Origin of the sequence: Veillonella sp., from assembly GCF_018381775.1 — a bacterium.
In the GTDB taxonomy this organism is placed as follows: Bacteria; Bacillota; Negativicutes; order Veillonellales; family Veillonellaceae; genus Veillonella.
The window spans coordinates 57,672-103,481 of sequence record NZ_JAGZRH010000008.1 but is presented as its reverse complement, the minus strand read 5'-3'; the positions used below and the strand labels follow the sequence as shown (position 1 = coordinate 103,481).

The window sequence follows — 45,810 nt, the reverse complement described above, 5'->3', positions numbered from 1 at the left end:
TATCCTATAAATTGGAAAGAATATTCTAAAGTTGATGATACTAATAGTGGTACTTTTATGTATCTTGTAAATAGGATAAGTAAATAAAATTAGGAGATAGATTATGTTTAAACCAATTCGTATAAAGATAAATGAAATAGACCATAGTGCTGCAGAAGCTTTATTACAATCTAATCGTCGTGGAATTATTGCCATGAATGGTGTTGAGGGTTATCCTTATGCTATTCCTATTAATTATTTTTATGATTGTGATAATAAAAAGATTTATTTTCATGGAGCTAAAGCTGGTCATAAAGTAGAGTCATTGAAAACTTCAGATAAGGTATGTTTTACCGTATATGGTAATGAGAGAATTGATGAATCTGAATCCTGGGCGCCGTATGTACAAAGTGTAGTCGTATTTGGAAGATGTCGTTTGCTAGAGGCAGGTTCAGAATCTATAGATCGATTAAAAGAATTTGCTATGAAATATTATCCTAGTGAGCAGCTTGTAGACAAAAATATTGCTCATGCTGGTAGAGCAGTTCAAATGTTTGAAATCACCATTGAACATATGAGTGGTAAACAAGTACAAGAGAAATAATAGATTAGCCCTTCGTTTATACGAAGGGCTTTTACTATACACTCATACTTATAAATGTAATATAATGTAATTAGTGATAATCATTTTAAATATATAGTTCTTAGGAGAGAGTCATGATACAGTTAAAAGATTTAGGTACCTTTGAATCTGTACCTGAAATAGTAATAGATATCGTAAAAGGCAATATCGTAGCTTTAGAAAATGCATTAGCAGAGGGTTGGGATATTAATATACCTATAGAAATTGGTGAGTATAGTGAGCATACACCTTTAGAATTAGCTCTTGTTATGTGTTGCTTGCCAAGTATTCAATGGTTAGTCGATAATGGCGCTGATCTAAATGATGAGGAAAATCCAAGTTTTTTGCTTGCTGTTAGATATGGGAATCAAGCGATTATCGATTACGTCGTAGAACATGGTGCTAATGTTCACGCCTTGAACCGTGTGAAAGTAGATGCCTTTCAAGCTGCCTTATATGGCAAGAAATATAATCACTTACAGATTATTCATGACTTAGGCCATACGGTACAGAAATATGGCGGTAAAGCTTTCAGAAATGCCATTACAGATAGAAATTATGATGTTCTAGATTTCTTTATTCGTAATGGTGTAGATATTAACTACAACAAGCCTGATTCTGTGTATCCCTTTAAGCCAACCCCATTGTGTGTAGCAGCACGGTATGTGGATTTAAAAATGTGTAAGTATTTGGTAGAACATGGCGCTGATGTGACCATCACAGAAAAGGATGGTATGCGTCCCTATAGCATTGCTATTGAAAAGGGCGATATGGAAATGGCAGAGTATTTTAAATCATTAGAGCCTGCTGAGTTCCATGATATACAAAATAAAATGGATCAATTAAAGCCATTTAAACTACCAAAGGCGTTAGTATCGTTTTTAGAGGGAGATACTCTCTATTTTGAATTGCCAGACTCTGATTTTATATCTATAGAGTTCTTCTCACTTACTGATACGATTCTATTTAAATTAGGTCGCCGTAATGTATTACGTTTATCTAAAGAACTAGGTGAGTATAATGATTGGCAAATTGTGTGGGACCCTAAGTCTAAAAAGATTTCTTGTTATGATGTAGAACATCAAGAACTACGAGAGCTTTGTAAATTTGAAGAGTTTATGTCCGATATGGCAGGTCAATTAGAAACCTTGTTTTAGGGGATATCGTAAAGGAGAGGCAATACATATGACACATACATTTGAGAAAACATATACGGATTGGTCCATTGATGTAGGCACCTATAAATATGAAGGTATTACACTGAATGAAGTTGAACAAAATCTGTATGCTATTGAGGACCAAGAGCGAGACTTTGTAGTTATTTCTCCATCAAAGGCAATCTCCATAGATAATAAACTATATAACTTTGTACAGGTTTGTAGTGATCATGATACTGATTTATTACATATAGAGCTTAGTGTAACTAATGATGGTGACCGAGGTGCTATCATATATGGTAAGAATGAGCTGGGCCATCAAGAGGTATTACAGATAATAGAAGATTTTATTGCACATCGTAAGGTTCCTACATTAAATAGTTGGGAAATCGTGTTAGATTTAAGACCGAAGATGGAAAGCTATGTAAAGGGGACAAACGATGACTGATCCTGCAATATATTTTGGATAATGAATTCAAAGATTCACATTACTTTGCCATAGATGGATGATATATTTTCTAAAAATTAAGTTACTACAAATAGTATACGGAGCCCATTATGTTATATTCACCGAATAACCTTTTGTATAAGTATATTCGCTATCGATTTAGACGGATTCAGATAGAATGTAATATGGTATACGATGTAACACCAGAGGAAGAAGATGAGATTTGCCGTGATCTGTTAAAAAAGAGAGCGAAGATATTGATTCCAGTTGGCATAGTATATTGTTTGATCTTTGCTGTAAGTTTCGTTTGGCTATTAGGAACAAGTGAGGAATTAAACCCGCTAATGCAATGGGAGATAAAAGTCTTTGACTATGTCACACCCATTTTAAATAATATCGATTTTAAGTGGTATGCATATTCACTTGACCTATTGAGAGTAGCACTTATTTTAGCGCCTATAGGGATTATAAATGTATCTCCTTATATCATTTTTTCCTATATGGTTGATACCATTTTGATACGACGCAGGGTAAAAGCTTTAATTAAAGAATATTCCACTGATGAGAAACAATTTGATTGAAGTAACATATTTGACTAGGAGCGAGTATTATGAGTAATCTAAAAAACTTTGATTGGAATGGGTTTTGGAACGATGTTGATTATGCATTTGAATCTTATATAGGTAAACCTGTTACGGATAAGGATATTAAGGATGCTGAATCTGAGCTAGGCTATACATTACCTGCAACATATATTGAATTACTTAACAATCATAATGGCGGTGTATTGAATAAGAACTGCTTTATAAATAATAATGGCGACTGTGTATATGTAACAGGCATATATGGCATCGATAGAGATAAAAAATACTCTCTTATAGGTGAGATGGGTAATGAGTTTTGGATTTCTAAATGGGAGTATCCTCCTATCGGTATCGTTGTAGCCGATACGATTTCTGGTGGGCATGATATGATTTTCCTCGATTATCGTGAGTGTGGTCCTACTGGTGAACCTAAGGTAGTACGTGTTGACCAAGAAGGTGATTACTCAATCACTCTGTTAGCAGATAACTTTGGTGACTTTATTAAGAACTTATATATCAGTATTGAAGAGATTACGGATGAAGAATTTCAATCTTTAAGTGATGAGGAAAAGGTTAAGCTCCTTAATGAACAAGAGGACCTAGATGTTGATCGTACTATGGAGCTGTTAACTAACATCGGTATCGATAATTTGTCGCCTATATTACTAAGCACCTTAGGACGTATGTATAACAATAATGGTCGACCAGAAGAGGCTATCGAGTTATTTGATCGTATAGATGAGGCACATCGTGATTGGTCTTGGTATTATCGTTGTGGCTATGCTCATGCGTCTTTAGCATGTGGTGAAAGCTACGAATCTGAACATGTACAGAAAGCTTTACAGTTAATAGAGACGGCCATGAAAATGACAAAAGAAGACCACTTAGATAAACAACTTGGTTGGTGTTGTGAAGTTGTAAAATATCTATTAACTCAAATTAAGCCAAAAGAGTACAAGGCGGATTATCCTGTAATATTTGAAACCATTGAAAATTTCTACGATAAGAAAAATTGTAAAGATACTACAGAACGTAAAGATACTGAAGCTATTAATGAATATGAAGAAGTTAACTATCCTACATATGATGAAGTCCATTGGGTATTTAATAAACATACGTATAGCAGAGAAGAGTTTTCAAAAGAATACAATAAAGTAGTAGAGAAATATGTAAGTGTATATGTTGAAGGAGCAAGGTGCTAAGGACCAAGGTTGTTATAACTACTTAAAAGATATAATGCGTATAGAGGAATTTAGGGATAAGAGTGATAAATTTATTGAAGGTTATACAATTAAGATAACTAGTGAAATATCTTATCTAAAGCCTCCGACAAAAGTAAATTGTACATACGCCGAATTTTCTATTGAGGAGGGTTCCATTAAAACTGGATGTATGAATACGATTTATAGATATTATCTTAATCAACTGATTTATAATTATCATCTAAATCGTTTTTCAAAAATTGTGGAAATAGGATTGTCTACAAACTTGTTCGCTTCATTAATATAACGACGAACCATATTAACACTATGATGACGTGTTTGACGCATAATATTACGTTCTTCCACACCATAAGCTGCAGCAGTTGTTGCAAAGCCATGACGTAAACTATGGGCTCCATACATAGATGGATCAAGACCAATGAGAGAAACATATTTCTTTACAATTTCTGCAATCATCTTATCGGATATAGCCGTTTTACGAAGTGACATATTTTTAGTAAAACCTCTAAATATAGGGCCTTCAGAAATACCAGAAGCACGTAACCATTGTTGTAAGGCCTTCACAGCATCTAAAGGGGAGCCAGGTATATGAGGAATGGCTACCACAGCACCTTGACCTTCTTGGTCCGCTTTTGAGGATGGCACAAAGATTTCAACACCTTGCGGAGAAAACTGTAGATGCTCTACTGTAATAGCTGCAATTTCACTACGACGAAAAGCACCCATAAATCCAATTAAAAGAATGGCCTTATCTCGTAATAGCTGTAATTCAGGTACATCTAGTTTAGTCATACAATCTAGAATATCTTCGATATCTTCTAATAGAACTGGTGTCTTACCTTGTTGGAATGTACCTTTTAAACGTCTAATCCCTCGTAACGCTTGTTTTACGATTGGTGCCATACATGGATTATCCCGATGTCCAGAGGCATTATAATTCTCAGATATAGCGCTAATACGACGAGAGATTGTATTTGCCTTAGCATAATCAGCAAGATCATTAATATAGTTAACTATGGTTTCTGGTGTAGCCGGAAAATAAGATACCTTTTGATAGGTACACCAATCTACGAAATCATCCCAATCCGATTCGTAAGCATCCACAGTATTTTCAGCCTTAGATAGTAATATACTTTGCTTGGCTTTCATAGACAACTTTGTACTATTCAAAAGCGCATCATTATTGCGCAAATAGAAATGTTTTTGTTGTTCCTTAGACTCTGACATAATTCACCCTTACCCCTAAAAATATCAATATAATTGTACCATAGAATAGGTACTTATATGCTATAATTAGAGAATATAATGACTAATTTGGGAGAGTTTATAATACAATGAGTAAAAAACATATAATATTAGGGACTATGCTTGTCCTGCTGAGTACGAGCGGCTGCTCATACATCCCAACAGAAAATACATCGTATGGTGTATTTTACAATGATACAGATCTATCTAATACACCAAAGGGTGAATTACAAGATCGAATACAAGAACTAAATAGTAAAATACCACAACAGACTATATCCATTGATATGGGGAATAATAAAAAACAACAGGCTACGTATCATGATTTAGGTATTCAAGTAGATACTGAGGCTGTAGTAAAAGCTATTTCTACATATGGGTATGAAGATGATTGGTGGACATTACTTTCACATAGATTTAATGCCTTATATTATGGCCAACATTTTAAACCACAATATAAGCTAGACGAGGTAAAAAGCAAAACTTACCTTACAGAACTTGCCAAATCAATTGATACGCCAGGACATGATGCATATCTAACCATTGAGAATGGTCAAGTTGTATTCCATCCTGCTAAAGAAGGTAAACGCATTGATATTGATGCAACCTTACAAAACCTTAAGGATCAATTACAATCTGGAGAAAGCATCACATCTCTATCTATGGTATTTACCACAAAAAATACTATTAAGGTTACTGATTCTGATTTAAAACCATTAAATACCGTTCTAGCATCCTTTAGTACAGATTTTGATCCAAATAATGAAAGCAGAACACATAACATTCAACTCGCATCTGATAAAATCAATGGTACATTGATTAAACCTGGTGCAGTATTCTCCTTTAACGATGTTGTAGGCGAGCGTACTGCTGAGGCTGGCTATGATGATGCACCGGTAATGATTGATGGCAAATTAGTTCCAGGTATTGGTGGTGGCATTTGCCAAGTTAGTTCTACCATCTTTAATACAGCCTTATTATCTGGCATGAATATTGTAGAACGTACACCTCACTTTGAACCTGTTGGATATATTCAAGCTGGTCGTGATGCTACAGTAGCATGGGGCTATTTAGACTTTAAGTTTAGAAATCCATACCAACAATCCATTTATATTCTCAGTGTGATGAATCATGGTACACTAACCATCTATATTATAGGTACTGCTCAAGACAAGCCTAAAAATGTATCTATTTCAGTTGGTGATCGTAGTGAAATACCAAATAAGACAATTACACGCGTAGATCCATCTTTAAAAGAAAAAGAAGTACAAGAGGGGCATGTAGGCTTAACAATGAATACGTATAGAACCATAACATATGGTAACTGGGTTACACAAACTGATTCCTTTGAATCTGTATATGACCCAGTAGATACGATCATAACAATGCCACCTGAAGGTTCAACTAAAAAATCAGATAAAAAGAAACCATAATTAAAGATTTTATTAAATATAGCCTAAACTATTGACCATGAGGTATAAATAGTTTAGGCTATTATTTGGATGTAATTGAGAAACCAATATATACATATTACAAAGTATATGGAAATCCAATACAGAATATTGAGGATATAATCTATTCTCAATCATTCTCAGTAATTATCATTTAGTAAAATAGAAGAGGAAACTATGGACACAATCTTACAATTTGATCACTCCTTGATCTTCTATGTACATGACCATCTTGTATATAGTTTTTTAACACCAATTATGGCATTTATTTCAAAAATTACTGGCAGCGGTGCCTTATGGATTGTCATTGCCTTATTATTGATGTTACAGAAAAAATATCGTGTATTAGGCGTTGCGATAATAATTGCATTAGGATTTGTATTTATCATTGGTGACCAAGGTTTAAAACCACATGTAGCTCGATTAAGGCCATTTGTAGATTTTCCTAATGTAACAGTACCATTAGAGTCTGCATTACCAAAAGCAAATAGTTATTCATTCCCGTCAGGCCATAGTTTTGGTTCATTTGCATCTGCCATGACCATTTACCTAGGCTTGAGTCAAATAGCGCCTCAGAAGCGATATTTGGGAATTATAGCATTACTTGGGTCATTAGTAGTAGCATTTTCTAGAGTATATCTATTTGTACATTATCCAACAGATGTATTAACAGGCTTAGTATTGGGAATCATCGTAGGCTTTATTGCATGGAAGCTTGCAAGAATCGGTTGGAATTGGTGGACTAACCGTCATAATGATGTAGAATACGAACCATACACATTTAAACGTAAATAAGCTTAAATAGCTAAAAAACTATATAATATAAGGGATTGGGCCATATAGGCCCAATTTTCTTTATATAATTACTTCCGATAATATATCGTTATCGGAAGTAATTTTCAAACTAAAGTTTTACTATTATAGATGTATGTGTAGAATTATTATTATTTAATTTTAAATACATATTGAAATTTTTGATATAACGTTGTAAAATAAGCATATAAATTATGTAATTTACTCATATTAACTCTCGCGGAGGTATTATATGTGCTGGTGTGATATCGTAAGTAAAGCTAAAATTGGCAGTTTAAAACATTTAGGTAATGGTATGGAAGGTTCTTTAAGATTTTTAGCAGAAATCATTGTAGGTCTTAGTATCCTTCGTGTATTAGCAAACTGGATTTTTGGTATTTAAACTTGAAAATAATATTGTCATAGAAAAAGACGCTTAAATACTAAGCGTCTTTTTTATATGTTAAGTTTATAAGGATTTCCTCTAAAAATTTTGATTAATCTTAATCTTACTATTGATATGCTTCGCTGCAATCAATATATTCCATAATCAATTGGCAGATTTGACCATCTTTATCAAATGCCCAGTATACAGGGTATAAACCATCACCAAAGCCAGATTGAATCATCGGCACAGTCAATTCGGTTTCAGGAATTGTAAAGTTAATCCAGTCCCCTTTAGAGCGTTGGTATTGAGGATATGCCATAGCATTTAATTGGAATAAATCGCTATAGTAATCATCGTAAATGTTCTTATCCGGATAGTTAGTATGCCATTGATCGTAAAACTTTCTGTAGGTCTCAATAGTTTCAGCATCAACTACTGTAGCAAGACCAGAATCTACAGGGAATCCAATGTAGCTTTCACCATCATCAAGATCTGTTAAATCTTCTGTACCTTTTAATGCTAATTCATAATTCACAGGCTCATTACCACTAAAAACAACGCGGCTTGCTACATAACGGTATTCATTAGGTTCCATTTCAATAATTTTTGTTTCCAACAAGTACGTACCTGGTTCTACCGTTCTAATATATGTATCCGGTTTATTAGGTAGTGTCACCAAAGGATCACAGCATGTAATATGGCCTGTTGGGAATGTTACAGTCCACATAGGTAATGTATGCAATGGAAATCCTTTTAACTCTTTACGGTTAAATAAATCATGATATGGTACGGTAGGTTTTAATTTACCTTCAGAACCTAAACGATTAAACGCTTGAATCCATTCACTTGTTAATTTAGATTGATCCATGTTACTCCTCTGCTTCGTGTTTACAATGTACATACTCGCCTTCTAACACTTCGTAGGCTGCGGTTTTGCGAATAATTTGTTTAACTAATGTATCTAACTTTGAACCATTTGTATAGTCTGCAGGTGCATAATAACGTATACGGTGATGACGCATCATCTTATACACCTTATCTTTATCCTTCTTAACAGGATCATAAACACCTATAGAATGACCACCATTAGCATTAACCAAGCTCATGCAAGGAATATCTGTATCACTATCCCCAATATATATCATATTACGGAATGGGACACGTTGATCTTCAGGCTTAACATAATCATTAACACCTGTGTCATTGATATCTAAAATTCCTTTTTGAATACGGAATAAAAACTGTGTTTTATTTGTATAGTTAATGGCTTGTGCAGGCCATACTGCTACGCCTTTGTCGTCGAACATGAATGCACTGGCATAGATTTTGGTGAAAGCTCCCTCTTTCGCCATTTCAGTACCTTCTATCATCTCTTTTAAACCAGAAGATATGATGTAATGTTCAATGCGTACACCGTGTTCTAAACCATATTCACGAATACGTTCAAACCAAGTGCGAACACCTTCATATAGTTCCACTTGATTGCCATATTCCATAAGCTTTTCTCGAGTTACATAAAAACGGCCCACTGCTTCTTGAATCATCTTGTACATATAAGCCAAATTATTATCCATATCATTTTTCTTAGCCAGTTGATTAGATTCTTGCCAGAACTGTTTGATTTGCTCTTCATCATAGCCAACAGATTGGATAAAGCCTTGTGCCTGCATATCATCAGGTGTTAAGGTCTTATCAAAATCATAACACATAGCTAGTACTGGCATAGACGATTCAGATGATTGTAATGATGCTTTACTGTCAGTCTTATAGGTGATCATACTCCACCTCCTTGTAATAATACATAAACAATTAAAAGTAGTTTAACTCTCTTATATTCTTGAGGTGACCCAACCCCTTTTGTCTATATTTTACACGATACGTCAACGCTATAGGCGTAAAAGCAGGTCATAATTCTCCTTAAAATAAAGAATCTTGTGTGTAATTTGTATCTACAATCCAGCTTTTTTCCGCACTTTCTTTAATAATTGCTGTTTTTGAAAGTTTTCCAATAAGTAAGCTAGAGTTCGGATCATGTAATAAGCAATTTTGGCGAACTGCAGCCTGATTTGTATTGGCATAACAATAGCGACAAAAATGGCTACAAGTATCATAGGCACCTATATCACCATGTAAATAACAATTACACTCTAGTCTAGCTGGTGTACGTTTCGGTGCTTTTAATTTTACGTTCCAAGCACGTTCATAACAGTCTAGCGTAAAACAGCCCTCTGTATTAACACCTAATTCTTTGAAAATGTCCCCTTCTCCACAGGTTTTAAGTATCATATGATGAGAATGAGCTATAGATACTAACTCTTTAATAATCTTTGTTTGAATATCTAAACTCGGTCTATAACCTTCGGGAAAGTTCTGAGCTACCTTCTCAAAAATATCTAAGAAACTTACAACTACCGTATCTGTATATCCTTCGAGGGCTTTAGCCATTTTATAAAAGCTTTCAAAATGAAAATCAACTGTATAGTTGTGGGTTAAAATAATAGGATCATAACGCCACACCATGGACTGAGGATTACGTTTTGTAGATATGTGTTTAAATCCGTCTATTACTAAATCCACTTGTGGTACATTAGTCTCTATATCTGCTCCATATGGAGTTATAGTCATATGCCAATACTGTCTATAATCATTTATTTCATGTAAGAGCGGAATGAAAGGCAACGGATTCTTTGTACAAAACGCAATACCATCTACAACCTCATGATTGATAGGATATCGTGTTATCTGCATTGGATTATAGGGATTGCGTACATCTACAAATCCTTGGCGGACGCGATTAATTAACCATTGCCCATAAAAGGCAGGAATATCCGTACGTTGTCCCGTCTGCAAAATCATTGTCCTGCCCTTTCATAAAACAAAAATATAGATGTATTATATCATATTCAATATTAATTATTTATGTAGTAAGTGTGATATTTATAGTATGGTACATTCTCATTTTATGGTACTATTAAGTGTATTAAAAATGAGGAGAACAAAAAGATGAACGATATATTTGAAAAGAATCATCCTATGAAGGATGACAAAGAGTTTATTACCGCTTATTGGAGCGATCGAGCACGTGATTTTGGGTCATTGCGAGCTAAAGAATTAGAAAGCCCTAAACTTAAATTATGGAGAGATGAACTAACGAGTCATATCTTTGATTCTGATCGCTCTTTACGTATTTTAGACATTGGTTGTGGTGCAGGCTTCTTTAGTATTATCCTCTCTCAACTAGGACATACAGTACACGGCATCGATATTACGCCTAATATGATAGACGAAGCAAATCAACTGGCAGAATCCCTTGATTGTGATGCTACCTTCTCCGTCATGGATGCTGAAAATCTCAGCTTTGACTCCAATACCTTTGATATCGTTGTAGCCCGCAATGTAACATGGAACTTACCACATCCAGATAAAGCCTATGCTGAATGGTTACGCATCATTCGTCCAGGCGGTTTAATCCTCAATTATGATGCGGAACATGCTCGCAATCACCATGACTTACCACAATCTGTTCATCATGCCCATGAGCATGTAAGCAATGACTTAAAAGAGCGGTGCCATACGATTTATCATATGCTTGAAATTTCATCCTTTACACGCCCTCAATGGGATAAAGAAGTGCTCACAAAATTAGGTGCTAGCTCCGTCACTATTGACTCCACAGTAGGTCCTCGTATTTACAACGAAGAAGATGAATTTTATATTCCTGTACCAATGTTCTTGGTGAAAGTAATAAAATAGCATTCAAAGTAAAACATTACAAAATAAACCCACTCCATGTGATATGTACCCCTTTTATTAGGTATCTAATAAAGGAATATATCATACTATGAGTGGGTTTTATTTTATTTATTATTTCTTATTGTCTTTAATGATAGAGTCATCAAAGTTATAGGTTGTTATAAACTTTGTTTTAGGATTTGCTGCATTGCCAATCTCTTCTAAATATTTATTAGAAGCTACTTGAAGATCTTTCTTATACGCATCGGCTAATGTTTGTAAATTGTTCGTTTCGTTTACTCGTTTAAAGGTTTGATCCATAAATTTAATAGTATCTGTTTTTGAATCATAAATAAGAGCAGTATTTGGTATGCCAGTAATATCCATCTTAATTGTATTAGAATTTGAGCTATCTGCATTACCTACTATATCGTTAGCACTCATTACAAGTGTAAGTGCCGTAATATAATTTAGACGAGTTTCCTTTATATCCCCTACCATTTGAGTAGATTCAATAACAGGTCTCTTTTCAGGCGTCGTATATTGATAGTTATAAGCTTTCATATCTGCTGTATAAATCGTCTTACTATCATTTCGAGCTGTAAGATTCATCGTAAAAATAGGCGTGTCAACAGCACTCACTACATTTTGAACGGTATAGCCTGAGTAAGCAATCCATTCCCCTTCAGGTCCTTTAGGCTGAGAAGACGCACTATTACTACTACAACCAGCTAATATCAACAAACTAACTAAGGCGATACAAAGTGAAAGGTATTGAAGTATTCTTTTTAGCATAGCAGTACCTCGCATACAAACTTATATTATATAAATACAAACCTAACTAGTACTAAACTAGACAAGAAAAAGCTAATCAATTACAGCTATAGTTTTTTTAATATATTAGTTACTGAAATACTCTTGAGCCTTAGTGATTTCTGCACGAAGTTTTTCTTCATCAATAGTAAGCAATTCTTTGTCTTTCATAAGAACTTTGCCACCTACAATTGTAGTATTTACATCAGAACTGTTAGCAGAGTATACAAGTGCCGCTAAATCGTTGTAACGAGGCATCCAGTGCATACCAGATACGTCATATAGCACGATATCTGCACGATAGCCTTTCGCTAATACACCAAGATCAGTATAACCAAGGGCTTTTGCGCCTTCTACAGTGCCCATATGCCAAGCTGCTTGTGCAGGAATGGCTTTAGGATCGTAGAGACGTGCTTTATGTAGAGTAGCAGCAAGGCGTACTTCTTCGAGCATATCCGCGTTATTATTAGATGCGGAACCATCCGTACCAAGACCAACGGTTATACCTTTACCGATCATTTCAGGCACAGGTGCAATACCACTTGCTAATTTTAGGTTAGATTGCGGATTATGTGCTACTGCTACATTATTTTCAGCCATAATTGACATATCTTCATCTGTAACATGAACACAGTGTGCAGCTAATGTAGTATTCCAGAATAAACCTAGGTCATGCATATGAGCGATTGGAGTTTTACCTGTAGCTTTCATTACATTCTCCACTTCCCCTTTAGTTTCGGACAAGTGCATGTGAATGCCACAGTTTAATTCATGAGATAAGGAGATAACCTTCTCCATATAAGCATCTGGACAAGTATATGGCGCATGTGGTCCTAATAATACCTTGATGCGGTCATTATCAAAGCCATTCCATGTGCGGAATAAATCAGCATTCTCAACTAATGCTTGATCTGCTGTTGGGGATACACCTGCTAAGCCACGAGATAGTACGGCGCGAATACCCGTTTCTTTTACTACCTCAGCAGTAGTATTCATAAAGAAATACATATCGCTAAAGGTTGTTGTACCAGAACGCAACATTTCAGCGATGCCAAGTTGTGTACCATACCGTACATATTCATCGTTAAGCTTTGCCTCAGTAGGCCAAATAGCCGTTTCTAGCCAGTCCATGAGCTCAAGATCGTCTGCATAGTTTCTAAATAAACCCATTGCAATGTGCGTATGTGTATTAATAAGACCTGGAGCAGCCAATTGGCCTTTCCCATCTAATACATCCTTAGCAGACTCTTTAGCCTTTTCTACTTCACTATTCTTTACAATAGCAGTAATAAAGCCATTTTCAATTTCAATGGCATGATTCTTGAGAACGCCCTCATTAGTTAAGACGTCTATATTGGTAATCAATAAATCAGACATAAGCTTCCTCATAGGTATAACCGAGCTGAAATAGCTCGGTTATATTTGGTTAATTAATTTACTTTTGTAAGGTAATCGATTTGATCTTGTGTTAAGGAATCTAAATCGTAACCCATGGAATTTAATTTAAGTTTTGCAATTTCCGCATCTAATTCATGAGGCAATACATATACCTCAGGGTCCATATCTTTACCATTATGCAAAATATGTTCTGCTGCAAGCGCTTGCATAGCAAAGGATAAATCCATAATTTCTGCAGGGTGACCATCACCAGCTGCAAGGTTAACAAGGCGACCTTCAGCCAATACATAGAGTTTACGACCATCTGCCATAGTATAGCCTTCGATGTTTTGACGAACACGTTCATGACTTACTGCAAGTTCTGTAAGATCAGCTACATTAACTTCACAATCAAAGTGACCAGCATTACATAAGATAGCTTTATCTTTCATTACTTCATAATGTTCTTTTACAATAACATCTTTACAACCTGTTACAGTACAGAAAATATCCCCTACTTTAGCAGCTTCAATCATAGGCAATACTTTGAAACCATCGAATACAGCTTCAATAGCTTTGATTGGATCTACTTCAGTTACATATACATGAGCACCAAGGCCTTTTGCACGCATAGCAACGCCTTTACCACACCAACCATAACCAGCAACAACCACGTTTTTACCTGTTACTGTTAAGTTTGTAGTACGCATAATACCATCCCAAACGGATTGACCTGTACCATAACGATTATCAAAAAGATATTTACAGTAGGAATCGTTTACTGCAATCATAGGGAATGTCAATTGTTTAGCATTCTCTAATGCATATAGACGATGTACACCTGTTGTAGTTTCTTCACTACCGCCTAACAAACGTTCTTTTGCATCTTGGCGTGTTGTGTGCAACAAGTTTACCAAGTCCCCACCATCATCGATAATAATGTGTGGTTTATGATCAAGAGCCTTGTTAAGGAAGTTGAAATATTCTTCCTCAGTACAATCATACCAAGCATATACAGTTAGACCCATATCAACGAGACCAGCCGCAACATCGTCTTGCGTAGATAATGGATTGGAACCAGTTACAATAACATCAGCGCCACCGCGTTTTAATACAGTAGCTAAATATGCTGTTTTTGCTTCCAAGTGAACACTTACGACAATAGTTTGACCTTTGAAAGTTTGTTCTGCTTCAAAACGATCGCCCAATGTATTCAATGTAGGCATAAAGTTAGAAACCCAATCAATTTTTTTACGGCCTTCTGCAGCTAAATTAATATCTTTAATTAAAGATTGCATAATAACTCCTTTTACTAATATGAGTTGATATAGTTAAAATAAAGATTTGATAATAAACCCAATTGGATTTGTTTGTTATTTAGATTCTACAATTTGACGTAGCTTATCAATAGACTCTTCATAATTTGGTTTTAAAACACCTTCTTCAGTAATGATAGCAGTCACTAGTTCATGTGGTGTAACATCAAAGGCTGGATTTAGTACATCAATACCATTAGGTGCTGTTTGAACACCATGTAACGATGTTACTTCATAATCATCGCGCATCTCAATAGGAATATCGCTACCATTTTCTAAGGTAAAGTCAAATGTACTATACGGTGCCGCCACATAGAATGGAATGTTATGGAATTTAGCTAACACAGCCACACCATAAGTACCAATTTTATTTGCTACATCACCTTTAGTAGTGATGCGGTCTGCGCCAACGATAACTGCATCAATAAGGCCATGTTGCATGGCATAAGCAGCCATATTGTCTGTTTCCAATGTTACCGGAATACCATCTTCATGTAGCTCAAATGCAGTAAGACGAGCACCTTGTAATAATGGTCGTGTTTCATCCGCATAAACTCGTTCTAATTGACCATTTTCATGAAGCTTACGGACAACACCAAGTGCTGTACCTAGACCACCTGTAGCTAATGCACCAGCATTACAATGGGTTAGAATACGAATATTCTTTTGACCTTCAAATAAAGTTGCCCCTGCTTCTGCCATACGACGATTCAAAGATACGTCTTCTTCATGAATAATAATGGCTTCCTTCGTAATGAGGTCTACCACATCACTCATAGAGGACATGCTTTCAACTTGATCTTTTACTAAAGAAATCACCCGATCTACGGCCCAAGCTAAGTTGATTGCAGTAGGCCGAGTTTCTTTTAAAGTCTCGCTAAATTCATATAAGCTTGTAAGTTGTTCACTAAACGGAGCCTCTAAACGGCCTGCTTCCATAGCAGCTAAAATGAGACCATAACTAGCAGCTACACCAATGGCAGGTGCCCCACGAACGCGAAGCATTTTAATAGCCTCAGCCACTTGACGCCAATCCGTGCAATGAACATAAGTAATTTCAGTAGGTAATTTAGTTTGATCTAATAGCACCAGCGTATCTTTACGCCATTCAATATTAATCATACATTCTCCTTCGATGAACTATTGCGTATCGTTATGAACGGATTATAGTTTAAAGCCACCATATTCATGCATGCGATTATGCGCATCATAACGAGCATCTACATCGATTACATCAATAGCACCTAAAATGAGAGCTTTTAGCTGAGCTGCCATATCGCCCATCATTTCTACCACTTCACTATGTGTTAGAGCAGATTCAGAGATACCTGCAGCATAGTTAGTAATCATAGAAATCGTAGCATATGCCATTTCAGCTTCATTAGCTAAATTTACTTCAGGTACATTTGTCATGCCTACTGTATCCCCACCAAGCATGTGGAACATTTTAATTTCCGCTGGTGTTTCAAAGCGCGGGCCTTCTGTACATACATAGGTACCGCCATTGTGAACAGACAGACCTTGTTCGGTACCAACCTTTTGAAGAATATCACGTAGTTCTGGACAATAAGGATTTGTTACGTCCAGATGTGCTACAGGTCGGTCACCACCTTCATAGAATGTAGTGATGCGGTTTTTAGTAAAATCTAAGAATTGGTCAGTCAAAACAAAATGACCAGGCTTAAAGTTTTCATTTAAAGAACCTACAGCAGTCGTAGAGATAATAAATGTAACGCCTAATTTTTTGAGACCCCAAATATTAGCACGATAGTTAATTTTGTGTGGAGGAATTGTATGATCTTTGCCGTGACGAGCAACAAAGATTACAGTTTTTCCATGGTATGTACCTTGTACATAATCTATTTCACCATATGGTGTCATTAAGGATTCTTCATGAATATTTTCAAAGATGGACGGATCATAAACACCAGTACCACCAATTATGCCAATTGCACTCATTGTGACCTCCTATTATTAATAACTCTTATCTTTTATTTTCTCATAGAATACAAAAACAGGCTATAGGAAAAACCATATAGCCTGTAATTTTTATAAAGGTTATTTAATTCTTAATAGTAATTATTGTAAAGGACCTTTTGGTTCGAACATATCTTGTAGTTCTTCACGACTAAAATGATACTTTTCATTACAGTAATGGCATACAAGTTCTGTTACTTCATCTTCCAAAATAGCCTGTTTATCTTCTTCTCTTAATGTCATAAGTACGGCACCAAAGCGATCCCGTCCACAACGACATTGGAAGTGAATTGGTTCATTATATACTTCATTCACAGTCAAGCCATCAAGAACGCTTTCCATTAGGCCCTTACCATCTGGATGAGCTTTTAAATATTCTGTAATAGGACCAAGTTCGTTAATATTCTTTTCTACTTGTGCTAATGCTTCGTCTGTAGCATCTGGTAAAGCTTGTACGATAAAGCCACCAGCTACAACTGTATGATAATCTGGGTCTACCAATACACCTAAGCTAATAGTAGAAGGTACTTGTTCAGAAGCATATAAATAGTAAGCCAAATCCTCTGCTACTTCACCACTTTGAATTGGACTTGTAGAAGTATAATCTTGTGCTAGTTGAGTAAAACGAGTAACTTGTACTTCACCATTATGTCCAACAGCAGCACCTACATCAAGCTTACCAGCTCGTTTTAAAGGTACATCTACATGGGGCTCATCCACATAGCCACGAACCGTATTATCTGCAAAAGCATCTACATGCACAACGCCTAGAGGGCCATCACCTTTAATACGCAAACTTACATTTTCATGATTTTTAAAATCACCAGCTAATAATATAGCCCCCGTCATAGCGCGACCTAAAGCAGCCGTTGCGACAGGCCATAAATCATGACGTACCCGAGCCGTTTCAACAGTATCCGTTGTTACCGCTAAAGACATACGTACCCCTTCTCGGGTAGTAAAACGTTTTATATAATCCATTCTATCATTCCTTATTAGTAATTAAAGTTTAAAACGCACTTATAAGTGCTTATATAGTATATCATGTCATAGAATTACATTTCAAATTATAGAGAATATATGTTCGTCTAGATTCCTTTCAATGTAAAAGAACATATTTTCGATATTATAAAAACACCCAGTACCATAGGATACTGAGTGTTTTTAATAGTCTTCTTAGAATTGATCGATAAGATTAACCATTTCGATAGCGCCCATAGCACAATCGTAACCCTTATTGCCAGCCTTAGTACCAGCACGTTCAATCGCTTGTTCAATATTTTCAGTAGTTACTACACCGAACATAACAGGAATACCAGTTTCCAAGGAAACATGAGCAATACCTTTAGCTACTTCATTACATACATAGTCATAATGAGTTGTAGCACCACGAATAACAGCCCCAACGCAGATAACCGCATCGAAGCGACCAGATGAAGCAGCTTTTTTAGCGATCAATGGAATTTCATAAGCACCTGGAACCCAGATAACAGTGATATCCTCTTCTTTTACATCGTGACGCAATAAGCAATCTTCAGCGCCACCAATTAATTTGGACGTAATGAACTCATTAAAACGAGAACCGATAATAGCAAATTTTTTACCACTACCTAATAAATTACCTTCTTGAACCTTCATTATGTTGACCTCCTATATTCCTATAAAGGAAATTCTTATGTGTCGAGCAAGTTGTTAAATAGAACTAAATGATTAGTCTTCTAACATATGACCCATTTTTTCTTCTTTTGTCTTTAAGTACCCTGCATTAAATTTATTGGCTGCAATAATGAGCGGTACACGGTTAGTTACATCAATCCCCCAATGTTCTAAGCCATGACGTTTTTCTGGATTGTTTGTCAACAATCGAATACTCTTAATACCTAAGAAACGAATAATTTGAGCTGCTAAGGAATATTCGCGCATATCTGCAGGGAAACCTAATTGTTCATTAGCCTCTACAGTATCTAAACCTTGCTCTTGTAAAGCATAGGCTTTAATTTTATTTGTTAAACCAATGCCACGGCCTTCTTGGCGCATATATACTACAACGCCTTTGCCTTCTTTTTCGATGGCACGTAACGCATGATCTAATTGCTCACCACAATCACAACGTTTAGAACCGAATACATCGCCTGTTAAACATTCAGAGTGAATACGTACAAGAACATCGTCACAGTTTTGTACATCACCTTTAACGATAGCTAAATGTTCTTTATGATCTAAATCATTTTTAAATACAAAAATATTAAAGTCACCAAATTTAGTAGGTAGTTTAGAACAAGCACCGAGTTCTACCATATCTTCATGTTGTTTACGATACTCAATAAGTTCTGCTACAGATGCAATTTTAAGATTATGTTCTTTAGCAAATTGTAATAGATCTGGCAAACGAGCCATATCGCCATCGTCTTTTGTGATTTCACAAATAACAGCAGCCTCTTGCAAGCCTGCTAAGCGACAAAGGTCGATAGATGCTTCTGTATGGCCTTGGCGAACTAATACGCCACCCTCTTTATATACTAGAGGGAATACGTGACCAGGACGACGGAAGTCTTCTGGTTTAGCATTAGGATCTAATAATTTTTGAATTGTATAAGCACGTTCTGCTGGAGATACGCCTGTTGTAGTATCTACATGGTCAACAGTAACGGTGAAAGCAGTTTCATGGTTATCTGTATTTTTGGCAACCATTGCAGGAATGCCAAGTTTTTCTAAGGCTTCACGACGCATAGGTGTACATACGATACCACGTGCGTATTTAACCATAAAGTTAATATTTTCTTGTGTAGCAAACTCTGCAGCGATGATAAGATCGCCTTCGTTTTCACGGCTTTCATCATCAACGATAATAACAGGTTTACCAGCTTTAAGGTCTTCTAAGACCTCTTCAATTGAATGTAATTGTTCGCTCATAGGAACGCTCCTTACTTTTATATAAATCCATTCTCTACTAAGAGGGATTGCATAGATTTCTTAGGTTTTTCTTCGGTAGGTTCACTGCCGAGATTCATAAAATGACGAATATATCGACCAGCGATATCCGTTTCTAAATTAACCTCTGTACCAATATGGGCAGAGCCTAAAATAGTTTCGCCCAACGTATGAGGAATGATAGATACGGAAAAACTGCTGTCCGTTCGTCGCATGATGGTGAGGCTAATACCATCGATGGTAATAGAGCCCTTATAGATGACGTAATCCATTACGGATTTAGGGGCCTCTACGGTAAAGATAATAGCATTATCCGTTTGTTCGCGATCAATGATGCGGCCCGTCCCATCTACGTGACCTGCCACAATGTGACCACCAAATCTACCGTTGGCGAGCATAGCACGCTCTAAGTTGACTAGTTGATGAACTTTCAAATTTGTGAACGTAGTCATCTTGATTGACTCAGGCATAACATCAGCTGTAAATACGCCATTACCAATCGTTGTAGCCGTTAAACATACACCGTTAACAGCTACGGAGTCACCTATTTTTAAATCACTAAATATTTTATTCCCCCGAATTGTTATGGCTAAGGATTTAGGACCCTTTTTAATGCTCTCTACACGGCCGATTTCTTCAACGATTCCCGTGAACATAAGCGCCCCTCCTTCCTTGACGATACGCTTCGATACGAATGTTATTATCTAATACTTTAGTTTTTGTAAAAGTTAACTGTGGAGAAGATTCTAAACTTTCAAAGCCACGACCACCTACAGCAGGTGTAGCCTCTGTTCCACCGATTATTGTATTACCAATATAAGTAACTACCTTATCAAAGTTCAATGTTTCTACAAATGAACTTATAATGGCAGAGCCACCTTCAACTAATAATGAAGTATAACCAAAATCGCCCAACTTCGTAAGAATATCATCAATAGATAGTTTTTTAATATCTATTACGATATCTGTACTTTTACTTTTACGAGTAGATACTGATTCAACAACAGTAACAAGAGCCCCTACTTGTTCTAGTGCCTGTATCCGTTCATTAGGACAACCTTTCGATACAAATATATGTACCTTGCGAGTATCTACTTCAAATATATGACTTGTGGTAGGTGTTCTACCTAGACTATCTAAGATGATTACATCAGGCTGATGAACATGAATCGTTTCATCAAGTATGCTTGTATCTAATAAAGCCTCTGATAATTCAGTGTCAGTTAAACGACAGTTTAATTGAGGATTATCGGCCAAAATTGTACCGATACCAACGAGCATGGCATCATGAGTAGCACGCAGTATATGTCCATCTCGGCGGGAGGACTCATTCGTAATCCATTGGGATTGGCCGGTAAAAGTGGCAATCTTACCATCAAGGGACATAGCACTTTTAATAGTTACAAAAGGTTTACCTGTCTGTATATATGTAAAGAAATGCTCATTTAGTTCAGCACATTCCTCACTACATACGGGGCAAACAACCTCTATGCCTGCTTCACGGAGTAAATCCATACCCTTTCCCGATACTAGTGGATTAGGATCTGTACTACCTACAACGACCTTAGCTATGCCAGCCTCGATAATACGCAGCGCACAAGGTGGAGTTTTACCATAATGAGAGCATGGCTCTAAGGTTACATATAAAGTAGCTCCTTTAGCATTATTACCAGCTTGGTTTAAGGCATGAACCTCAGCATGAGCTGTACCAGCCTTATGATGATAACCTTCACCGATTATTGTATTGTCTTTCACCACTACGGCACCAACCAAAGGATTTGGCGAAGTGTAACCTGTGGCTAATTTTGCCAGTGCAATGGCGCGTTTCATATATGCTACGTCATCCACCATATCACCTCAATAAAAAAAGGACTATATACATAGTCCTTGGGTAATCATAAATACGCACGTCAAATGTGCTTCGTCTTTTCTCATCCAGACTGTACTGTCGGTATCGGAATTACACCGATTCATACCTAAAAGGTTCGCGGACTATACCGCCGGTAAGGAATTTCACCTATCCCCAAAGACTCATCTATTTTGTTTATGAATTAATAGTAACACTTTTATTAACGTTATGCAACAATAAGAGTTTTATATTGAGAAACACTATTAAAAAACAAAGAAGAATTAAAATATATATTATTATAGTTCAATATATAATAGATTAAAAATTTATTAATGATAACAATATAAACATATATAAATTATGTATACATAAAATAGTAACATTTATCACATAATTACACTACAAAGAGGTCTAATATAATAATATATAGTTTTATAACAATACTTAATTGATATTATTTATTAAATAAAGGTGATAATATGGCAAAAAAACGAATTTCTGATGTACTTATAGAAGTCTTAGCCAATGCAGGTATCGAACGCATTTATGGTATCACTGGCGATAGTTTAAATTCTGTAAACGACAGTTTACGTCGCAATGGTAAGATTGCTTTTGAACATGTTAGACATGAAGAAACAGCAGCCTTTGCTGCAGGTGCAGAAGCAGCTTTAACTCATAAATTGACTGTATGTGCTGGTAGTTCTGGTCCTGGTAATTTACACTTGATCAATGGTTTATTCGATTGTCATCGCAATCGTGTTCCAGTATTGGCTATTGCGTCTCATATTCCACAATCCGAAGTAGGACTAAATTACTTCCAAGAAACACATCCAGAAAACTTATTCAAAGAATGTTCTTGTTTCTGTGAGCTTGTATCTCACCCTAAACAAATGCCAGAAATTCTTTTCCGTGCTATGAATGCAGCAGTTGGTAATCAAGATGTTGCTGTTATCGTCCTTCCTGGCGATGTAGCAGTAATGGAAACAGAAATTGATGAATTACCAGTATGGCACCACCCTCGCTTACCTCATATCGTTCCACAACGGGAAGATATCGAAGAAATGGCTGCTCATTTAGAAAAAGGTGAACGCATTACCCTCTTCTGTGGTGCAGGTTGTGAAGGTGCACATGATGAGGTCGTAGAATTAGCAAAACGCTTACAAGCTCCTGTAGTACATGCCTTCAGAGGTAAAGAATGGGTTGAATGGGATAACCCATATGATGTAGGTATGACAGGCCTATTAGGCTATACATCTGGTTATCGTGCTATTGAGCACTGCGATACACTCATTATGCTTGGTACAGACTTCCCTTACCGTCCATTCTATCCGGAAAATGCAAAAGTAATTCAAGTTGATAGAGATCCTAGTGCATTAGGTCGTCGTGTTCCTCTTACACAAGGTATTATTGGTACTGTAAAAGATACATTGAAAGAATTATTACCTCTCGTAGGCCAACGCGGTGATACTGAATTTATCGACACTGTACGTAAAGCGTATACTAAATTTAGAGGCGATCTAGATAGCTATGCAGTAGCTGAACCAGATGGTGTAGCAATTCATCCACAATATTTTGTTAATCGTTTGAATAAGCTAGCAAGTGAAGATGCTATCTTTACCTTTGATGTAGGTACTCCAGTAATTTGGACTGCTCGTCACTTAAAAACAAATGGTAAACGCCGCATCTTAGGTTCCTATAACCATGGCTCCATGGCTAATGCTATGATGCATGCTATTGGAGCTCAAAATGCATGTCCAAACCGTCAAGTCATTTCCCTCTCAGGTGATGGTGGTTTCACAATGATGATGGGCGAAATGTTAACATTAAAACAACTTAACTTGCCAGTTAAAATCTTTGTATTCAACAACGAGGAACTTAGCTTCATCGCTATGGAAATGAAAGCTTCTGGCTACCTAGACTATGCTACAGACTTTGTAAATCCAGACTTTGGAAAACTTGCAGAAGCGGCTGGTATTAAAGGTGTGAGCATTCAAAATTCTAGTGAAGTAGACGAAAAAATTATGGAGGCTCTTAACCATAATGGTCCTGTTATCGTCAATGTTCACGTAGATAAACAAGAACTTGCTATGCCTCCAAAAATTGCTTACCAACAAGCAAAAGGCTTCAGTAAATACTTGATTAATGCAATCCTTGATGGCCGTGGTACAGAACTTAAAGAAATGGCCAAAACAAATTGGATGAAATATAAATCTCTATACTAAAATCTGCCAAATATTCAAACTCTGTCAAAATAAATAAACTGCAAAACTTTCAAAAAGAGGTGTCATCAAATGATGACACCTCTTTTTCTTAATTTAATCATATACTGTTATAAAACCTTCAGTCCATCCCCTTAAATTAAGAGTGACAGGAGCTATTCCTAGACACTCTATGCCATGTACTTTAAATATATCCCAGGTTTTATACCACTCTATTGCTTTCTCTGCATATTTTAAAGTACTAAATAAACCTATGTATCCTGAACATGTATAATAATCATCTATATCATAATCATACCAAACACCATAAATTTTGTTGTTTATGATTTTATAACTAACATCATCACCTATATGCGCACAATCATTTAAATAATGAGTTGTTATCGAAAATGAATCATCAGCCAAATCAGAAAAACCTATCAAATTTTTTGACTCAGTTAATGCCATTTCTGCTAATGATAATTTAGAAAAAAAGCCTAGGCAAAAATACTCTGTATAAGGTAACTCATTATTCCTTTTATAGTGAGCTACAGCTTCATATATTGGAACTCTCATAATCAACCAACTCGTTACAAAATAAAAACAATATAAATATGACACTCTAATAATTTCTATCTATAATAATCGTCCTCGTAATCGTCTTTATACCGTATTGCATCCACCTCTGATGGGGATAGCACATTCCCCTCTTCATCAACATATTCCCTAAATTCATTAAAGTATACACCTGGAATATCTGATTCTTCTAACTCAGGTACATCCTCGGGCTCAATATCCCAAAATTCAATCTCTATAGGTTGATTTTGTCGTTCCTTAGTAATATTAGATTCAGTTCCATTATCTTCTGATTTCATTTGCGGTCCTTTAGTAAGATCACTATCTGATGAATTAATTCCTAGAAATTTCAATAATCCACTTATCATTACACAACACCCCCTTGTACCAATGACATATCAATTGTATTGTAACAAAATATAGAAAAATAAGCACTATATCCACTTTTAGGTATAGTGCTTATTTTGTATTTAAGTTTTATCTTATATTTTATTATGCTCCAAAGAGTGACATTTGTTCGTCTTCAGGTAGTTCACCACAGCATTTGAGTTCTTTCATTAGATCAATGATGGTGTTAGATACTTTACAACGACGTTGCAAGTCTTTTAAAGATGTAAACGGACGTTCTTCTCGTTCAGCTACGATAGCATCTGCTACTGTTTCACCTAAAGAGTCAATAGCCAAGAATGGCGGCAATAAAGCACCATCTTTAATGCTAAAGCGTCTAGCTTCGGAGTGTTGAATATCTACATTAACAAAACGATAGCCCCGTTGGTACATTTCCATAGATACTTCTAAGGCACTCATAAGATCCTTATCTTTAGGACTGGCACTACGATCAAGAGCCTTAATACGATTGAACTCAGTCATTTGCGTTTTAAGGTCTCCTGTCATGATGCGCAAATCAAAGGCCTTGGCACGAATGGAGAAGTAGGCAGCATAGAATGCCAATGGATGGTACACTTTAAACCAGGCTATACGGAACGCCATCATAACATAGGCTACCGCATGGGCCCGTGGGAATAGATAGGAAATCTTCTTACAAGATTCAATAAACCATTCAGGAATATTGTTTTCCCGCATTTCTGCTTCAAACTCAGTCGTCGCTTGACCTTGTTTATTCCGTTTTTCAATCCCTTTCCCTTTACGTACGTTTTCCATTACGAAGAAGCTATGCTTTCTATCCATACCGCGATGGATTAAGAAGTTCATTACGTCGTCACGGGTAGAAATGGCTTCGTTCAATTTACAAGTACCATTTTTAATGAGGTCTTGCGCATTGTCGAGCCATACGTTTGTACCATGAGAGAAACCAGAGATACGAACTAAGTCAGAGAATGTTTGAGGACGAGAGTCTTCCAGCATGCCCCGTACGAACTTCGTACCACATTCTGGAACGGCCAAACTAGCAACTTGGTCACCTTGTAATTGCTCAGGTGTTAAACCAATACCCTCTGTAGAAGAGAATAAGCTCAATGTCTTTGGATCATCAAATGGGATTGTCTTAGCATCTATACCTGTCAAATCCTCTAGCATACGAATAATTGTCGGATCATCATGGCCCAGAATATCGAGCTTAGTCATACGGCCTTCGATGGAGTGATAGTCAAAGTGTGTTGTTAATACACCACTTTCCTTCTTATTCGCAGGATGTTGTATAGGTGTAAAGTGATGCACATCCATATCGCGAGGACATACCATGATACCGCCAGGATGTTGGCCAGTAGTATTCTTAACATTGGTAAAGCCTTTTGCCAAATGTTCAAAGAAACCACTACGAGCTTGAATATCTCGAATTTCGGCGTATTTTTTAACATAACCAAAAGCAGTTTTATCAGCTATTGTACCGATGGTACCAGCTTTAAATACATTGTCACGTCCAAATAGTTCTTCCGTATATTTGTGAGCCTTTGCTTGGTAGTCACCGGAGAAGTTTAGGTCGATATCTGGAACCTTATCACCTTCGAAACCAAGGAAGATAGCAAACGGAATATCATGGCCATTAGTTTGTAGCGCATGACCGCACTCAGGACAGTCCTTACGAGGCAAGTCAAAGCCACCTGCATATTCGCCCTTTTCAAAGAATTCAGAATGCTTACAATTAGGGCATACATAATGTGGCGGTAATGGATTTACTTCTGTAATTTCAGACATGGTTGCTGCAAAGGAAGAACCTACAGAACCACGGGAACCTACAAGATAACCATCATCAAGTGATTTTTTTACTAGCTTATGAGCAATGTAATACAATACGCCGTAACCATTGGAGATAATACAGTCTAGTTCATAATCAAGTCGCTCTTGTACTACGCGAGGCAATGGATCACCATAAATGGCTTTCGCATTTCTATAACACATTTCTGTGAAAGCTTCATCGGCACCTTCAATCTTTGGAGAATATGTGCCATCTGGAACTGGTTTAATATCTTCAATGCTATCATTGATGGCACGCGTATTAGTAACAACTATTTCATAGGCCTTTTCTTCACTTAAGTAAGGGAAAGATGCAAGCATTTCATCGGTGGTACGTAAATGCAAATCTGGTTGTTCATCTGCATCTGGATAACCACAGGCAGTCAACATAATTTCACGGTAAATCTTTTCTTCTGGTGTTAAATAATGAACGTCACACGTTGCACAAACAGGCTTATTTAATGCTTCCCCTAATTCGATAACTGTTTTATTCATATCGATAAGGGCTTGCTCATCTGGCATAAGGCCTTTACGAACCAAGAACATATTATTTGTATGTGGCTGAATTTCTAGATAGTCATAGAAGGATGCAACCTCTAATAGCTCTTCTTTTGTAGCGCCGCGAACAATGGATTGCATAAGTTCACCAGCTTCACAAGCAGAACCGATAATAATGCCTTCACGATGTTCTTCAATAACAGAACGAGGCAAACGAGGACGTACCTTATAGTGTTCAAGGTGAGAAATAGATATCATCTTGTACAGATTGCGCAAACCTACCATATTTTTAGCTAATAAGATAATATGATAACGTTTATCTTTTTCTTTTTTCTTCTTCTTATCTACTACAGGCTCTTCATCACGAGCTACCGTTTCATCTTCAATGAGATAACCTTCTACACCGTAGATAACCTTAACGCCCAACTCTTTACCAAGAGCTTGAGCTTCTGGAAAGGCTTGTACAACGCCGTGATCTGTAATAGCTACCGCAGGATGACCCCATTTTTTTACTGTTTTAAATAGGTCTTTAACAGATACAAGTGCATCCTTATCGCTCATCTTAGTATGTAAGTGAAGCTCTACACGGGAGTCTGGACGGTTTTCAGTGCGCTCCACGCTATTAGTTTCCATAGCTTCAATGCTTCGAATAGATAAGATATAATCCTTATCAAATCGATCATCAAAGCTGACGCTACCTTGTACGCGAACGCGTTGTAAACCTTTTAACTGTTTAAGTAGCGCATCCCCTTCTTCAGGACTGTTCGTAAACTTGATGAATTTAATACTATTCGTATCATCGACGATGCTACCGTTAACGATACTTTTACCAGTCTTAGTATCACGTTTATCTAGACCAACAAATACACCTTCGAAAATTACACTAGGCGTATCTAATGTGCCCATAATTTTAGAAGTGACCCCCTCAATTTTAGGGCCTAAAATCATCCCCTCATCAGTAGGTGCATCCTTCGGTGCACGACGAGGATATTTACTATCCCCTTCGTTACCTTTAGATGTGGATTTGGTAGTGCTTTTAGGCGCAACACCTTTACTTGTTTTAGGTGCGCTACTAACAGACGCGACAGTATCATTACCACTAGACGCTGCTGCTGTTTGACTTGGTCGAGAAACAACGACTGGACTATTGTTAAAATAGCCAAGCTCTACAGCATCTACAAATGGTGCAAAATCATCTTCAAAATCGTCAAATTCATCTTCTTGATCATAACCAGCAAAGGATTTACCTCTAGGTGATTGGTTTCTAGCCTCTTCTGCTTCCCGTTGCGCCTCTGCGGCTTCAATCCATTCACCTGCACCACAGCCACCACCATAATAATAGGTATCTAAGCCTTCCCCTGTTTCAGTATCTACCTTCCAGGCGAAACAACAAGCTGTATCTGTATTCGTTGGAATATTATCAAAAGAAATATTTTTTTCCTTATACCATGCAGATAATCTTTCACGCAAACTAAGCAATGTAGAAAACGCAGAATCTGCAGCTTGTATCGTCACATGTTGGCTATGACAGTTTACATAGAAGGATGATTTCTTATTCTGTTTTGGTACAACACGATAACGTACTTTCATTTTTATCCTTTATACCCACAATAGGTAATACATAAATCTCTAAATCGCCAAATATCGCCCTTACTGCTACGACTATCTAAAATAATCTCATAGAGCCCTTTTAATAAAGCTCGCAAGGCCTTAACTGAAATTCTAGGACTTGCTTCGTAAGCCAACTTAATCGGATATGGTTTAAATGACGAATCATGATCCTTACATAAGTTTTGTATGGCTTGAACAGACATTCCCGATTGGCGGCATTCGCTAACCAGTAGCTGCAAACGTAACTGCCCCTCAATATAGCTCATAGCACGATCTAATTCTTTATAGCCGAACATAAACGGAAATAATTCAAGCAATGTATCAATATCTCGTTTTAACAGAGCCTCTTTAAAGGTGAAAATGTTTTTAGCCCCATAATCGCTACCATTTTCTTCGAGAAACTCTTTAGTAATGACTTTATCACCTGTAATTTGTAGAAAATACCGGTCAAATTCGGTTCTCATAAAAGAAACCGGTACATCTTGCCACAAATCGATGAGATGAGCTACATATTCCTGTGCATCAGGTGTCATTTTAAAACCATTAGAAGTGCAATACTGACGTATCCACATCACAAGGTCTGCCCCTTCAAGGCGCTTACATTGATGATTGGGAATTTTATCTAAAATCGCTTTATTCTGCTTGATGCGTTTATCAATCATATCATGATAAATCAAAAGGATGGGATTATTCCCATTATATTCCATAATGAGTTCATATAATGGAACCCAAGCATCGCTATTTTTACCGCTTTTACGAATAATAGGTAAATTCACTAAACAAAATACCTTTTGATCGCCAAAGAGCGAATCTTCACATAGCTTTTCACTTATTTTCTGTGGCCCAGCTTCATCATCTAATACAGTTACTGGAAGGTCAGGATAGGCACTTAAAAATTTACGTTTTTCTTCTTCAATTAATTGTGGCTCATCGCCATAAATGAGTTGAATATGTGCCATAGTTCCTCCTTTCACAGATAGATATCTTTAATGTAACTGTACCCCATTATATACATGTGTTTTGATGATGGGTCCACATCGCGTAAAGCCCCATGTGGACTGCCAAATAGAACTATATTATGCGGCAGTAATCTGCCAATTTCATTCATTGAACTAGATCGACTCGTAATAAATAATGTATTAGTCTTATCTTTTAATTTTAGATTTTTTTCTCCTCTTTGTCCATTATATACATCGATTTCTTTCATACTATTTTTATATATTGTTTTTGCAGATCCGTTACTATGAAAGTAGTCTATCTTTACAACTTTTGGATTCACACCATATGCCCTTATAGCTTGATTGATAAGCCTTTCATTAGGCGTCGTTTTAATATGGTCTGGCGCATCAATTAATAGATGAGCCCCTTCATGATTAGGTTCTATGCAAAGCAATACATTGCATTGCTTCATTGGAATATAATGAACTAATATTTCCTTATGGTGATGCGTAACATAATAGGAAGCACCAAAGGTCAAAATCATTAAAGATAATGATATTACTATATGTACAGTATATCTTTTTCTATGCGTCAAAAAGTACGTAAATAAAGCTAATATCACATAATATATATAAGCACAATAAGGATGCATCATCCCTAGCCAAAGTAAACTGCCACTACGACCTAACACATGATTTAAATATAAGGATATACGTAATAGTACATCTATCAATGACCATAGAAATGATATCGGCAATACATAGCTAATAACAGTACTTATAAAAATTAAAACGATAGATAAATCTAATAAAGGTGCCACTATACAAGCTGCTAACAAACTAGCAATACTAATATAATGAAAGTAATATAGCTGTAGAGGCAAGATGAGCAACTGTGCTGATACACATAATACAAGAGGTGTTTTAATCCATTTAGGTAACCATTGAATACGTTCATATAATACTTTTCCCCATATGAGCAAACCATAGGTTGCACCAAACGATAGCTGAAAGCTTACATCAAATATAGAAAAAGGATCATATACTAAACATAGTATGGCACATATGCATAATGCTTGCTTAGCTTGATATAATCGACCTTTTATGTAAGCCATACACATGAGTATGCTCATTATCGTTGCCCGTACAACAGGAGCATCACCACCAACGACACCACAATACATACAGGCCACTAAAATTCCCATAATCAAACTGGTTCGTTTTCTTAATTTAATAAGTCGTCCCAGTCCATATACCAATGCTAACAAGAGAGCAATATGTGAACCTGATATGGATAAAATATGGATAAGTCCTGTGTAGGAAAAATCCTTCATTGTATCTTCCCCTAGCTCACTATAATGGCCACCTAAAGCTAATGATTGTGCTAATACATGTTGTGGACCCTCTAGATAATTAGAAATAGTTTTATCTATAGACTCTCGTATTAATCCACAAATAAATAAGAGTTTCCTATATAGTTCTTCAGAATAGGTTTCTTTAAAGTGAAATGCTTGTAAATCTTTATGACTCGCAACTCTATATACACCATCATAGATACGTCCTCGAGTATTGGAACTCATATATCGGCCACGAAGATTAATACGACCTTCCTCTTCGATAAGAAATAAGGACTTTGGGGTACCTTCTACAACTGCGTATTCCCCTAGTCGTATGGGATGTTTGGTGGTAGATGCCTTTGAGTATATCTGTAAACGGCCCTTAGCATTAATATAATCATTTTTGGCAGTATCTTTATAAGGATGTAAGCTATGGATTTCAATAGTATATTTGTAATACTCCTGTCCGTTCAAATTTACTCTTTCAGGAGCAATTACAACCGTACCAAGATATTCTCCTTCTTGGTGCAAATAATATGATGTATAGCTATTAAAATGTATAATCCGTAAATTTGTTTGGTAATAAGATAAACCAACTAAAACAAAGACTAAGACCATTAACTTGCTAAGTGAATGCCATCTATTAGACGATTGTAATGCTTTGAAAATACATACAACTATAATAGCTAACCCAATAGCAAAGATGTATCGCATCTGATTAAGTAATGGATAATACTGACCATAGCCTAATATTGTACCCATAATTATAGAACCCAATATAGTATGTGCCCATTGGCTATGCGTTATAGATTGTTTCTTGTTGACCAAATCTAAAGAATTTAAACATGAGTCAACATACTGAAAATTTTTATATCTACTTATTGATTTAGATTGTAATTTTGTCTTTAATTTTCTTAAATACGCCATCACCAATGCCCTTCACCCCCTTGATGCCTTCAACAGATGTAAAGAGACCCTTTTGTGAACGATACTCTTCAATTCTCTTTGCCATAGCAGGCCCAATGCCGGGCAACGCATCTAGTTCTTTAGCAGTGGCGGTATTAATATTTATTTTATTACCACGCAATAACGCTTCAGGATTTCCGTGAAAGTTAAAAACTACGTGGATATGATCTCCTCCAGTCACAGATTTAGCCATATTAATAGACTCTACATCTGCATACGGTAACAGTCCTCCTGCTAGCTTAATCACATCTCCTACTGTTGCAGAGCTATCAAGCTCATATAGACCAGGTGAAACTACGGCACCCGTAATATAAGCAATCGGTTTATTAGATATTTCTGCTACATTTGATATAGAAGAATTTCCATCTACTCCCCCTTCAACAAGGACAGAATCGCTTTCATCTGTTATAATAGGCCATAGGAAATAAATTCCTACTAAAACACATAGGATTAATATAATTATCATATACGGCTTCAATTTATATTTCATAGTGCACCTCCTACTGAAGGATTTCCCTATGAAAAATAAAACTCCTACCCATGACTCTATTAGTCACACTAGCAGGAGTTTAACAATTGATGTCGAATAAAAGGAGAATTTATGAATCAAGATACATTAAAAAAATATGCCCATACATTACTAAAGTACGGCGTAAATTTACAACAAGACCAAACATTAGTTATTTCTGTTGATGTAGAAAATAAAGATTTTGCAGTAATCGTTACTGAAGAAGCCTATGAACTAGGTGCAAAAGAGGTAGTTCTTAACTGGAGATGTTCCCCTATCGCTCGTCAACGCTTATTACATGCTAACGAGTCTGTTTTAGAAAAACCGGCTAACTGGATTCCTGAATTCTACAAACAATACATCGATGATAAGGCAGCATTTTTATCATTAATCAGTGCTAACCCTAAAGCATTGGAAGGTATCCCAACAGATCGTATTTCCTTACAATCTCGTAACTTAAATAAAGCATTATCCTTCTATCATACAGCTATCATGAACTCATCTGTTACATGGTGTGTTGCATCTGTACCGACCGTTCTATGGGCAAATTTACTTGGCTATGAAGGTAGTGACGAAGAAAAAATCGATCAATTGTGGGCTACATTATTAAAACTTTGCCGCATTGAAGGTGTTGAACCGAAAGATACATATCGTCATCACATGGCAAAATTGCGTCATCGCTGTGAAGCATTGAATAAATTAGACTTAAAATCATTGCGTTACACTTGTGAAAACGGCACCGACCTTTTATTAGAATTGCCAGAAGGCCATATCTGGCTAGGTGGTGAAGAATCCTCTAAAGATGGTACTATTTTCAATGCTAATATTCCTACAGAGGAAGTTTTCTCTGCTCCTCAATATAATGGTGTAAATGGCGTTGTGCACAGCACAAAACCATTAATTTACCATGGCAATACAATTTCTGATTTCTCCTTCACCTTTAAAGAAGGTAAAATCGTAGAATACACTGCCAAAGAAGGTTATGAAGTTCTAAAAGAATTAGTAGAAACTGATGAAGGCTCCCACTACCTTGGTGAAGTAGCATTAGTGGATCACTTTAGCCCAATTAGCCAATCCAACCAAATCTTCTACGAAACATTATTTGATGAAAATGCGTCCTGCCATTTAGCGATTGGCGCATCCTATCCTACATGCCTTAAAAATAGTGATGGTTTATCTGAAGAGGAATTAAAGGAACGCGGTCTTAACCACTCCTTAACACATATGGACTTTATGATTGGTCATGAACACATGAATATTAAGGGATATACTCGTGATGGTCAAGCTGTTGATATTATGATTGACGGTCGTTTACAAGTATAATTTAGGTATATAATCTGATATAGTAAAAATACAGAAAAAGCTCTTATCCATTATTAATAGATAAGAGCTTTTCTTGTAATAATATTGTTTTATACTTTATCATACGGTAATATGTAAAGTCCGTCCCGTAGGTTTATATTCGATAATTTCTACACCTGCTGTTTTTAGCATTCGTTTAGATGCCTTAACCTCTTTTGTATCTTTGTAAAGATCATCTCGGTAGATAACAGCCTTAATACCACTTTGAATGATGGCTTTAGCACATTCATTACAAGGGAATAATGTGACATAAATCTTAGAGCCCTCTAGGGAACCTCCACGATAATTTAGGATTGCATTGAGTTCGCTATGTACAGTATAGAAATATTTATTATCGTCTGCTGTATCGCGTTCCCACGTGAAATCATCATCACTACAGTTTAAAGGCATACCATTGTAACCGATAGATAAAATTTTATTATCATTGCTTACGATGCAGGCACCTACTTGTGTATTAGGATCTTTAGAACGTTGTGCCGCTAAAATGGCAACGCCCATGAAGTATTCATCCCAAGAAATATAATCGCTACGTTTTGCCATAATTACCTCACTATAAAATAAGCCCCCTTCTACCTATGTAGTTGGGGGCTTACTGTATTAAACGAATAGAATATCGTTATTTAACAACGATATTGACAAGTTTACCTGGTACGTAAATAACTTTTACAATATTTTTACCTTCTGTAAACTCTTGAACACGACTAGATTCTTTAGCCAATGTTTCTAATTCTTCTTTCGTAATATTTACGGAAACAGTAAGTTTATCACGAACTTTACCATTTACTTGTAATACTACTTCTACTTCATCTACTACAAGAGCAGATTCTTCGTATACAGGCCAGTTTTCAGTGTGGATAGATGTAGTTTCACCCAATTCATGCCACAATTCTTCTGTCATATGAGGAACGAATGGTGCTAAAAGAAGTAATAAAGAATGAGTCAATTCATTAGCCAAAGTGCTATTAATTGTTTCAGCTTTATCCTTATGAGCATACATAGCATTTACAAGTTCCATGATGGCAGAAATGGCTGTATTGAAGTTAAAGTTGTTATCGAGGTCTTCTGTTACCTTTTTGATAACACGGTGCAATTCGCGACGCAAAGCGAATTCGTCTTTTGTAAGTTCACCAGTTACATTTTTCTTACCTTCTTCGTTGTATGCATCAACGATACGCCATACACGACCTAAGAAACGATAAGAGCCTTCAACACCTTGGTCAGACCAATCGAGGTCACGATCTACAGGAGCCGCAAAGAGAATGAACAAACGGGCAGTGTCTGCGCCATAAGTATTGATAATTTCTTCAGGAGAAACTACATTACCTTTGGATTTAGACATCTTGCTGCCTTCTTTAAGAACCATACCTTGTGTTAACAAACCACGGAATGGTTCGTTAGCTTCGATAAGGCCTAAATCATGAATAACTTTCACAAAGAATCGAGAGTATAACAAGTGCAAGATCGCATGTTCAATACCACCGATATATTGGTCAACGTTCATCCAGTAATTAGCAATTTTTTTATCGAATGGAGCTTGGTCATTTTTAGCATCTGTATAGCGCAAGAAGTACCAAGAGGAATCGATAAATGTGTCCATTGTATCTGTCTCACGACGTGCAGGACCACCACATTTAGGACATGTAGTATTTAAGAAGCTTTCAGATGTAGCCAATGGAGATACGGCACCAGATTCAAATTTAACATCCTCTGGCAAGCGTACTGGCAATTCTTCTTCAGGAACGAGTTGTTCACCACATTTTTCACAATATACGACAGGAATTGGCACGCCCCAGTAACGTTGACGAGAAATCAACCAGTCACGAAGACGGAAGTTTACCTTACCTTCACCAATACCGCGTTCATTAAGAGCAGCTGTAATATTTTTACGAGCCTCTTCAGATGTTTGGCCGTTATAATCATCAGAGTTAACTAGAATGCCATCTTCATGGTACCATTCTTGCCATTTTTCAAGGCTATATTCTTCGCCTTCCCGAGCTACAACTTGTTTAATTGGCAAATCGTATTTATGAGCAAATTCCCAGTCACGTTCATCATGTGCAGGGGAACCCATTACAGCGCCTGTACCGTAGTCTACTAATACATAGTTTGCAATCCAAACTGGAACTTGTTCACCAGACATAGGGTTTACTGCATAGGAACCAGTAAACATACCTTCTTTTGGTGCATCTGTAGATGTACGGTCGATATCGCTCATATTGCGCATACGCGTAATGAAAGCTTCTAGTTCAGCTTTATTAGGAGCATTTTCAATAAGGCGTTCTACATATGGATGTTCAGGAGCCAATACTACATAGCTTACGCCGTAAATTGTATCAACACGTGTAGTATACACAGATACGCGTTCATTAATGGATGGTACTTCAAAGGAGAATTCTGTACCTTCAGAGCGACCAATCCAGTTCTTTTGCATCAATTTAACACGTTGTGGCCAGTGATCAAGAGTGTCTAAATCAGTTAACAAGCGATCAGCATATTCTGTAATACGCAAGAACCATTGAGACAAATCTTTTTTCTCAACTGGGTTATCACAGCGCCAACAAGCACCATCAATAACTTGTTCGTTTGCCAATACAGTATGGCATGTTTCACACCAGTTTACTTTAGCTTCTTTTTTATATGCTAAGCCTTTTTTATAGAACTGTTGGAAGAACCATTGCGTCCATTTGTAATAATCTTCTTTGCAAGTTGCTACTTCGCGGTCCCAGTCGTAGGACAAACCAAGTGCTTTTTGTTGCAATTTCATGTTCTCGATGTTGTCCAATGTCCATGTTTTAGGTGCAATGCCATGTTTGATAGCCGCATTTTCTGCAGGCATACCAAAGGAGTCCCAGCCCATTGGATGCAACACGTTGAAGCCCTTCATTTTTTTGAAACGAGCTACTACGTCACCGATGGAATAGTTACGCACGTGACCCATGTGTAAGTTACCAGATGGGTACGGGAACATTTCTAATACATAATATTTTTCTTTAGATTCATCATATTCTGTTTTAAAAGTATGGTTATCGTCCCAGTACTTTTGCCACTTTTTCTCAATATCTTGGGCTACATATTTTTCATTCATGTAGGGGCCTCCTCATATAGTCAACCTCATTAGTTGCCGTTTTATAATCAATATTTTTATTTTACTACTTCAAGTAAAAGCAGTCAAACACTAGCGTTTTACTACTTGTATAGATTTTGTTAATTCATTTTCAGTAGTTGTATTTTGAACAGAACCGTGATTCTTGTTAGAAGCTTTTCTCTCCTTTACCTCTTGTGCATCACGTTCCTTTTGCGCTTTAGCCTCTTCCTCTAAACGCTTTTTCTCTGCTTTAGCTTCTTCGGCTTGGCGTTTTTTCTCAGCTTTTGCTTGTTCAGCTTCTTCTTTAGCTTTGCGTTTAGCTAATTCTTTTTCCTCTTTAGCCTTGCGTTTCGCTTCTGCCTTAGCGGCTTTTGCCTTTTCTTTTTCCTCTAGGCGTAATTTATATTGTTCTAGCTTAGTTAATGGTTTTGTTTCTTCTACTACAGGTTCAGGAGTAACTACAGTAGCGGATTTTGGAATACCACGTCCTAAGTCTTTTTCTTGAATCATAGCAATAGTGGATTCGTCTTCAAAGCCTTTACGCCATGCAGCAAAACCACCAAGTTGTAACTCTTTTACGAGATCTAGCTTCAAACCTAAAGATGTATTATCTTCAAACCAAATACGATCAGAACCAGATCCAGTGGGGATAGATAAATAATATAATTTTAATCTATCATCCCATGTCATTTTATCCTTGTAGTTTGCAAAATAATTGCCCGTATTTTTCATAGCCAATGTTTCGCCTTTAGCATAGCCATTTGTATCATGCCATAAGCGCATATAGAATGGCACACCTAGTACTAGTTTTTGGGATGGCACTTCAGAAAGCATTTTTTCTGTATGATTGCGAACCCATGGATAACTTGCTACAGGACCTGCTGTCGTACTCTTAGCCCATGTTTCGTCATACGCCATGAGAACTACATAGTCTACGGAATTAGCAAAGGCACTGCGGTTATATACTAAGGACCATTCTGGGCTATCAGAATAACCAGTTACATCAATGGATGTTTTAATATTGTATTGATGTAAATGGTTAGATAAATACGCTACAAACGCTGTTAAACGATCACGGTCGGCATAATCAATATTTTCAAAGTCAAAGTTATACCCATCAAAGCCGTAAATATAAGCATATTGCACGAGGTTATGAGCATATTTTTTCCATACAGATTGATCTGCTAAGATACCACTTGTAAAGCCAGGGTCGAATCGATTCGTAATCAAAGGCCATACGTGGTAACCTTTACTCTTATAATCGTTAACATAATCAATACTTACATTAGGACTTGCTTCGAGGCCAAGGCTATGCAATTTAAACCAGCTTGGAGAAATGATATTATCACCGCTAGCATTAAGTTTTGCTTGATACGGAGTTCCCTGTGTTGGCCATGGATCAAACGCCCAAGACAATGGTGTTTGCATTGTATACGGAGCTTTTACCGTAGAAGCTTGTGGTGCAGGACCTAATGTTAATTGACCATTGACCTTTGTATAGCTCACACCAAGCATAGCTGGATCAGACTCAATATCGACATAGGTCATGCCATTTTTGCTAGTTGTGGGCAATTTTACAGGTTCCCCAACAGCAGCAGGATTTAAAACAATAGCATTTCCTTGTAACTCTGTTTGAGGTACATACACTGTATAGGATGTTTTATATTGATTAGCTTCGTAATGACGCGTTGTATTTGCTAAGAATTGGTCAATGGGAACCAATACCTCAGCTTGTACTGCAGTACTAGATAATGCAGACATTACCAAAGCTGTTAAAGATTTTAAAATAGTAGATTTACGAATCATGAACTCTCCTAACTCTAGCCCCATAAGGGGATACAATTTTAATCTCTATATTATACCATATTATATAGAATTCATCTCAGTTGTTGCATGAAGGGTACATGTAATTTATAATTTACCTTATACAATACAAGTTATTACAAAAGGAGTTTTATATGCATCAATATCTATTTTTTATAGGGGACTTCCCTATAAGAGCCTATGGTGCCATGTTAGCCTTAGCTATCATCTGTGGTGCCTCTGTTGCCTATTTTTTATTAAAAAAAGACGGACGAGGTTGGCATGAACATATCATCGACTTTTCCATTACTGTTGCCGTAGCAGGTCTCATTGGTGCCAGATTATGGGATGTGTTCTTCTTTGATTGGCAGTACTATGGCAATCATTTACTAGAAATCCCCTTTGTATGGCAAGGTGGCATGGCCATTCAAGGCGGTGTCGTTCTTGGCACCATTGCAGGCTATTGGTACTTACGTAAAAATAATATCGACTTTTGGGCTTTTGCCGATTTATTTGCACCAGCATTGATTTTGGCACAATCTGTAGGCCGTATGGCAAATCTCTTAAATGGCGATGCCTTTGGTCATCCTACGGGCGGTAATTTTGGCATTCTCTACCCTGAAAGCACGTTAGCACATCGCACCTACGGCAATCAACCATTATGGCCAGCCGAAATCTGGGAAGGTCAAATCGATGTTCTTATCTTTGTAGCCCTCCTATTATTTAGCTCCTTTAAACATGCTAAAGGTCAAGTATTCGTGCTTTATGCGATTCTCTATTCTACGGCTAGATTCTTCCTTGAATTTTTGCGCGGTGACTATGTAAACTTAACACTAGGCTTAAAATCTGCTCAAATGACTAGCTTGATTGTCATCATCATTGGTATCTGTGTATTTATCTATCTAGGCTATCTAGAAAAGAAAAATCAAAAATTAATTGTTGCTACAGAGCCTACAGTTAAAACTAAAAAACGTAAATAAAACAGTAAATAATAAAAAATCCTTCATTCCTAGGTATGTGAATGAAGGATTTTTTATGTAAGTCATAATTTACGATTGACCTAACAAGCTAAATCAATACGTAAATAACTTATCTTATAAATTTTCTTTACCTTTTAATGCATCCAGTTCTTCTAATGCTCGATTAGCAATGAGTGCATTTTTCTCTTTTTTCTTACGTACTTTTTGAGGCCATGGATCCATGATGCCAAAGTTGACATTCATCGGTTGGAAGTTAGACCCTTCGTAGTTAGAAATATAGTGGCTAAGGGAGCCGATTGCCGTAGTTTTAGGGAAATCAATAAATGAGCGTTCCTCTAAATAACGTTCTACTTGAAGACCTACCATAAGACCACTAGCAGCAGATTCTAAATACCCTTCTACGCCTGTCATTTGACCAGCGAAGAATAGACGTGGTTCTTTTTGAAGTTGGAATGCATGGTTTAACAACTCAGGAGAGTTAATATATGTATTGCGATGCATAACGCCATAACGAACGAATTCAGCACTTTCTAGACCTGGAATCATACCAAATACACGCTTTTGTTCGCCCCATTTTAAATGAGTTTGGAAGCCTACCAAGTTAAACATGGTGCCTTCTTTATTCTCTTTACGCAATTGTACTACTGCATAAGATTCCTCATTAGTCCGTTTATCTACTAAACCAACTGGTTTAAGTGGGCCATAACGCAATGTGTCTTCCCCACGGCTGGCCATGATTTCTACAGGCATGCAACCTTCAAAATAGATTTCCTTTTCAAAATCCTTTGGTTGCACAGCTTCAGCTGTAGTGAGTTCATGCCAGAATTCTTTATATTCCTCTTCTGTCATAGGACAGTTAAGGTAATCTGCATCGCCCTTGTCGTAGCGAGATGCGGCAAATACTTTGTCGTAATTTAAAGATTCTGCCGTAACAATAGGAGCTGCTGCATCGTAGAAATAAAAGCCTGTTTCACCTGTTAAGGCTTTAATCTTATCTCCTAATGCTTCAGACGTAAGTGGACCAGAAGCGAAGATAACAGTGCCTTCAGCAGGTATGTCAGTTACCTCTTCATTGTGAACTGTAATATTAGGATGTCCCTTTACCTTCTCAGTCACCATTTCACTAAACAAATGACGATCAACGGCCAAGGCACCACCGGCAGGTACAGCAGTCGCATCAGCACATTCCATAATCAGGGAACCTAAACGACGCATTTCTTCTTTTAAAAGACCTACCGCATTTTCAATATTGCCAGCTCGCAAGGAGTTACTACATACGAGCTCTGCAAATTGATCTGTTTGATGCGCAGGAGAACTCTTCACGGGGCGCATTTCATATAAGTCTACATGAATGCCACAATTAGCGAGTTGCCAAGCCGCCTCAGAACCTGCTAGGCCCGCACCAATAACAATAACATTTTTATTATTCAACAGTTGTTTCCTCTTTTTTAGCTTTGCTAGACTTTTTAGATTCTTTAGATTCTTTTACAGTTTCTTCACTAGCTTCGCTTTTTTTCTTTCTTGTTTTCTTTGGTGGTCTAGTTGGACATGTTTCATTGGAACAGAACTTTTTAGTTGTACCATTTTTATATGTCTTTTCAACCATAATAGAACCACATGTTTCACAGAAATCATGGGTTGGTTTATCCCATAATGTAAAGTCACATTGTGGATATCGATTACAGCCGTAGAATAGACGACCACGGCGAGACTTACGCTCTACGATTTCCCCTTCCTTACATTTAGGGCAAGTTACACCAGTCCCTACCGTAATAGGTTTAGTATTTTTACATTCTGGGAAGTTAGAACATGCAAGGAACTTACCATAGCGACCAAATTTATATACCATAGGGCTATGACAGAGTTCGCACGTTTCATCACTTTCCATAGATGCAATTTCAATGCGATCTACATCGCTCGCATCTTCTAGCTCTTTAGCGAATACTTCATAGAAATCAGACAATACCTTTAGATATGTATCCTTACCGGATGCAATAGCGTCAAGCTCTTCTTCAAGGTCTCGTGTAAAGCCAGTATTGATGATTTTTTCAAAGTACGCTATCAAGAAGTCTACCACTACAAAGCCTAACTCTGTAGGAACAAATTGTTTATTTGTATTTTCTACATAGTTACGGCTAACGATAGTATCTAAAATTGGCGCATACGTACTAGGACGACCAATACCGAGTTCTTCAAGCGTTTTAATAAGGCTTGCCTCAGAGTAACGTGGAGGTGGTTGCGTGAAATGTTGTTCAGGCAATACCTCTACTGTATGGGCTGCATCATTCTTTTTAAGGGCAGGCAATTGAGGAACATCCTCTTTTTTCGCATCTTCATAAACAGCACTAAAACCTGGGAAGATTACGCGGGAGCCTGTCGCTTTAAATGTGTAATCATTTTGAACGGTCAATTCAATAGTTGTAGATTCGTTTTGTTGTGGTGCCATTTGACTCGCCATAAAACGATTCCAAATCAATGTGTATAATTTAAGCTCATCACGACTCAAGAAGGGCTCTACCATTTTAGGTGTTAACTCTAAAGATGTAGGGCGAATTGCTTCATGGGCATCTTGAGCAGAACCTTTTGCACCATACATATTAGGTTTAGAAGGATAATAATCGTCACCATAGTTACGAATAATATAGTCCTTAGCCATGACCTGCATCTCTTTAGAGATACGCGTAGAGTCTGTACGCATGTACGTAATTAAACCTACGTGGCCATAAGAACCGATTTCAAGACCTTCGTAAAGATGTTGAGCAATCATCATGGTACGCTTCGCACCAAAGTTCAATTTACGCACACCATCTTGTTGCAACGTAGATGTTGTAAATGGTGGTGCCGCTTTACGAGAACGCTTGCGCTTTTCAATATTTGTCACTACTGCATCGGCTCCGCCAATAGCATCTACTACGGCTTGCGCTTCACTTTCAGTAGTAATATCGATTTTTTCACCTTTAATATGAGTCAATTCTGCTGTGAAAGCCTCTTTTTTAGGCGTTTCAAAATTGCCTTCAATAGTCCAGTATTCTTGTGGCACGAAAGCTTGAATTTCTCGCTCTCTTTCACAGATAAGTCGAACTGCAACGGATTGCACACGACCTGCACTGAGGCCTTTACAAACCTTTTTCCATAATAAAGGACTCAATTTATAGCCTACGATACGGTCCAATACACGGCGTGCTTGTTGGGCATCAACCATGTTCATATCGATAGTACGTGGAGATTCTAAGGCCTCTGCTACGGCATTTTTAGTAATCTCATTGAACGTAATACGACATGTAGACGTTGGATCTACATTTAATATGTACGCTAAATGCCAAGAAATAGCTTCCCCTTCGCGGTCAGGGTCAGTTGCGAGCAATACGGCGCTGCTTTCATCGGCGTAGGAAACGAGTTCATCAATAACCTTTTTACGAGTTACCAAATTGCTATAACGGGGCGTGAAATCATGTTCGATATCGATGCCCATTTGAGACTTTGGCAAATCTCGTAAGTGGCCCATACTCGCCTTTACAACATAGTTAGGACCTAAGAATTTTTCAATTGTTTTAGATTTAGCAGGAGACTCTACGATAACCAATACTTTTCCATCAGGATTATAAACGCGTGGTTCCCGTTGCTCTGGTGGCACGGACGTTTGTAGTACAGATTTATCTCGTACGATTCCCATGGGAGTAAGGGCTTCTTTAGCAACCTTACGCTTTATCGTAGTACTCTCTTTCTTAGTACTTTTCTTTTTAGTTTCTTTACTAGTACTAGCTACTTTTGGCTCGCCAATAACGATTGATCGTTTAATGGACAAGTATATCACTCCTAGTCATATTAATATAGCCTCTCGGCGGTTGATGTTCTATAGCCCCTTCCATTTCTAACTCTAGTAATAAGGGCTGCAGTTGTTGTAATGGAATAGAGGTCGCTTTCAAAATATCACTAACCGTGATACAACGATCATGAGGTATTTCGCTCAAGATTAGACTCCTATCCAAATTAAAGCTTAACATAGAGGGCCCTTGTGTATCAACACCCTGACCATGATTCAACATTTGATTACTATCTTTTACGCCCATTGTATCTCCTTTATTTGATGGTGAAAGTTTTTCTTTAGTACTAAACATATCTCGCAAGGTTAAATGATATTGTTCCACAATATCCTCATATCCAGTTAATACATAAGCACCATTGCGCATAAGAAACTTATTACCATCCGCTGTATGATCCAATAAATTACAAGGCACTACAAATACATCTCGACCTTCACTAACAGCCATATCTGCTGTAATTAAAGAGCCACTACTAGCCTTAGCCTCTACTACGATTACACCTCGACTTAGGCCACTAATAATACGGTTTCGCGCAGGAAAATGTTTAGCTGATGGCGGTGTACCTGGAGGATATTCAGATAGGAGTAACCCATTATTAGCCAGAACTCTATCAAATAATTTGGAATTTTCCCTAGGATATACAATATCTAATCCACATCCCATAACAATAATACCGTAACCCTGACTTGCTAGTAAGCCTTCATGACCATGCGAATCAATACCACGAGCACCGCCACTCACAATTATAGTACTGTATTTACCCAATTCTTTCCCTAACATTCTCGCCACATTCCGCCCATACAAAGAACAACGCCGTGCACCTACAAGAGCAATGCGATTTAAGCGTTTATCTAATAGAGCTCTATTACCGCGCATAAACAATATAGCTGGTGGATTATAGATATGATTCAAAATAGATGGAAAATCTTTATCTAAAAAGGTAGTAAAATCCATCTTATATTCGTCTATTTTATGAATTATATAATCTAACTTTTCATCCTTAGCCGATGATGCTATAGCACGTTTATCAGCAGTAGGAATATGTGTATAAGGCTTTAAATTTTCAACCTTCTTAACGGCTTGCCATGCATCATAGGGCGACCCAAAATCCTCTATGAACCGCCGTACATGTGTGGCTCCCACATTATATAAACTTTGCAAGCCAGCAATATAAATAGTATCATCGTATCTAGTCATCTTTACACCTATTTACCTGTTCTAAACAACATAGCCTCGGAAATGTGATGAGGCTCCACTTGTGGATTTCCCTCAAGGTCCGCTATCGTACGGGCCACCTTTAATATGCGATCAAAGGCACGTCCACTTAAATGAAAGTGGTCAAATATATTGCCTAATACACTCCACGCCTTATCCGTAATATTACATAGCTCACCTATGGCCTTATGAGGTACCGCCCCATTACAGTTAAACTCTAAGTTTTCATAACGTTTCTGTTGCAACGCAGTTGCCAGAATAACTTGTTGTCTCATGCTTTCACTTGTCATAGTAGACGTCGAATGATCTAATAATTGTTCTAGTGTAGGCCTTTCAACGGGAATATGTAAGTCAATGCGGTCCATAATAGGCCCTGACAACCGTTGCTGATAGTTTTTGACCATCGTTTCAGAACATATGCATTCTCTATGAGGATCATGATAATAACCACAGGGACAGGGATTGGCGGCCAATATACAAATAAAATTAGCTGGATACATATAATTGCCTTGAGACCTATTGATAGTAATTGTTCGAGACTCTAAGGGCTGCCTTAAGGCATCAATAACTTGGCGCTGAAACTCTGGTGCTTCATCCATAAATAAAACACCTCCATGAGCAAGGGTTACCTCCCCAGGGCGTCCTTGTATACCTCCGCCCACCATACTCGCTAAAGTGGCCGTATGATGTGGATGCCTAAAAGGCCTAGTTTTAACGAGTCCCTTATCACCGAGTAAACCGATCACATCTTGGATGCGACTGACCTCAACCATTTCATTCCAAGTCATGGGTGGCAATATGGTCGGTAATCGTTCGGCCATCATCGTTTTAC

The 45,810-nt window shown here is 37.1% G+C and carries 38 protein-coding genes, 1 pseudogene and 1 riboswitch (1 of these 40 cut by a window edge); of the genes and pseudogenes, 12 read left to right on the top strand and 27 right to left on the bottom strand.

Annotated features, from left to right (window positions below; genetic code table 11):
- The first annotated feature begins 103 nt into the window (after positions 1-103).
- From KH109_RS06475 to KH109_RS06455, 5 genes and pseudogenes are all read left to right on the top strand, one after another.
- Positions 104-583 carry a pyridoxamine 5'-phosphate oxidase family protein gene (locus KH109_RS06475; protein ID WP_105085463.1) on the top strand — a complete coding sequence of 160 codons (480 nt, stop codon included), beginning with the start codon at positions 104-106 and terminating at the stop codon, positions 581-583.
- A 113-nt stretch (positions 584-696) separates the two neighbouring features.
- Entirely contained in the window at positions 697-1,758 is a 1,062-nt protein-coding gene (locus tag KH109_RS06470) for an ankyrin repeat domain-containing protein (protein WP_123137933.1), read from the top strand.
- 28 nt (positions 1,759-1,786) lie between these two features.
- The gene (locus KH109_RS06465; RefSeq protein WP_295216957.1) at positions 1,787-2,206 is read left to right on the top strand and encodes a bacteriocin; all 420 of its coding nucleotides are present in this window, start codon (positions 1,787-1,789) and stop codon (positions 2,204-2,206) included.
- Positions 2,207-2,316: 110 nt separating this feature from the next.
- The gene (locus KH109_RS06460; protein ID WP_295216954.1) at positions 2,317-2,787 is read left to right on the top strand and encodes a glycosyl transferase family 4; all 471 of its coding nucleotides are present in this window, start codon (positions 2,317-2,319) and stop codon (positions 2,785-2,787) included.
- A 29-nt stretch (positions 2,788-2,816) separates the two neighbouring features.
- Positions 2,817-3,962 (top strand): annotated as a pseudogene (locus tag KH109_RS06455) (SMI1/KNR4 family protein); the annotation flags it as partial.
- A gap of 267 nt (positions 3,963-4,229) precedes the next feature.
- Here KH109_RS06455 and KH109_RS06450 read toward each other — a convergent pair.
- Positions 4,230-5,240: a site-specific integrase gene (locus KH109_RS06450; protein ID WP_295216952.1), complete on the bottom strand. Its 1,011-nt coding sequence runs from the start codon at positions 5,238-5,240 to the stop codon at positions 4,230-4,232.
- A gap of 107 nt (positions 5,241-5,347) precedes the next feature.
- Between KH109_RS06450 and KH109_RS06445 the strand changes: the two genes are divergently transcribed.
- The 3 genes from KH109_RS06445 (at position 5,348) to KH109_RS06435 (ending at position 7,904) form a co-directional block, all read left to right on the top strand.
- Positions 5,348-6,691, top strand: a complete 1,344-nt coding sequence (locus KH109_RS06445; RefSeq protein ID WP_295216950.1) for a VanW family protein — start codon at positions 5,348-5,350, stop codon at positions 6,689-6,691.
- 195 nt (positions 6,692-6,886) lie between these two features.
- Positions 6,887-7,504 carry a phosphatase PAP2 family protein gene (locus KH109_RS06440; protein ID WP_005386609.1) on the top strand — a complete coding sequence of 206 codons (618 nt, stop codon included), beginning with the start codon at positions 6,887-6,889 and terminating at the stop codon, positions 7,502-7,504.
- Between the two features lie 250 nt (positions 7,505-7,754).
- On the top strand, positions 7,755-7,904 hold the full coding sequence (locus KH109_RS06435) for a hypothetical protein (RefSeq protein WP_295216948.1): 150 nt from the start codon (positions 7,755-7,757) through the stop codon (positions 7,902-7,904).
- 109 nt (positions 7,905-8,013) lie between these two features.
- Here KH109_RS06435 and KH109_RS06430 read toward each other — a convergent pair whose 3' ends face one another.
- From KH109_RS06430 to KH109_RS06420, 3 genes are all read right to left on the bottom strand, one after another.
- Entirely contained in the window at positions 8,014-8,757 is a 744-nt protein-coding gene (locus KH109_RS06430; protein WP_295216945.1) for a DUF4241 domain-containing protein, read from the bottom strand.
- Between the two features lies 1 nt (position 8,758).
- Positions 8,759-9,667: an HAD family hydrolase gene (locus KH109_RS06425; RefSeq protein WP_024066211.1), complete on the bottom strand. Its 909-nt coding sequence runs from the start codon at positions 9,665-9,667 to the stop codon at positions 8,759-8,761.
- Between the two features lie 139 nt (positions 9,668-9,806).
- Positions 9,807-10,745, bottom strand: coding sequence for a DUF1848 domain-containing protein (locus KH109_RS06420; protein WP_105094384.1), 939 nt, complete (start codon positions 10,743-10,745; stop codon positions 9,807-9,809).
- A 147-nt stretch (positions 10,746-10,892) separates the two neighbouring features.
- Here KH109_RS06420 and KH109_RS06415 point away from each other — a divergent pair, with 147 nt between their 5' ends.
- The gene (locus KH109_RS06415; RefSeq protein ID WP_105089203.1) at positions 10,893-11,642 is read left to right on the top strand and encodes a class I SAM-dependent methyltransferase; all 750 of its coding nucleotides are present in this window, start codon (positions 10,893-10,895) and stop codon (positions 11,640-11,642) included.
- Between the two features lie 111 nt (positions 11,643-11,753).
- On the opposite strand, the gene KH109_RS06410 is transcribed toward KH109_RS06415, so the two are convergent.
- The 10 genes from KH109_RS06410 to ribD all read right to left on the bottom strand — a co-directional run bounded on the left by KH109_RS06410 (position 11,754) and on the right by ribD (position 21,886).
- Positions 11,754-12,416, bottom strand: coding sequence for a hypothetical protein (locus tag KH109_RS06410; protein ID WP_024066208.1), 663 nt, complete (start codon positions 12,414-12,416; stop codon positions 11,754-11,756).
- A 105-nt stretch (positions 12,417-12,521) separates the two neighbouring features.
- The gene (locus KH109_RS06405; RefSeq protein ID WP_295216940.1) at positions 12,522-13,811 is read right to left on the bottom strand and encodes an amidohydrolase; all 1,290 of its coding nucleotides are present in this window, start codon (positions 13,809-13,811) and stop codon (positions 12,522-12,524) included.
- 53 nt (positions 13,812-13,864) lie between these two features.
- Complete coding sequence (locus KH109_RS06400) at positions 13,865-15,109, bottom strand: adenosylhomocysteinase (protein WP_295216937.1); 1,245 nt, start codon at positions 15,107-15,109, stop codon at positions 13,865-13,867.
- 75 nt (positions 15,110-15,184) lie between these two features.
- Positions 15,185-16,249, bottom strand: coding sequence for an S-methyl-5-thioribose-1-phosphate isomerase (gene mtnA / locus KH109_RS06395; protein ID WP_295212742.1), 1,065 nt, complete (start codon positions 16,247-16,249; stop codon positions 15,185-15,187).
- A gap of 42 nt (positions 16,250-16,291) precedes the next feature.
- On the bottom strand, positions 16,292-17,086 hold the full coding sequence (gene mtnP, locus KH109_RS06390; RefSeq protein ID WP_295216935.1) for an S-methyl-5'-thioadenosine phosphorylase: 795 nt from the start codon (positions 17,084-17,086) through the stop codon (positions 16,292-16,294).
- A gap of 120 nt (positions 17,087-17,206) precedes the next feature.
- On the bottom strand, positions 17,207-18,085 hold the full coding sequence (gene hslO / locus KH109_RS06385) for an Hsp33 family molecular chaperone HslO (RefSeq protein ID WP_155086988.1): 879 nt from the start codon (positions 18,083-18,085) through the stop codon (positions 17,207-17,209).
- Positions 18,086-18,280: 195 nt separating this feature from the next.
- The gene (gene ribE, locus KH109_RS06380) at positions 18,281-18,742 is read right to left on the bottom strand and encodes a 6,7-dimethyl-8-ribityllumazine synthase (protein WP_105085641.1); all 462 of its coding nucleotides are present in this window, start codon (positions 18,740-18,742) and stop codon (positions 18,281-18,283) included.
- A gap of 72 nt (positions 18,743-18,814) precedes the next feature.
- On the bottom strand, positions 18,815-20,017 hold the full coding sequence (locus KH109_RS06375; protein WP_156719148.1) for a bifunctional 3,4-dihydroxy-2-butanone-4-phosphate synthase/GTP cyclohydrolase II: 1,203 nt from the start codon (positions 20,015-20,017) through the stop codon (positions 18,815-18,817).
- A gap of 17 nt (positions 20,018-20,034) precedes the next feature.
- Entirely contained in the window at positions 20,035-20,691 is a 657-nt protein-coding gene (locus KH109_RS06370) for a riboflavin synthase (protein WP_257846514.1), read from the bottom strand.
- A complete protein-coding gene (gene ribD, locus KH109_RS06365) occupies positions 20,672-21,886 on the bottom strand; it encodes a bifunctional diaminohydroxyphosphoribosylaminopyrimidine deaminase/5-amino-6-(5-phosphoribosylamino)uracil reductase RibD (protein ID WP_295216925.1) in 1,215 nt (404 codons plus the stop codon). The genes KH109_RS06370 and ribD overlap by 20 nt, the downstream gene beginning before the upstream one ends.
- 68 nt (positions 21,887-21,954) lie before the next feature.
- Positions 21,955-22,070, bottom strand: a riboswitch (FMN riboswitch).
- A 293-nt stretch (positions 22,071-22,363) separates the two neighbouring features.
- Between ribD and poxB the strand changes: the two genes are divergently transcribed.
- Entirely contained in the window at positions 22,364-24,106 is a 1,743-nt protein-coding gene (gene poxB / locus KH109_RS06360) for a ubiquinone-dependent pyruvate dehydrogenase (RefSeq protein WP_295216922.1), read from the top strand.
- 93 nt (positions 24,107-24,199) lie between these two features.
- Here the strand turns inward: poxB and KH109_RS06355 are convergent, their stop codons facing one another.
- The 6 genes from KH109_RS06355 to KH109_RS06330 form a co-directional block, all read right to left on the bottom strand.
- Positions 24,200-24,658 carry a hypothetical protein gene (locus KH109_RS06355; protein ID WP_227720488.1) on the bottom strand — a complete coding sequence of 153 codons (459 nt, stop codon included), beginning with the start codon at positions 24,656-24,658 and terminating at the stop codon, positions 24,200-24,202.
- 56 nt (positions 24,659-24,714) lie between these two features.
- Positions 24,715-24,957, bottom strand: a complete 243-nt coding sequence (locus KH109_RS06350; RefSeq protein ID WP_295216916.1) for a hypothetical protein — start codon at positions 24,955-24,957, stop codon at positions 24,715-24,717.
- 193 nt (positions 24,958-25,150) lie between these two features.
- Complete coding sequence (locus tag KH109_RS06345; protein ID WP_295216914.1) at positions 25,151-28,939, bottom strand: PolC-type DNA polymerase III; 3,789 nt, start codon at positions 28,937-28,939, stop codon at positions 25,151-25,153.
- Between the two features lie 2 nt (positions 28,940-28,941).
- Positions 28,942-29,919 (bottom strand): DNA polymerase III subunit delta, encoded by a 978-nt coding sequence (holA, locus tag KH109_RS06340; RefSeq protein WP_295216911.1) that lies wholly within the window; start codon positions 29,917-29,919, stop codon positions 28,942-28,944.
- Between the two features lie 11 nt (positions 29,920-29,930).
- Positions 29,931-32,162, bottom strand: coding sequence for a ComEC/Rec2 family competence protein (locus KH109_RS06335; RefSeq protein WP_295216962.1), 2,232 nt, complete (start codon positions 32,160-32,162; stop codon positions 29,931-29,933).
- Positions 32,122-32,691, bottom strand: a complete 570-nt coding sequence (locus KH109_RS06330) for a ComEA family DNA-binding protein (RefSeq protein WP_295216908.1) — start codon at positions 32,689-32,691, stop codon at positions 32,122-32,124. Before KH109_RS06330 ends, KH109_RS06335 begins: the two co-directional genes overlap by 41 nt.
- A 111-nt stretch (positions 32,692-32,802) precedes the next feature.
- Between KH109_RS06330 and KH109_RS06325 the strand changes: the two genes are divergently transcribed.
- Positions 32,803-34,032, top strand: a complete 1,230-nt coding sequence (locus KH109_RS06325) for an aminopeptidase (protein WP_295216905.1) — start codon at positions 32,803-32,805, stop codon at positions 34,030-34,032.
- A gap of 99 nt (positions 34,033-34,131) precedes the next feature.
- On the opposite strand, the gene KH109_RS06320 is transcribed toward KH109_RS06325, so the two are convergent.
- The 3 genes from KH109_RS06320 to KH109_RS06310 form a co-directional block, all read right to left on the bottom strand.
- Positions 34,132-34,611 carry a dCMP deaminase family protein gene (locus KH109_RS06320; RefSeq protein ID WP_009352594.1) on the bottom strand — a complete coding sequence of 160 codons (480 nt, stop codon included), beginning with the start codon at positions 34,609-34,611 and terminating at the stop codon, positions 34,132-34,134.
- A gap of 76 nt (positions 34,612-34,687) precedes the next feature.
- Positions 34,688-37,156, bottom strand: coding sequence for a leucine--tRNA ligase (gene leuS, locus KH109_RS06315; RefSeq protein WP_295216902.1), 2,469 nt, complete (start codon positions 37,154-37,156; stop codon positions 34,688-34,690).
- Between the two features lie 90 nt (positions 37,157-37,246).
- Positions 37,247-38,962, bottom strand: coding sequence for a glycosyl hydrolase family 18 protein (locus KH109_RS06310; RefSeq protein ID WP_295216899.1), 1,716 nt, complete (start codon positions 38,960-38,962; stop codon positions 37,247-37,249).
- A 152-nt stretch (positions 38,963-39,114) separates the two neighbouring features.
- Between KH109_RS06310 and lgt the strand changes: the two genes are divergently transcribed.
- Positions 39,115-39,939, top strand: coding sequence for a prolipoprotein diacylglyceryl transferase (gene lgt / locus KH109_RS06305; protein WP_295216896.1), 825 nt, complete (start codon positions 39,115-39,117; stop codon positions 39,937-39,939).
- Positions 39,940-40,053: 114 nt separating this feature from the next.
- On the opposite strand, the gene trmFO is transcribed toward lgt, so the two are convergent.
- The 4 genes in view from trmFO to KH109_RS06285 are tightly spaced (at most 8 nt apart) and all read right to left on the bottom strand, a layout consistent with a single transcriptional unit that may run on beyond the window.
- A complete protein-coding gene (gene trmFO / locus KH109_RS06300) occupies positions 40,054-41,370 on the bottom strand; it encodes a methylenetetrahydrofolate--tRNA-(uracil(54)-C(5))-methyltransferase (FADH(2)-oxidizing) TrmFO (RefSeq protein WP_257846504.1) in 1,317 nt (438 codons plus the stop codon).
- A complete protein-coding gene (gene topA, locus KH109_RS06295) occupies positions 41,363-43,744 on the bottom strand; it encodes a type I DNA topoisomerase (RefSeq protein ID WP_295216891.1) in 2,382 nt (793 codons plus the stop codon). Before topA ends, trmFO begins: the two co-directional genes overlap by 8 nt.
- Positions 43,734-44,960, bottom strand: a complete 1,227-nt coding sequence (gene dprA, locus KH109_RS06290) for a DNA-processing protein DprA (protein ID WP_295216888.1) — start codon at positions 44,958-44,960, stop codon at positions 43,734-43,736. Before dprA ends, topA begins: the two co-directional genes overlap by 11 nt.
- An 8-nt stretch (positions 44,961-44,968) precedes the next feature.
- Positions 44,969-45,810, bottom strand: the 3' portion of a protein-coding gene (locus tag KH109_RS06285) for a YifB family Mg chelatase-like AAA ATPase (protein ID WP_295216885.1). Its footprint extends 739 nt past the window's final position; 842 of the gene's 1,581 nt are visible here — the last part of the coding sequence; its start codon lies off the right edge, out of view; the stop codon is at positions 44,969-44,971.

What these genes read in the sequence shown, in the direction of transcription:
- KH109_RS06475 (WP_105085463.1), top strand. Translation starts at nt 104, where the DNA reads ATGTTTAAACCAATTCGTATAAAGATAAATGAAATAGACCATAGTGCT.
- KH109_RS06470 (WP_123137933.1), top strand. Translation starts at nt 697, where the DNA reads ATGATACAGTTAAAAGATTTAGGTACCTTTGAATCTGTACCTGAAATA.
- KH109_RS06465 (WP_295216957.1), top strand. Translation starts at nt 1,787, where the DNA reads ATGACACATACATTTGAGAAAACATATACGGATTGGTCCATTGATGTA.
- KH109_RS06460 (WP_295216954.1), top strand. Translation starts at nt 2,317, where the DNA reads ATGTTATATTCACCGAATAACCTTTTGTATAAGTATATTCGCTATCGA.
- KH109_RS06450 (WP_295216952.1), bottom strand. Translation starts at nt 5,240, where the DNA reads ATGTCAGAGTCTAAGGAACAACAAAAACATTTCTATTTGCGCAATAAT.
- KH109_RS06445 (WP_295216950.1), top strand. Translation starts at nt 5,348, where the DNA reads ATGAGTAAAAAACATATAATATTAGGGACTATGCTTGTCCTGCTGAGT.
- KH109_RS06440 (WP_005386609.1), top strand. Translation starts at nt 6,887, where the DNA reads ATGGACACAATCTTACAATTTGATCACTCCTTGATCTTCTATGTACAT.
- KH109_RS06435 (WP_295216948.1), top strand. Translation starts at nt 7,755, where the DNA reads ATGTGCTGGTGTGATATCGTAAGTAAAGCTAAAATTGGCAGTTTAAAA.
- KH109_RS06430 (WP_295216945.1), bottom strand. Translation starts at nt 8,757, where the DNA reads ATGGATCAATCTAAATTAACAAGTGAATGGATTCAAGCGTTTAATCGT.
- KH109_RS06425 (WP_024066211.1), bottom strand. Translation starts at nt 9,667, where the DNA reads ATGATCACCTATAAGACTGACAGTAAAGCATCATTACAATCATCTGAA.
- KH109_RS06420 (WP_105094384.1), bottom strand. Translation starts at nt 10,745, where the DNA reads ATGATTTTGCAGACGGGACAACGTACGGATATTCCTGCCTTTTATGGG.
- KH109_RS06415 (WP_105089203.1), top strand. Translation starts at nt 10,893, where the DNA reads ATGAACGATATATTTGAAAAGAATCATCCTATGAAGGATGACAAAGAG.
- KH109_RS06410 (WP_024066208.1), bottom strand. Translation starts at nt 12,416, where the DNA reads ATGCTAAAAAGAATACTTCAATACCTTTCACTTTGTATCGCCTTAGTT.
- KH109_RS06405 (WP_295216940.1), bottom strand. Translation starts at nt 13,811, where the DNA reads ATGTCTGATTTATTGATTACCAATATAGACGTCTTAACTAATGAGGGC.
- KH109_RS06400 (WP_295216937.1), bottom strand. Translation starts at nt 15,109, where the DNA reads ATGCAATCTTTAATTAAAGATATTAATTTAGCTGCAGAAGGCCGTAAA.
- mtnA (WP_295212742.1), bottom strand. Translation starts at nt 16,249, where the DNA reads ATGATTAATATTGAATGGCGTAAAGATACGCTGGTGCTATTAGATCAA.
- mtnP (WP_295216935.1), bottom strand. Translation starts at nt 17,086, where the DNA reads ATGAGTGCAATTGGCATAATTGGTGGTACTGGTGTTTATGATCCGTCC.
- hslO (WP_155086988.1), bottom strand. Translation starts at nt 18,085, where the DNA reads ATGGATTATATAAAACGTTTTACTACCCGAGAAGGGGTACGTATGTCT.
- ribE (WP_105085641.1), bottom strand. Translation starts at nt 18,742, where the DNA reads ATGAAGGTTCAAGAAGGTAATTTATTAGGTAGTGGTAAAAAATTTGCT.
- KH109_RS06375 (WP_156719148.1), bottom strand. Translation starts at nt 20,017, where the DNA reads ATGAGCGAACAATTACATTCAATTGAAGAGGTCTTAGAAGACCTTAAA.
- KH109_RS06370 (WP_257846514.1), bottom strand. Translation starts at nt 20,691, where the DNA reads ATGTTCACGGGAATCGTTGAAGAAATCGGCCGTGTAGAGAGCATTAAA.
- ribD (WP_295216925.1), bottom strand. Translation starts at nt 21,886, where the DNA reads ATGGTGGATGACGTAGCATATATGAAACGCGCCATTGCACTGGCAAAA.
- poxB (WP_295216922.1), top strand. Translation starts at nt 22,364, where the DNA reads ATGGCAAAAAAACGAATTTCTGATGTACTTATAGAAGTCTTAGCCAAT.
- KH109_RS06355 (WP_227720488.1), bottom strand. Translation starts at nt 24,658, where the DNA reads ATGAGAGTTCCAATATATGAAGCTGTAGCTCACTATAAAAGGAATAAT.
- KH109_RS06350 (WP_295216916.1), bottom strand. Translation starts at nt 24,957, where the DNA reads ATGAAATCAGAAGATAATGGAACTGAATCTAATATTACTAAGGAACGA.
- KH109_RS06345 (WP_295216914.1), bottom strand. Translation starts at nt 28,939, where the DNA reads ATGAAAGTACGTTATCGTGTTGTACCAAAACAGAATAAGAAATCATCC.
- holA (WP_295216911.1), bottom strand. Translation starts at nt 29,919, where the DNA reads ATGGCACATATTCAACTCATTTATGGCGATGAGCCACAATTAATTGAA.
- KH109_RS06335 (WP_295216962.1), bottom strand. Translation starts at nt 32,162, where the DNA reads ATGGCGTATTTAAGAAAATTAAAGACAAAATTACAATCTAAATCAATA.
- KH109_RS06330 (WP_295216908.1), bottom strand. Translation starts at nt 32,691, where the DNA reads ATGAAATATAAATTGAAGCCGTATATGATAATTATATTAATCCTATGT.
- KH109_RS06325 (WP_295216905.1), top strand. Translation starts at nt 32,803, where the DNA reads ATGAATCAAGATACATTAAAAAAATATGCCCATACATTACTAAAGTAC.
- KH109_RS06320 (WP_009352594.1), bottom strand. Translation starts at nt 34,611, where the DNA reads ATGGCAAAACGTAGCGATTATATTTCTTGGGATGAATACTTCATGGGC.
- leuS (WP_295216902.1), bottom strand. Translation starts at nt 37,156, where the DNA reads ATGAATGAAAAATATGTAGCCCAAGATATTGAGAAAAAGTGGCAAAAG.
- KH109_RS06310 (WP_295216899.1), bottom strand. Translation starts at nt 38,962, where the DNA reads ATGATTCGTAAATCTACTATTTTAAAATCTTTAACAGCTTTGGTAATG.
- lgt (WP_295216896.1), top strand. Translation starts at nt 39,115, where the DNA reads ATGCATCAATATCTATTTTTTATAGGGGACTTCCCTATAAGAGCCTAT.
- dprA (WP_295216888.1), bottom strand. Translation starts at nt 44,960, where the DNA reads ATGACTAGATACGATGATACTATTTATATTGCTGGCTTGCAAAGTTTA.